At 66.3% G+C, this 57,671-nt stretch carries 48 protein-coding genes (1 of these 48 running past the window's edge); 20 read left to right on the top strand and 28 right to left on the bottom strand.

Annotated elements, in window-relative coordinates:
* The 9 genes from mdoH to A9975_RS13560 form a co-directional block, all read right to left on the bottom strand.
* Window positions 1–762 carry the 5' end (the start) of a glucans biosynthesis glucosyltransferase MdoH gene (gene mdoH / locus A9975_RS13600; RefSeq protein ID WP_183033235.1) on the bottom strand. It extends 1,791 nt beyond the left edge of the window, so 762 of the gene's 2,553 nt are visible here — the first part of the coding sequence; the start codon lies at window positions 760–762; its stop codon lies off the left edge, out of view.
* On the bottom strand, window positions 735–2,318 hold the full coding sequence (locus A9975_RS13595) for a glucan biosynthesis protein G (protein WP_304523875.1): 1,584 nt from the start codon (window positions 2,316–2,318) through the stop codon (window positions 735–737). The genes mdoH and A9975_RS13595 overlap by 28 nt, the downstream gene beginning before the upstream one ends.
* A gap of 853 nt (window positions 2,319–3,171) precedes the next feature.
* A complete protein-coding gene (locus tag A9975_RS13590; protein ID WP_150985486.1) occupies window positions 3,172–3,369 on the bottom strand; it encodes a hypothetical protein in 198 nt (65 codons plus the stop codon).
* 172 nt (window positions 3,370–3,541) lie between these two features.
* Window positions 3,542–4,093: a surface-adhesin E family protein gene (locus A9975_RS13585; RefSeq protein WP_183033234.1), complete on the bottom strand. Its 552-nt coding sequence runs from the start codon at window positions 4,091–4,093 to the stop codon at window positions 3,542–3,544.
* Window positions 4,094–4,296: 203 nt separating this feature from the next.
* The gene (locus A9975_RS13580; protein WP_183033233.1) at window positions 4,297–5,151 is read right to left on the bottom strand and encodes a helix-turn-helix domain-containing protein; all 855 of its coding nucleotides are present in this window, start codon (window positions 5,149–5,151) and stop codon (window positions 4,297–4,299) included.
* 128 nt (window positions 5,152–5,279) lie between these two features.
* The gene (locus tag A9975_RS13575) at window positions 5,280–7,301 is read right to left on the bottom strand and encodes a sigma-54-dependent Fis family transcriptional regulator (RefSeq protein ID WP_255503201.1); all 2,022 of its coding nucleotides are present in this window, start codon (window positions 7,299–7,301) and stop codon (window positions 5,280–5,282) included.
* Between the two features lie 353 nt (window positions 7,302–7,654).
* Window positions 7,655–8,161: an acetone carboxylase subunit gamma gene (locus tag A9975_RS13570; protein ID WP_174427127.1), complete on the bottom strand. Its 507-nt coding sequence runs from the start codon at window positions 8,159–8,161 to the stop codon at window positions 7,655–7,657.
* Window positions 8,162–8,218: 57 nt separating this feature from the next.
* Window positions 8,219–10,543, bottom strand: a complete 2,325-nt coding sequence (locus A9975_RS13565; RefSeq protein WP_183033232.1) for a hydantoinase B/oxoprolinase family protein — start codon at window positions 10,541–10,543, stop codon at window positions 8,219–8,221.
* 11 nt (window positions 10,544–10,554) lie between these two features.
* The gene (locus A9975_RS13560; protein WP_183033231.1) at window positions 10,555–12,699 is read right to left on the bottom strand and encodes a hydantoinase/oxoprolinase family protein; all 2,145 of its coding nucleotides are present in this window, start codon (window positions 12,697–12,699) and stop codon (window positions 10,555–10,557) included.
* Between the two features lie 389 nt (window positions 12,700–13,088).
* On the opposite strand from A9975_RS13560, the gene A9975_RS13555 reads away from it, so the two are divergent.
* The 3 genes from A9975_RS13555 to A9975_RS37790 all read left to right on the top strand — a co-directional run bounded on the left by A9975_RS13555 (window position 13,089) and on the right by A9975_RS37790 (window position 16,260).
* A complete protein-coding gene (locus A9975_RS13555) occupies window positions 13,089–14,402 on the top strand; it encodes a hemolysin family protein (protein WP_174427124.1) in 1,314 nt (437 codons plus the stop codon).
* Window positions 14,403–14,659: 257 nt separating this feature from the next.
* The gene (locus A9975_RS13550; RefSeq protein ID WP_183033230.1) at window positions 14,660–15,997 is read left to right on the top strand and encodes a GGDEF domain-containing protein; all 1,338 of its coding nucleotides are present in this window, start codon (window positions 14,660–14,662) and stop codon (window positions 15,995–15,997) included.
* A 131-nt stretch (window positions 15,998–16,128) separates the two neighbouring features.
* Window positions 16,129–16,260: an entericidin A/B family lipoprotein gene (locus A9975_RS37790; protein ID WP_006163387.1), complete on the top strand. Its 132-nt coding sequence runs from the start codon at window positions 16,129–16,131 to the stop codon at window positions 16,258–16,260.
* 45 nt (window positions 16,261–16,305) lie between these two features.
* On the opposite strand, the gene A9975_RS13540 is transcribed toward A9975_RS37790, so the two are convergent.
* From A9975_RS13540 to A9975_RS13525, 4 genes are all read right to left on the bottom strand, one after another.
* Complete coding sequence (locus A9975_RS13540) at window positions 16,306–17,970, bottom strand: phospholipase D family protein (RefSeq protein ID WP_255503200.1); 1,665 nt, start codon at window positions 17,968–17,970, stop codon at window positions 16,306–16,308.
* Window positions 17,971–18,054: 84 nt separating this feature from the next.
* Window positions 18,055–18,699, bottom strand: a complete 645-nt coding sequence (gene eda, locus A9975_RS13535) for a bifunctional 4-hydroxy-2-oxoglutarate aldolase/2-dehydro-3-deoxy-phosphogluconate aldolase (RefSeq protein ID WP_183033229.1) — start codon at window positions 18,697–18,699, stop codon at window positions 18,055–18,057.
* Between the two features lie 80 nt (window positions 18,700–18,779).
* Window positions 18,780–19,715 carry a sugar kinase gene (locus tag A9975_RS13530; protein WP_183033228.1) on the bottom strand — a complete coding sequence of 312 codons (936 nt, stop codon included), beginning with the start codon at window positions 19,713–19,715 and terminating at the stop codon, window positions 18,780–18,782.
* 103 nt (window positions 19,716–19,818) lie between these two features.
* Complete coding sequence (locus tag A9975_RS13525; protein ID WP_183033227.1) at window positions 19,819–21,087, bottom strand: amino acid deaminase; 1,269 nt, start codon at window positions 21,085–21,087, stop codon at window positions 19,819–19,821.
* A gap of 149 nt (window positions 21,088–21,236) precedes the next feature.
* Here A9975_RS13525 and A9975_RS13520 point away from each other — a divergent pair, with 149 nt between their 5' ends.
* The 5 genes from A9975_RS13520 to A9975_RS13500 all read left to right on the top strand — a co-directional run bounded on the left by A9975_RS13520 (window position 21,237) and on the right by A9975_RS13500 (window position 26,139).
* Window positions 21,237–22,130, top strand: coding sequence for a MurR/RpiR family transcriptional regulator (locus A9975_RS13520; RefSeq protein ID WP_150985497.1), 894 nt, complete (start codon window positions 21,237–21,239; stop codon window positions 22,128–22,130).
* Window positions 22,131–22,132: 2 nt separating this feature from the next.
* Entirely contained in the window at window positions 22,133–23,626 is a 1,494-nt protein-coding gene (locus tag A9975_RS13515) for an amidohydrolase family protein (protein WP_183033226.1), read from the top strand.
* 40 nt (window positions 23,627–23,666) lie between these two features.
* Window positions 23,667–24,059 carry a RidA family protein gene (locus tag A9975_RS13510; RefSeq protein ID WP_006163400.1) on the top strand — a complete coding sequence of 131 codons (393 nt, stop codon included), beginning with the start codon at window positions 23,667–23,669 and terminating at the stop codon, window positions 24,057–24,059.
* A gap of 116 nt (window positions 24,060–24,175) precedes the next feature.
* Complete coding sequence (locus tag A9975_RS13505; RefSeq protein ID WP_150985500.1) at window positions 24,176–25,537, top strand: GntP family permease; 1,362 nt, start codon at window positions 24,176–24,178, stop codon at window positions 25,535–25,537.
* A 269-nt stretch (window positions 25,538–25,806) separates the two neighbouring features.
* Window positions 25,807–26,139 (top strand): hypothetical protein, encoded by a 333-nt coding sequence (locus tag A9975_RS13500; protein ID WP_183033225.1) that lies wholly within the window; start codon window positions 25,807–25,809, stop codon window positions 26,137–26,139.
* Between the two features lie 7 nt (window positions 26,140–26,146).
* Here the strand turns inward: A9975_RS13500 and A9975_RS13495 are convergent, their stop codons facing one another.
* The 4 genes from A9975_RS13495 to A9975_RS13480 all read right to left on the bottom strand — a co-directional run bounded on the left by A9975_RS13495 (window position 26,147) and on the right by A9975_RS13480 (window position 32,469).
* A complete protein-coding gene (locus A9975_RS13495) occupies window positions 26,147–28,573 on the bottom strand; it encodes a TonB-dependent receptor (protein ID WP_255503199.1) in 2,427 nt (808 codons plus the stop codon).
* A 3-nt stretch (window positions 28,574–28,576) separates the two neighbouring features.
* Window positions 28,577–30,793, bottom strand: a complete 2,217-nt coding sequence (locus A9975_RS13490) for a TonB-dependent receptor (RefSeq protein WP_370564558.1) — start codon at window positions 30,791–30,793, stop codon at window positions 28,577–28,579.
* Between the two features lie 111 nt (window positions 30,794–30,904).
* Window positions 30,905–31,951 carry a FecR domain-containing protein gene (locus tag A9975_RS13485; protein ID WP_183033224.1) on the bottom strand — a complete coding sequence of 349 codons (1,047 nt, stop codon included), beginning with the start codon at window positions 31,949–31,951 and terminating at the stop codon, window positions 30,905–30,907.
* Window positions 31,951–32,469 (bottom strand): sigma-70 family RNA polymerase sigma factor, encoded by a 519-nt coding sequence (locus A9975_RS13480; protein ID WP_183033223.1) that lies wholly within the window; start codon window positions 32,467–32,469, stop codon window positions 31,951–31,953. The genes A9975_RS13485 and A9975_RS13480 overlap by 1 nt, the downstream gene beginning before the upstream one ends.
* Before the next feature lie 262 nt (window positions 32,470–32,731).
* On the opposite strand from A9975_RS13480, the gene A9975_RS13475 reads away from it, so the two are divergent.
* On the top strand, window positions 32,732–33,733 hold the full coding sequence (locus A9975_RS13475) for a tripartite tricarboxylate transporter substrate binding protein (RefSeq protein ID WP_183033222.1): 1,002 nt from the start codon (window positions 32,732–32,734) through the stop codon (window positions 33,731–33,733).
* Window positions 33,734–33,851: 118 nt separating this feature from the next.
* On the opposite strand, the gene A9975_RS13470 is transcribed toward A9975_RS13475, so the two are convergent.
* The gene (locus A9975_RS13470; RefSeq protein WP_183033221.1) at window positions 33,852–36,089 is read right to left on the bottom strand and encodes an NADP-dependent isocitrate dehydrogenase; all 2,238 of its coding nucleotides are present in this window, start codon (window positions 36,087–36,089) and stop codon (window positions 33,852–33,854) included.
* Window positions 36,090–36,376: 287 nt separating this feature from the next.
* Window positions 36,377–36,595, bottom strand: coding sequence for a hypothetical protein (locus A9975_RS13465; RefSeq protein ID WP_043355000.1), 219 nt, complete (start codon window positions 36,593–36,595; stop codon window positions 36,377–36,379).
* 343 nt (window positions 36,596–36,938) lie between these two features.
* Between A9975_RS13465 and A9975_RS13460 the strand changes: the two genes are divergently transcribed.
* The 3 genes from A9975_RS13460 to A9975_RS13450 are packed head-to-tail and all read left to right on the top strand — an operon-like array spanning window position 36,939 to window position 42,187.
* Entirely contained in the window at window positions 36,939–37,532 is a 594-nt protein-coding gene (locus tag A9975_RS13460; protein ID WP_183033220.1) for a DUF2760 domain-containing protein, read from the top strand.
* Window positions 37,529–39,376, top strand: a complete 1,848-nt coding sequence (locus A9975_RS13455; protein WP_183033219.1) for an Hsp70 family protein — start codon at window positions 37,529–37,531, stop codon at window positions 39,374–39,376. Before A9975_RS13460 ends, A9975_RS13455 begins: the two co-directional genes overlap by 4 nt.
* A 9-nt stretch (window positions 39,377–39,385) precedes the next feature.
* Window positions 39,386–42,187, top strand: coding sequence for an Hsp70 family protein (locus A9975_RS13450; protein ID WP_183033218.1), 2,802 nt, complete (start codon window positions 39,386–39,388; stop codon window positions 42,185–42,187).
* A 26-nt stretch (window positions 42,188–42,213) separates the two neighbouring features.
* Here A9975_RS13450 and A9975_RS13445 read toward each other — a convergent pair whose 3' ends face one another.
* Entirely contained in the window at window positions 42,214–42,918 is a 705-nt protein-coding gene (locus tag A9975_RS13445; RefSeq protein ID WP_183033217.1) for a Crp/Fnr family transcriptional regulator, read from the bottom strand.
* Window positions 42,919–43,099: 181 nt separating this feature from the next.
* On the opposite strand from A9975_RS13445, the gene A9975_RS13440 reads away from it, so the two are divergent.
* The 4 genes from A9975_RS13440 (at window position 43,100) to A9975_RS13425 (ending at window position 46,888) form a co-directional block, all read left to right on the top strand.
* Complete coding sequence (locus tag A9975_RS13440; RefSeq protein WP_183033216.1) at window positions 43,100–43,858, top strand: Coq4 family protein; 759 nt, start codon at window positions 43,100–43,102, stop codon at window positions 43,856–43,858.
* Between the two features lie 277 nt (window positions 43,859–44,135).
* Entirely contained in the window at window positions 44,136–44,567 is a 432-nt protein-coding gene (locus A9975_RS13435; protein ID WP_183033215.1) for an HU family DNA-binding protein, read from the top strand.
* Between the two features lie 167 nt (window positions 44,568–44,734).
* Entirely contained in the window at window positions 44,735–45,142 is a 408-nt protein-coding gene (locus tag A9975_RS13430) for an SRPBCC family protein (protein WP_370564576.1), read from the top strand.
* Window positions 45,143–45,343: 201 nt separating this feature from the next.
* A complete protein-coding gene (locus tag A9975_RS13425) occupies window positions 45,344–46,888 on the top strand; it encodes a methyl-accepting chemotaxis protein (protein ID WP_183033213.1) in 1,545 nt (514 codons plus the stop codon).
* A gap of 69 nt (window positions 46,889–46,957) precedes the next feature.
* Here the strand turns inward: A9975_RS13425 and A9975_RS13420 are convergent, their stop codons facing one another.
* Complete coding sequence (locus A9975_RS13420) at window positions 46,958–47,518, bottom strand: NADPH-dependent FMN reductase (protein ID WP_220810736.1); 561 nt, start codon at window positions 47,516–47,518, stop codon at window positions 46,958–46,960.
* 197 nt (window positions 47,519–47,715) lie between these two features.
* On the opposite strand from A9975_RS13420, the gene A9975_RS13415 reads away from it, so the two are divergent.
* Window positions 47,716–48,891, top strand: a complete 1,176-nt coding sequence (locus tag A9975_RS13415; RefSeq protein WP_183033212.1) for an ABC transporter substrate-binding protein — start codon at window positions 47,716–47,718, stop codon at window positions 48,889–48,891.
* Here the strand turns inward: A9975_RS13415 and A9975_RS13410 are convergent.
* The 7 genes from A9975_RS13410 to A9975_RS13380 form a co-directional block, all read right to left on the bottom strand.
* Window positions 48,872–49,477 carry a DUF6869 domain-containing protein gene (locus A9975_RS13410; protein ID WP_183033211.1) on the bottom strand — a complete coding sequence of 202 codons (606 nt, stop codon included), beginning with the start codon at window positions 49,475–49,477 and terminating at the stop codon, window positions 48,872–48,874. The genes A9975_RS13415 and A9975_RS13410 overlap by 20 nt on opposite strands.
* A gap of 134 nt (window positions 49,478–49,611) precedes the next feature.
* The gene (locus tag A9975_RS13405) at window positions 49,612–50,313 is read right to left on the bottom strand and encodes an ABC transporter ATP-binding protein (protein WP_183033210.1); all 702 of its coding nucleotides are present in this window, start codon (window positions 50,311–50,313) and stop codon (window positions 49,612–49,614) included.
* Window positions 50,306–51,058 carry an ABC transporter ATP-binding protein gene (locus tag A9975_RS13400; protein ID WP_183033209.1) on the bottom strand — a complete coding sequence of 251 codons (753 nt, stop codon included), beginning with the start codon at window positions 51,056–51,058 and terminating at the stop codon, window positions 50,306–50,308. The genes A9975_RS13405 and A9975_RS13400 overlap by 8 nt, the downstream gene beginning before the upstream one ends.
* Entirely contained in the window at window positions 51,055–52,080 is a 1,026-nt protein-coding gene (locus tag A9975_RS13395) for a branched-chain amino acid ABC transporter permease (RefSeq protein ID WP_183033208.1), read from the bottom strand. The genes A9975_RS13400 and A9975_RS13395 overlap by 4 nt, the downstream gene beginning before the upstream one ends.
* The gene (locus tag A9975_RS13390) at window positions 52,077–52,943 is read right to left on the bottom strand and encodes a branched-chain amino acid ABC transporter permease (RefSeq protein WP_183033207.1); all 867 of its coding nucleotides are present in this window, start codon (window positions 52,941–52,943) and stop codon (window positions 52,077–52,079) included. Before A9975_RS13390 ends, A9975_RS13395 begins: the two co-directional genes overlap by 4 nt.
* Before the next feature lie 79 nt (window positions 52,944–53,022).
* A complete protein-coding gene (pobA, locus tag A9975_RS13385; protein WP_183033206.1) occupies window positions 53,023–54,213 on the bottom strand; it encodes a 4-hydroxybenzoate 3-monooxygenase in 1,191 nt (396 codons plus the stop codon).
* A gap of 165 nt (window positions 54,214–54,378) precedes the next feature.
* Window positions 54,379–54,843, bottom strand: a complete 465-nt coding sequence (locus A9975_RS13380) for a DUF3995 domain-containing protein (RefSeq protein WP_183033205.1) — start codon at window positions 54,841–54,843, stop codon at window positions 54,379–54,381.
* A gap of 140 nt (window positions 54,844–54,983) precedes the next feature.
* On the opposite strand from A9975_RS13380, the gene A9975_RS13375 reads away from it, so the two are divergent.
* From A9975_RS13375 to A9975_RS13365, 3 genes are all read left to right on the top strand, one after another.
* The gene (locus A9975_RS13375; RefSeq protein ID WP_183033204.1) at window positions 54,984–55,919 is read left to right on the top strand and encodes an aldo/keto reductase; all 936 of its coding nucleotides are present in this window, start codon (window positions 54,984–54,986) and stop codon (window positions 55,917–55,919) included.
* A 7-nt stretch (window positions 55,920–55,926) separates the two neighbouring features.
* A complete protein-coding gene (locus tag A9975_RS13370) occupies window positions 55,927–57,294 on the top strand; it encodes an NTP/NDP exchange transporter (RefSeq protein WP_183033203.1) in 1,368 nt (455 codons plus the stop codon).
* A 126-nt stretch (window positions 57,295–57,420) separates the two neighbouring features.
* Window positions 57,421–57,671 (top strand): hypothetical protein (locus A9975_RS13365; protein WP_183033202.1); only part of this gene is annotated, 251 nt, incomplete at its 3' end.

Below are 57,671 nucleotides of genomic sequence, written 5' to 3'. Positions count from 1 at the left end.
GACCGCCGTGCGCGCCTCCTCGGCAATGGGCCCATCCACCGCGGCCGAACGCGAGATCAGATGGCGGTCGCCGCCCTTGGCCAGCACCAGGAAACCCATCATGGCGGTCCAGAACCCAGCCGACACCCACGAGAACAGGATGGCGAAGAGCGCCAGCACGGCGATCTCGAGCGGATCGGTGCCGTGATAAGGCAGCACCTTGGTCATGAAGTAAGTAGCCAGCGCGGTCTGCCCGGCTACCAGGCCAAGCAGTACCCATCGACGGTGCTTGCCCGCCGGGTGCCATTTGCCCTCGGCATCGGGACCGTCATGCAGCGTGTCCCAGGTTTCCGGCACTGGCGGGCGGCCCAGCATGCGCCTGCCGAGGTTGCGCAGGAAGCCGGTGACGATGTGCGGCGGCCACGCCCGCGGCACCATGGATGCGCGTTTGGGTGCGGGGCCGGTGTCGATATGCACGGTGCCGTCCGCACGACGCTGCACCAGCGGTTCGCCCGACACCTGCGGCGCGCCATAGGCAAGATTGAGGCGGCGCCCGACCGAGCCGTAGGACGGCCCCGCCGGGGATGGCTCGCCGTCCTTGGCCGCGAGTGTGCGCTGCAGCAGATGGATGGCCGACTCTGTGTCGGCGGCGTCGCTGCCAGCGACGTTGTCAAGCAGCTCGCGACGCTGGTCGGGCGAGACAGGAACGCGATCGAGATAGCGCTCGCATGCCGCCGCCGGAGCGGCGCGCCGCTTCAGCCTGGGGGTAAGATGTAGCTCCACGTCTCGGATAGGGTTGTATTGCCGTTGCGAAGATAGCCGCGCAATTCGACCGGTTTGTTCTCGTCCTTGCGGCGCACGACCATGGTCATGCGCCAGCCGCCGGTGGCCGCATTGCGTTGCGTCGAAGTGTTCAGCAGCTCCCCGTTGCTGTCGGCCGAGATCACCGGATCGATCCGGGTATCGGCGGCCAGTTTCTTGAAGGCCGGGCCTTCAAAGTCCACCACCAGCGAAAAACTGCTGTCGTCCTGCTTGCGGCTCAGGCCCTGGCCACGCCGCGTTTGTGTCACCCACGACAGCGGCGGCTGTTTCTCGCCGTCCTTCTGCCACAGCAGGCGATATTCGAAATCAAAAGGTTGCTTGGGCTTGGGCGGGGTGTCAGGCACCCAGTACGCCACGATGTTGTCGTTGGTCTCGTCCGGGGTCGGGATCTGCACCAGCTCGACCCGGCCCGAGCCCCAGTTTCCTTTGGGCTCCACCCAGGCGCTCGGCCGACGCTCGTACCACGCGCCAATCTCCTGGTAACTGCTGAAATTACGATCCCGCTGCATCAGGCCAAATCCTTGCGGATTGGTCGCGGCGAACGAGGTCACCAGCAGGCGCTTGGGATTGCTCAGCGGGCGCCACAGCCACTCGCCCGTGCCGAGTTGCACCGAGAGGCCATCGGAGTCATGCACCTCGGGCCGATAGTCCGGCACCGACGAGGGCTGGTTCTCGCCAAAGAGGTACATGCTGGTCAGCGGTGCCAGGCCAAGCTTGGTGACATTTTCCCGCATGAACAAGCGCGATTTCACCTCCATGACCGTCTCCGTGCCTGGCCGGATCACGATCCGGTACGCCCCGCTCACGCGGCGCGAGTCCATCAGCGCATAGATGGTCAGTTGCTTGTCCGCCGGCGATGGCCGCTCGATCCAGTACTCCACGAAGCGCGGGAACTCTTCGCCGGAATTGAGCCCGGTATCCACGGCCAGGCCCCGCGCCGACAAGCCATACCACTGGTCCTTGCCCAACGCGCGGAAATAGCTGGCGCCCAGGAAGGAAACGACTTCGTCCTTGCCCTTGGTGCTGTTAAGCGGATAGAGCACGCGGAAGCCGGCGAAGCCAAGCGTCTTGAGCTTGCTGGCATCGACCTTGTGCGGCCCGTAGTTGAACGCGGACGGATCGAAGCGGATCTCGCGGGCGTTCCCGCTCACCACCTCATTGATGCGCACCGGCTGGTCGAACACCATGCCTTCATGAAAGAAAGAGAGCTCGAACGGCAGCTTGGCATTGCGCCACTGATAACGCTCAGGCTTGTATTCGATCTCACGGTAGCGCTCGTACGGCAGCTCACGCAGTTCGCGCGGCAGATTCTGCGCGGGTGCTTTGTAAGGGCTTGCGGCCAGCTGGCGCGCGCGCGCCGCCACGGTGTCGAAGTCGAACGCGTGCGCCGCCACGGCACACAGCGCCAGCATGCCGCCGCACAACCACCTGCCCAGGCGAAGTGCGCCTGTGTTCGCAGGCGCCAATGCACGGCGCTGGATAAATTCGACGGTCGGCAAGGTAACGTTTTCGGACATGAATGCCAGTGACGGGCGTAGTTGGACGGTTGGGATCGATCAAGCACCGCAGCAAGAGGCGGGCCACCGTGCGAGCGGGATGACTGAAGCAACGGCGGGATGCCGGCCAGCGCGAATCCGGGGGACACTGTAGGGGATCTCGCTGCGCATCGTTTTTGACTGGGTGCTGGCTTTGTGTCTGGATGTATCGGGGCGTATCCGACTTGCTGCAATGCGCAATAAGACCTTAACAATTCGAGACTAGGAAGTCACGTTTCGATCACGCAACGTTTGCAACAATTTGAAACCCCAGCCATGCGGACGCCGCTTTGCGCGCGCCGCTCAAGCCCAGGCATCACATTGGGCATGCCGTCGAATCATCGCCTGGTGCCTGGCAGGGCACGTTCGGGGCACAGCCGCTTCTACAGCGATTTCCCCTGCGGCGCCACCACGCATGAAGGCGGAACGCGAACATCGGCCCCCTGCCCTCAGACCGCTGCGCCATGTTTCCTACATAGGGGCAGCCCCCGAATCTGCAACGCTAGGATACGGAGCGCATGCCGTCAACGTGCGTGGCGAGCACGTGCGCAGCACTGGAACGGCGCATAGCGCACCTGCAAAATCGTGCACTGCACTGGAAACATGCGGCTGGGGTCCGCCGCGCCAAAAAAAAGAGAGGCCGTAGCCTCTCGATCGGATTCCGCCTCGATGCCAGTCCCCCCGGATGGCGCATGGCGCCGCTGGACATCGGTACCTGGGAGCGCGTCACCGCGCGCTTCACGCGCAACGCGGCGCTCACAGGCGGCGTGGCGAACTAGCTCGGCAGCGTGCGCACCGGCAGCGCTCGCTGCCCGTCGCCTTTCACTAGCGGCGCTCAGGCGCCTTTATTCATCATCTTGTCGGCATCAGGAGGTGCGTGGTTCTTCTTTTTCTTTGCCGGCTTCTTCGTCGTCTTGCCGGAGCTTGACGCCGCTGGCTTGTCGCCGGCCGCGGGCGCGGCAGGCGCCGACGCCTGGGCATAAGCACCCGCACCAAACATGGCCAGCGTCAACATCACGATCCACTTCTTCATTTCAGCCTCCTGGTCAGCCGTAGAGAGAAGCCTGCCTGCGGCCCTTGGTGGCGCTAGGCACCTGCGCTTCGTGACTACCAAAACGAAGCAGGGAACGAATGGGTTGACGTGTCAGTTCGCCTATCGACACTGCAACGCAGCATCCAGCGTGGCCGCGCGGCCGGCACAGGCATCAAGGACACAAACGGCTGAGCAGTTCGCCGGGAACCGTGCCTGCACTGGCAGGCTGCGGCATTCCGGTGTGAGGGGCGCTGATGGTGTAAAGCGACTCGCCGCGCGCATAACGCTTGGCGTAGAGCGTCTGCTCCACCACCACATACATGGACGTGGCGCAATTGAACACCATGCGCTTGAGCGAGGAGCGGATCGGCTCGCCGCTGGTGGTGCGGATCACCCCGGCCGGTGCGTTGCGCATGACGGCGACACCCACCTCGGGACCACGGCGGCGCACCGAAGTCTTGTCGAAGTAAGAGATCACCCCGTTGGCCCCCGCCAGGGGCTGCCAGCGCTGCGGGTCTGGCGCCGAAGAATCGGGCGCGGCCAGCACGGCGCAACCTTCGCGCGGCGTGGAACGGAAGACAGCCCCCCCGCTGGGAGCCTGGCATTCAATCAAACCCGCCGTGGCGGCGGGGCGAACCGTGGCAGCAGGCTCGGCATACGCGGCAAGACAGACACTGCTGCCAACCAGCACGGCGGCAGCGTGGAAAAAGGCGCGCAAGGACATGGACGGACCCTCGTGTAGACCAAAAGACAACGTGCATTGTCGCACACCATGCTGCGCGATCTGCTCAGCGCGTACGCTGGCGCTCCGCCTGCCGCGCGTGCCGGGCTGCCAGTTGATGATGAAAAGTGGAAGGCGGATCGCGGTGTTCGGACAAGATGAATCCGGGCCCGCGAACGATTCCGCCTCCCGGTCAAGGCCGGCGGCTACCGGGACAGTGCCTCGAGCGCATGGCGTGAAGCCTCATCGGCCGGGAAAAAACACTCGATGCGCATCTCCTGTAGCGTGACGTCCTGCGGAATGCCCAGCGTGGTCAGCGTCGAGAACAGCGAGGCGCGAAAACCATCGGCGGCCAGCGCCACAGGCAGCATTGGAGGGGGCGTGCGCTCGGCAGCGTCGTCGTCGAACAGCGGAACGCCGGCCGGCCCGACCATATCGGGATGCCAGTCCGCGATGCGGTTGAAGATCTCCCGCGCGGTCTGGTCCTGCGCCTGCGTCTGCAACTCCTGCCACACGCGCCGCAGCAGGTAGCGCCCGACCTGGCGCGCGTTGTCGATGACCGGCCACAATCCGTCCGGATCGAACACGGTCAGCATCAGGTTGATGCGCCCACCGCCCTCCTCCAGCCTGGACGGTGCGCGCCCACCCAGCAGCACGCCAATCATGTTGCGGTATGCCTGGTTGGCATCGAGCATGTTCCAGAATCGGTCCAGCACCACAGCGGGATAAGGCTCTTGCTTGGACAGGATCAGCGCCACGGCCTGCTGCACCATCTGCAGCGCGGGTGCGGCCAGGCCGTGCTCGGTGTAGGCCGGCGCAAAGCCACCAGCAAGGAGCAGGCGGTTGCGCTGGCGCAGCGGCACGCCAAGGCGGTCCGCCAGCGACAGCACCATCTCGCGGCTGGGCCGGGCGCGGCCGGATTCAAGGAAACTGATATGCCGTTGCGATACCCCGGCGGCCAGCGATAGCGCAAGCTGGCTATAGCCGCGCTTGCCGCGCCAGTAACGCAGCAGTCCGGGGAAATCGAGAGCGGTTTCGGAGCTGGGGGTCAGGGTATCCATGGCGGCATTACAGCATGGCGACGGCCGACTGGCGATTACCTCCGGGGTAATCGCCCGGCCCGCACCCATGCTGCGATGCGACACCAGCCTTGGCTGAAGTGCGGCCGTGGACGCCGGGCACGCTGCCCCTATGCCACCCGCCCGCGTGTTTCGCTCAACGCAGCACCCAACCCGTATTTCCGGATCTTCTGGTACAGGGTGCTCTTCGCGATGCCGAGCCGTGAAGCGGTCCTGGTCAGGTTGCCACCGCTGTACGCCAGGGCCTTGCGGATGGATTCCGATTCGGCCATCTCCAGTGAGCAAACCGTCTCGGGGACATTGCCGGCAATGTCCTTTGGCCGGCTAGCGCCGCCCGGGGTCCCCACCGAGCTGATCTCGAGCGGCAGCTTGTCCATGGTGATCACGCCGCCCTCGGCCATCAGCAAGGCGCCTTCGAGCGCGTTGCGCAGCTCGCGGACATTGCCCGGCCACTCGTAGGCAAGCAGGCATCGGTAAGCATCGTCGTCGAACGAGGCCACCGGCAGCCCATAGCGCTCGCATAGCCGGCCCAGCCAGTGCGTGACCAGGGCCGGAATATCGTCCTTGCGCTCGCGCAAGGCGGGTATCGCGATATTGGTCACGGCGATGCGGTAGAACAGGTCCATGCGGAATTTCCCCGCGGCCACGTCGTCACGCAGGTTCCGGTGGGTGGCGGCGACCAGGCGAAAGCTGACCTTGCGCGGCGTGTTCTCGCCCAGCCGGTAGATCTCTCCCTCTTCCAGCACACGCAGCAGGTGCGGCTGTATGTCGAGCGGCATTTCGCCAATCTCGTCGAGAAACAGCGTCCCTCGGTTGGCGGCCTCGATCTTGCCTGCCGCGCCCGATCGGCGCGCGCCGGTGAACGCCCCCTCGGCATAGCCAAAGAGCTCGCTCGCAAGCAGGTCCCGTGACAGCCCCCCGCAGTTGAGCGCCACGAACGGGCCGTCTGCGCAGGCGCTGGCCTGGTGAATCCCCTGCGCGAACAATTCCTTGCCAACGCCAGTTTCGCCCAGCAGCAGCACCGGCACCCTGGACGGCGCCAGGTGCTGCGCCTTCTCCACCGCCGAGCGCAAGGCGGTGCCGTTGCCTACGATGCTGGAAAACGCCGGCGCCGCGCCCGGCCGCGCGGCAGGCGCGCCGGCAGGACCCGATGCAGGGTGATGCGGCGCGGCAGGGATCACCACCACGAAACCCAGCATGTCGCCGCGATCGCGGATCGCTTCGAAGCGGGTCAGGCGAAGCCATTCGGGGAGCGGCCCGGATCCGGCACGCGCCACGCGGGCGTCCAGGCCGGGAATGGAAAACGCGCTATTCAAAATGGTGCTCACGCCTAGCCGCGCCAGCGCTGAAGGCGCCTGCGGATTGGCCTTGACCAGCCGCCCGCCTTCGTCAAGGACGAGCACCCCGTCGCTGCCCACCGACGCAAGATGGCTCATGCAGCGGTCCAGCAGCCGCAGGCGGCGCTCCATCGCCAGCTTGGCCAGCCGGCTCTCGATCCGGCCCGCCAGCGACACGGTCAACGCCAGGCTATGCCTGCTATAGGTCTGCGCCAGGCCTGACACGTCGATCACGCCGAGCACGCCGCCGTCCAGCGGATCACGGATGACGGTGGCCGAGCAGGTCCAGCGTTTGATGCCGGCACAAAAATGCTCGGCACCATGGATTTGCACAGGTTGCCGCAAGGCCAGCGCGGTACCGATGGCATTGGTACCGCAGTTGAGCTCCGTCCAGTCGCAGCCCGGAATCAGGCCGACTTCCCCGGCAGGCTCGACGATATGCATATCGCCCTCTTGCTGGAGGATCATCCCGTCAGGATCGGCCAGCAGCATGATGGTGCCCGTCTGCGAGAGAAACTCGCGGGTCTGCTGCATCAGTGGCAGGCTGGCGCTGACCAGGCGATCATTCTTCTCCCGCCGGACTTTCAGGCCGGGTTCGTCCAGCGGCGGCGGCGCGGCCCCGGCGCCAGGATCAACCTGGCCCACCAGGCACCGGCGCCAGGAATCGTCGACCACGCAGCGCAGTTCGCCAGCGCTCGCCTCACCGCCATCAATCAGGTGCTCCCAGGCGGACATGATGCTGGCGTCATGGTCGGGATGGGAAAACCAGTCCATCGGTGTACCGGCTTCTTGCATTCCGTGTCTCCTTGCGGGGGCCCGCCCGATGCGGGCTCGGATGGCCGGTTATCCGGCTCGATCTCTTGTCTTGCGTGCTTCGCGGGACTGGCGCCCGCTCTTTGCATCCTACTCCCGACGGTACCGCCAAAGCCAGCCGGGGCTTGCCTACCCGCAAGTTCCAGGCCACGCGCCATGCGCCCGCCGCACGGCCCGCCCGGGCGCACGGGCGCCTGAGCGGCCGTCACCGACCGGCCGGAAACGAAACGGCCGTCCGAAAATCGAACGGCCGAAAGGCCACCGCCAGGAGGGATGCACGATCCATCCCTTGGCCCGGAAGTGCAGAAGCGATTACCTCGATGTCGAGATCGACATCAGTCCGCGCGCTCCGGCAGGGGCAGCTTCACCCAGTCCGTATAGAACGCTTCGATATCCGGCTCGAAGTCGTGGATCACCGGATACCACGGCGTGGGGGCTTCCACGTCGTGCATGGTTCCGCACTTGGGGCAGTAGTATTCGCGGTACACCTGCCATTGCGTGTCCGGCGCCATCAGGTGCGGATAGACCTCGGCCATAGCTTCATCCGTGTCGCGCACGTAGACGTTGGCATGGAGCTTCCAGTTCTCCCGGTAGTCGCAGAAGACATGGCCGCAATCGCATTGGGTGACCCACTTTTTGGTCTTGGCCTGCTGCACGATAAACATGTGCGGGCTTAGCGGCAGCACGATGCGATCATCCCAATCGAGCTTTTTCTGCAGCGCTTGCACGTATAGCTGAAAGCGCGCGGCATCCTTGGGCATCGACAGCATGCGCAGGGTGGTGTCCCAGTCGAGCTTGCCGTCGACCAGGTTCTTGACCTGTTCACTGGTGTAAGTGGACATATTGAATCCTCTCTGGCGTATTGACTAATGTGTGCGTTCGTCGGTACCGGCCGGGCCTCATTCTTCGACCAGCACCACCGTGTTGACGTCGGGCATCTTGGACAGGTCCATGCGGTATTTCGAGCCATAGGTCGGCACGTCCAGCTCGTCCTCGGTCAAGGTCCACGATTCCGGCAGCCCCCAGAACGTGCGAAACTGCTGCTCGAACTTGTTCGACAGGCCAAAGCTGGTGGCAAACATGTGCCGCACCTGGATCGAGGCATGCTTGACCAGAATCCGCTCGCGCTCGCCCTTCATCCATTCCTGGACAGGCTGCGAGCGCGCCAGGCGCTGGTTGCGGATCTCGATGCGCAGCAATGCGGTCGCCTTGGCATCCACCGTCCATATCCCATTTCCGTCCTTGGTCGCGACCGCGCCATATACCTTCTGCGCATATTCCGGAAGCAGCAAGGCGTTGTTCAGATCCCGCTCGATGGCCTCGACCTCGCGGTCGAGCGGGTCGCCAAAGCCCGGGCCGCCACGCAGGTAGTTCAGGTACAGATCGTAGTTGTCGTAGCAGTCCTCGGTCGTCATGCACTGCTGGTCGCGCTTGACGACCGCGCCGGCGTTGAGGTGGTTCTCGTAGTCCGGCAGGTCCGGATTGGCATCGCCACCCAGCGGCAGGCTATCGCCGCCGGCGATGCGCTCCTTCAGGCCGGTCTTGTGGGCTTCGAAGCGGTAGCCGGTGGCGGCGGGATAGCCGCCCATCAGCCCCCAGTCGCTGTTCATATAGCCGTTGCCCATGAAAAACATGGTCCAGTCCTGCGCTTTCCACACCATGCGCAGCGTCTCGAAGCCGCAGCCGCCCCGGTATTTTCCATAGCCGCCGGAATTGGCCTTGGCGTTGCGCCCCAGGTAAAGCAGGGGCTCGGCCATTTCCCATATCTCGATATCGCCCATATCGCCTTCCGGGTTCCAGATCGCCGCGGCATGGTTGAGACCGTCCTTGATGGCGCTGGCGCCGGTGCCGCACGACGAAGCCTCGAAGCTGTTGACCGCGTGGATCTCGCCGTCCTGGTTGATGCCGCCGCCCTGCAGCCAGTTGGAGGTGTTGGCGTTGCCGGCATTGACCTCTTCCAGGTAGCCGCGGCTGAAGTAGGCCTGCGACAGGCCGCGCCACATCGCGCTCCAGCCCGAGACCAGGAAGTGCCAGGCGTAGGCATGGCCGGTGCGGCGATCGTCCGGATTCATCCAGGTGCCCTTGGGCAGATGGAATTCCGTGCCGAAGTAGGCACCATCGTTGATGCGCTGCGTGGGCACCAGCGTTTGCGTCATCATCACCCAGATGCCGCTGGTAAAGGCCACGTGGTGCGCATTGTAGGAATGCCAGCCCCAGCGGCTCGCACCCTCGAAATCCAGGCGCCACGAACCATCCTTGCGGATTTCCATTTCCACCGGCGAATGCATGATCGAATCGAGCTTGGCGAAGGCCGACGAGGTCTGCACATCCGGGTGGTTGTACGGCACGTCGACAAACGCCACCTTGCGGTACTTGCCCGGCAGCGTCATCGCCTTGATGCGCGTCTGCAGGCCGCGGCGCCCTTCCTCGATCACCTCGTAGGAGAACTCTTCGTAGGCTTCCAGCCCTTCGTCCTCGATCACTTCCTCGATCAGGTCGCGGATCATGTGGCAGCCGGCGATGCGGGTTCGCTCGTCGAGAATCCAGTACTTCGGCGTGCGTACCGAACGCTGGCTTTCATGCAGCCAGTCGCGCAGCGGGGTGTCGTTCACCCCGGTCTTGCGGCAGGTGATCATGTAGCCGTCGCCGAAGCGCTGCACCTGCCCGGTGGACATCGATCCGGGCGTCACCGCGCCGGTGTCGATCACGTGGGTCACGCCGCCCACCCAGCCCACCAGCTTGCCATGCGCGAAAATCGGCACGATGGTGGCGATATCGCAGGGATGGACATTGCCGATCGCGCAATCGTTGTTGGTGAACATGTCCCCGGGATGGATGCCTGGATTGGTCTCCCAGTCGTTCTCGATCATGTACTTGATCGCGGCCCCCATCGTGCCGACGTGGATGATGATCCCGGTCGAGGTCAGCACGCAATCGCCTGCGGCGTTGTAGAGCGTGAAGCACAGTTCGCCCTCCTGCTCGACGATCGGGCTGGCGGCGATCTTCTTGGCGGTTTCGCGCGCATGCACCAGGCCGCCGCGCAGCTTGGAGAAGAGCTTTTCGTAGCGGATCGGGTCCCGCTCGCGAAATGCTAGGCGCGTGAGCCCGTTGTAATGGCCGGTCTCGGCGGTGCGTTCGAGGATGGCGTCGCGAAACTGCTTGAGCGTCTCGCCGGTCTTGAGCAGGTCGGCGAGCCCGACTTCCTTGCTGGACATCATGTTCATGGCGTGTCTCCTTACTTCACTTCTTTAAGGTGGAAGAGGTGATGCTTGTCGAGCGTGGTGGCAAAGCCCGCGGGCACGACGAAGGTGGTGGCGTCCGACTCGATGATGGCCGGCCCGGTGATGATGTTGCCGGGCAGCAGCGCTTCCATCTTCCACAGCACCGCGTCGTGCCACTGCTTCTGGCGATACAGCGCACGCGTTCCCAGCCGTGCTTGCGCGGGGGGCTTCGGCCCGCCTTCCGGGTCCTCCGGCAGCACTGGCTTCTGGGTGATCACCATGCCGCGCATGATGGCGCCAGTCACGGAGAAACCCAGCTCGGGCGAGCGCGCCGAACTGGCGTACACGCGGCCGTAGGTTTCCTCGAAGGCATCGACGATCTGGTCCCAATCGCCCGCCGTGGCGGCATTGACGATCGGGGAGCTGATTTCCAGGTCGTTAAGCTGGCCCATGTATTGCATGCGGTAGCCGGGCCGCAGGATCACGTCTTCAGCCTTGAAGCCGTTGATCTTGAACTCCTCGATCACCTTGGCAGCCAGGTCCGACCATGCCTTCTGGATGGTCTGGGCCGCCCGGGCCTTGTCCTCCTGCGCAGCATCCTGTGGCAGCGCCAGGTCGACGCTCTTGTCATAGCGGTACTCGAAGTCCGCGCAAGCACAGCCAAACGCCGAGAAGCCCGCCGCCCACGCCGGCACGATCACATCCTTGAAGCCCAGCCCTTCGGTGTAGCCATAGGTATGGACGGGCCCGGCACCGCCGTAGGAGAAGCAGACGAACTCGGTTGGGTTATAGCCCTTGGCGCTCACGTTGGAACGCAGGTACTCGCGCAATTGCAGGTCGAGCAGTTCGATCACGCCGGCCGCGGCGTCCTCTACCGACAAACCCAGCGGATCGGCGATCTGCGCCTTGATATGCTGGCGCGCCCGCTCCACATCCAGCTGGATCGCGCCGCCAAGGAAGTTGTCAGGATTGAGGTAGCCCAGCACCACGTGGCAATCCGAGACCGACACCGTGTCCAGCCCGCTTTCCGGCCAGCACGTACCGACCCGATAGCCCGCGCTGTCCGGGCCGAGCTTGATGGCGCCGCTATAGGGATCAAGCCGCACAAAGCTGCCGGCGCCGGCGCCCACCGAGTCCATCGTCACCAGCGGCAGGGACAGCACCAGCCGCGCCATGTCGGGATCGGCGGCGATGGCGAAGTTGCCCTTGGTGATGAGCGCCATGTCAAACGAGGTGCCGCCGATGTCGGAGCAGGCGATATTGTCGTAGCCCAGGGTCTCGCCCAGCAGCTTGGAGCCGATCACACCGCCGATCGGCCCGGAGACGATGGTGCGCGCCAGTTCCTTGGCCTTCCAACTGATGGTGCCGCCGTGGGTGGCCATCACCCGCAGGTCGAACTTGGCGCCGTGCTTCCTGAAACGGTCGCTGACCTTTTTCAGCGTCTGCCGCGAGGGCTCGGCCGCGTATGCCTCCAGCACCGTGGTGTTCATCCGGTGGCTTTCCTTGCGCTGCGGGTAATAGTCCACCGAGGCGAACACGGGGATATCGGCACCGAGCTTTTTGAGCTCGTCACGCGTGATATCTCGCGCCTGCTGCTCGCTGGTGCCGTTCTTGTGCGATTGCAGGAAGCAGATCACGACGGCCTTGGACCCGGCCGCCACCAATTCGCGTGTCGCCTGGCGCACTTCATTTTCGCGCAGCGGGATCACGATTTCTCCCTGCACGTCGGTGCGTTCGGTCACGCCGCGGGTACGCGACAGGGGCACCAGCGGTTCGTCGTAGCGGTGCGTGTTGAGATGGATGCGCTCCTCCAGCGCGTAGCCCAGGTAGCTCTGGATGGCCCGCCCCATCGAATGGACGTGCTCGAACCCTTTGTTGACCATCAGGCCCACGTCCAGCCCCTTGCGCTGCACGACGCGGTTGAGCATCGCGGTGCCCGAGTACACGCAGGTCAGCAGTTCGGGGTACACGTCGTCGACCCCGCGCTGCCAGTGCGCAAGCGCGTCCTCCGAGGAGTTGAAGATGGCCAGGGATTCGTCTTCCGGGTTGCTTTGCGCCTTGCCGACGACGAACCGCCCGTCGCCGCGCACAAAGAAGGTGTCGGTCATCGTGCCGCCGGCGTCGATGCCCATCACCTGGACTTGTGATTGCACTTCCATACTTGTCTCCTTGCTTTGTCAGCGTTCACGGCCGCTGCCAGGCAGCGCCGTTGCCAAACTCACCGCATGGCACGGTGGTTCGGTGGCAGTAACGCAACGGCTGTGCCAACCGCTGGAGAAAAGTATTTTCTGTTTTATATCAATGAGATAGCGAACAGTTTCGAGCAAAGGCCGGCGCAGGAAGCGACTTGCACCGTCTCGAACGTCGCGTTTTCGAACGGGGGTACCGTTCGGTTTTCACGCTGTCCGCCGGTGACGGCTCGGTCAGCGCAAAGTGCCGCAAGGGGAAATTGGCACGGCAATCCAGGCAAGCCCGCAGCGGCCCTGACACACAGCAATGTTATGCTTTGGGCCTCGATAACTCCTGCGCGCACAGGGCGCGCACCCTGATGGAAATTGCCATATTACTGGCGCTGATCCTGATCAACGGCCTGTTCGCGATGTCCGAAATCGCCTTGATGACAGCCCGCAAGGCCCGCCTGCAGCGGCGCATTGAAGAAGGCGACCGCGGCGCGATCGAAGCGATCAAGCTGGGCGAGGATCCCACCCGATTTCTGTCTACCGTCCAGATCGGCATCACTTCCATTGGCGTGCTGAACGGCGTCGTTGGCGAATCCACCCTGGCGCAGCCGCTCGGCGTCTGGCTGCAGGGCTTTGGCATGCAGGCCTCGACCGCCGGCTGGGTGGCGACCACCATTGTGGTGGCCGGCCTGACCTATTTCTCCATTGTGCTGGGTGAGCTGGTACCCAAGCGCCTCGGCCAGATGGCCCCCGAAACCATCGCGCGCCTGGTCTCGCGCCCGATTTCCTTCCTGGCGCTGGCCTCCACCCCGTTCGTCAAGCTGCTATCCAGCTCGACCCGGCTGGTGCTGCGCATGCTTGGCGTGAAAAGCGGCCGCGGCCCGGCGGTGACCGAAGAAGAGATCCATGCCCTCCTGGTGGAAGGCTCGGAAGCCGGCGTCATCGAACAGCACGAGCACACCATGGTGCGTAATGTGTTCCGCCTGGATGACCGACAGCTCACCTCGCTGATGGTGCCGCGCGGCGATGTGGTCTGCCTGGACGTGGAAGTCCCGCTGGAAGAAAACCTGCGCCGCATCGAGGAGTCCGATCACTCGCGCTTCCCGGTGGTGCGCGGCGGCATGCACGACATGCTGGGCGTGGTGAGCGCCCGCCAGTTGCTGGCGCGCCGCCTGCGCGGCGAGCCGACCGACCTCGCCACCGTGGCGCAGCCTCCGGTGTTCGTGCCGGAGAGCGTGACCGGCATGGAACTGCTGGAGAACTTCCGCATTTCCGGCGGCCAGATCGCCTTTGTCATCGACGAATACGGCGAGGTGCTAGGCCTGGTGACACTGCAGGACCTGATCGAGGCCATCACCGGCGAATTCAAGCAGGATGGCGTGGGCGAGGAATGGGCCGTGCAGCGCGAGGACGGTTCCTGGCTGCTCGATGGCCTCATTCCCATCCCCGAACTGAAAGACCGCATTGGCCTGCGCCAGGTGCCGGAAGAGGACAAGGAGCGTTACCACACGCTGTCCGGCATGTTGCTGCTTTTGTTGGGCCGCCTTCCGCAGACCACCGACACCGTGCGCTGGGGCGACTGGAAGTTCGAGATCGTGGACATGGACGGCAAGCGCATCGACAAGGTACTGGCGTCGCGCGTGCTGCCCGACGACGGCGCCGACGCCGAGACCACCGGCTGACCCCAGACCCGCCCGCCGCCGAAACTTGACCTCCGTCAAGCCCCGGCGAATCCGCACTATCCCTGTGTCCGCCACGCTTCGGGCCGCGCTCGCTCTGCCGTATGATCGTCACTGTGCCATGCCATCCCTGACGCCGGCTTGAGGGCCAGGTCCCCGAGCCGGCGCGCCGATGGCGCGGCGGTTGCGGCGGCCAGCGCCCAGGCGGGCCGCGCTCATGCCACCGTGCGGCGAAATCATGCTGCCCACAGGGACCCCCAATGCATCCAGACGCAGACGATGCCGTCCGCTCGCCGGAGGTGGACCCTCATGAAAAATCCGGCTTCGTGGCTGCCTTGATGGCGCGGCGCCAGGCGCCGCTGGCCACCCAGCGGCGCTTCGCGGTGCTGGTGATCCACCTCGATCGCTTTACCTACGCTAGCGAAACACTTGGTGCAGCGCTATCGACGCGGCTACGCGCGCAGGCGGCGGCGCGCGTAGCCGCGCTGGCCCAGACGGCCGAAGTGAACTGGCTAGGCCAGGCTGATATCGGCGCGGTTGTGTCGCTGCCCCCGCAGCCACTGCCGGCGGCCGATCCCATGGAAGCGGCGATGCGCCTGGCGCGCGCCGTGGCCGCTGGCCTGGCGCGGCCGTTCGTGCAGAACGGGTTCGAGTTGTTCCTGTCCAGCAGCATTGGCGTGGCGCTGGACGAACCCGACAAGCCGGCGGAGCGAAGCCTCCATGAGGCCTATGACGCGATGCTGCGCGTACGCAAACGCGGCGGCGACGGCGTTGCCGGTAGCGCCGTTGCCACCCCTGAATCACTCTCCACACCGCTCCTGGCCGCCCTGCCCTCTGCCTTGGCGCGCGGGCAGATCGCGCTGAACCTGCAGGCAAGGGCATCGCTGGCCACCGGTTGCGTGACTGGCTACACGGCCCGTCTGCGCTGGCAGAGCCCCGAGCTGGGGCGTGTCGCGCCGCAAGACTTCCTGCCCGCGCTGGAATCTCTTGGCATGATGGGCGAGGTGGCACGCTGGCTGATGGAAAACGCCTTGCCCTTGCTGGAATGCCCGGGTGTCGCCGATCCGGTGGAGCTGTCGTTGCTGGTTTCCAGCGCCCAGTTGCACGGCACCCCGCTGATTGACACCCTGCTGCGCACCCTGGCGGCACGCAAGCTCGACCCGGCAAGGATCTGCCTCGAGATTCCCGGCGAGGCATTGCTGGCCGGCGACCTCGTTGCCGCGGCCAAGCTCGCCACGTTGCGCGGCGCGGGCCTGCGGTTTGCCCTGAGCGACTTTGCCGACGCGCCCGGCGGCGTGTCGACGCTGGAGCGCCTGCAACCCGATTTACTGACGTTCAACGCGCGCTGCATCGGCAGCAGCGAGCAGCCAGGGCAGGCCGGCGCCGCCGCCCGGCTGCAAGCCGCCTGCGAGCAGGCGCTGCGCCTTGGCCTGCCAGTCTGTGCCAAGGGCATCGAAACACGGCACCAACTGGCCGAAGTGCGACGTTGGGGCTGCTGCGCCATACAGGGATACTTGCTGGCACAACCCTTCCCCGCGCACTGGCTGGCGCAGACACATGCTGCGATCTGCGCACGCGCGCGAGAATTGCTGACCTAGGGCGCAGCGCGTGCCCGCGCCGCGTCACAGTCTTGGCACGATCGGTTACAAAATGGCACGCATCGTGCTTCAATAGAGCGCCGCGACAACGGTAAAATTGCGGCGAATTCAATGACCGAAAGGAGTCTGGCGTGAAAAAAGGATGGATCTTCTGCGTTCTGTTTGCCACCCTGCTGGCTGGCTGCAACACCATGGCCGGCCTGGGCCAGGATATACAAAAGGGTGGCCAAAAGCTTGAAGGCGCAGCCGATCGCAGCAAGTAAGATGCGCTGACGGCACCGGAGCGCCAGGCATGGCGCTCCGCTGCATCACAACAACTGCTCAGGCGTGAACGGCGCGAGTACGTCTATCCACAAGCGCTTCTCCCAGCTTGTATCCGGCTCGGTATCGAACACCACCGCCTTATCCCCCTTGCCATCCACCCACTGCACCGCGCCCTGATCGGACAAGCGCAGCAGGTAGCTGTTGTCGTCAATCGCCCCGGCGAACAACTGCGCGACTTGCTGCGCGAGCTTGGCGCTATGGATGATCAGACCCGTCTCCGTGTTCTGGCTGGCCGAGCGTGGATCGAAGTTCATCGATCCCACGAACAGGTTGGTCCTGTCGGCGACGGCTGCCTTCACATGCAGGCTAGCCTGCGAAGAGGTGTAATCCCCGATGATCCGCTGCGGCCGGCCGGGGCGCGACTTGAGCTCATGCAGCTCCACCCCCGCGCGCAGCAGGTCGGGACGATAGCGCCGGTAGCCCACATGGACGATGGGCGCATCGGTGGCAGCCAGTGAGTTGGTCAAGACCCGCACCTTGACGCCCCGCTTGACCAGAGCCGCCATCCACGCGACGCCGCGGTCGCCCGGGATGAAATAGGGCGAGATCAGGATGACCTCCTGGCTCGCCCCGCTCAGCATGTGCCCTAGCTCCTCGCTCATGGTCTCGCCGGCGGCCGGCGCCTGGTCCGGCGCGGCTTTGCTTGGCGCGTCGACCATCACGCTTGCCGAAGCCCATTCGAGAGCCAGCTTGCCGCCGGCGGTGAACTGGCGGCCCAGGAAGCTCTCCCGTGCATCGATCTTGCCGGGAGGCGTCATGCCCAGTGCTTCGATGCGCTTGCTATCCGTCTGCGTGTCGACGAGGGCCTGCTCGGGCCGCGCCGCGCTAGCGCCGGAGGCGGAGGCCGCATCCGCAGCCTCCGCCGGGGTTGCCAGGACTTCCACCGGCACGGCCAGCGGGTTGTTCCAGTATTGGTCGAATGCGGCGGAAAGCCGCCGTACCGCAGGGCCGGCAGCGATCACGTCAAGGTCGACGAAATTGGTATCGGGAGCGCGCAGGAAATAGGCGTTGCCGATATTGCGCCCCCCCGTCATGGCCAGCGCGTTGTCGGCGATAAAGGCCTTGTTGTGCATGCGGCGGTTGAGCCGGCGGACATCGGTGGCAGACGAGAGCATGCGCGTCAGCTTGGAGAATCGCCCCGCAGGAAACGGGTTGAACATGCGTACTTCGATATTGCGATGGCCCGCGAAGCGCAGGAAGGCGCGATCCTTGCCGTCGCTATGCAGGTCGTCCACCAGCACGCGCACGCGCACGCCCCGCTCGGCCGCCGCCCGCACGTGCCGCAGGATCTCGCGGGATGATTCGTCGGCCTCGATGATGTAATACTGGAGATCCAGGGTGCGCGTGGCATGGTCGGCCAGCGAAATCAGCGTGCCGTAGGCTTCTTCGCCAGAGGCGATCACATGAAAGCCGGACAGCGCCTGATCGGGCGCGCTCTGCGCAACCAGCCGCCCGAGGGCGGTGGTCGCCGGATCTGCCAAGGCTGCACTCTGCTCACGCGGCGCTTCCTTGGGCAGGCTGGCGCAACCCTCGGCAAACAGGACGCATGCGCAAATCAACACGCGGCCAAGCCGCTGGGCCAGTATCGCGCCGCGGCGGCGGGAAGCTGCCATGCCACGCGGGGCCGGACCCGCAAGTTGCACAGCCATGCTGCCTCCAGCAGTCGGGATATGCCAAGCTTATAACCTGGCGCGGCGGCCCGCTATCCGCCTTTGTCCGACGCCTTGGGCGCTTCAGGCGGGCTTGCGCAGCGCAGCAGCCTCCTGCGCCAGTGTGCGCACCCGCGCCCAGTCACCCTTGGCCACCGCATCCTTGGGCACCACCCAGGATCCGCCAACGCAGACCACATTGGGCAGCGCGAGATAGGTCGGCGCGCGGGCAAGGTCAATGCCACCCGTCGGGCAGAAGCGCAGTTGCGCGAACGGCCCGTAAAGCGACTTGAGCATCGGCACGCCGCCCGACGCTTCCGCCGGAAAGAACTTCAGGAACTTGAAACCGGCTTCCATCGCGGCCATCGCCTCGCTGGCGGTGGCTACGCCAGGCAACAGCGCCACGCCCGCACCCTGCGCGGCCACGGCCAGCGCCGGCGTGAGCCCGGGTGAAACCGCGAACTGCGCGCCGGCCTCGCTCACGGCCTTCAGGTCGGCCGCCGTCAACACCGTGCCCGCGCCTACGCAGGCTTGCGGGAAAGCTGCCGCCACCGCCTTGATGGCGTCGAGCGCCACCGGCGTGCGCAGCGTGATCTCCAGCACGGGCAGGCCGCCGCCGATCAAGGCGTCGGACACATGCAGGGCTTCGTCCACGGAGGAGAACTCGAGCACCGGGATCACCGGCACGTTAACGAGGCGTTCGATCAGCGAGGGAGATTGGGTTTGCATGGGAGTGGATCTTCGGTCAGGTCGGACGATTGAGCTTAGGGCTTAGGGCTTGATGGCTTGATGGCTTGATGGCTTGAGAATCAGGCGATCACGGAAACAGACTGCGCCATTCGCGCCAGCACGGTTTCGGTGGATGGGATAGGCGCTACGGCGCCATAGCCCGTGGTGGACAGCGCGGCCGCCACATTGGCGTAGCGCGCGGCGTCGAACGGGTCGTCGCCGGCGGCAAGGCGCGCGACAAAGCTGCCGCCGAAGCAATCGCCGGCCCCGGTAGCATCCACCGGGCGCACCGCGTACGGCGGCACCAGCGTGCGCGCCTCGGGCGTGGCCACGTACGCGCCCTCCTCGCCCAGCTTCAGCGCGACCAGCCCGATGCCGCAGCCCAGCAGGTAGTCGACGATGGCGTCGCGGTCATCAAGGCCCGTCAGCACGGTGATGTCGTCCCAGCTCGGCAGGCACACATCGGTCAGCGCGAAGGCCTCGCGCATGATGCCGCGCGCGCGCGCCAGGGTCCACAGCCGCAGGCGCAGGTTGGTGTCGAGCGTGACCTGGCAACCAGCCTTGCGCGCATGCTCCATTGCTGCTAGTCCGGCATCGCAGGCATTGGTGCTGATGGCCAGGCTGATGCCTGACACATGCAGATAGCGCGCTTCGGCAATGGCGTGATGCGGCAGGTTCTCGTGGCTGTAGTGGCTGGCCGCCGAGCCGCTGCGCAGGTAGTCGAAACGGTGCCCGTGCGCGTCGTGGGTGACGAAGTACACGCCGGTAGGCGCGCCCGCGTCGATGCGCACGTGGCGGGTATCCACCCGCTCCTGCGTCCACAGCGCCAGCAGCCGCTCGCCGAAGGTGTCCTCGCCCACCGCGCTGATATAGCCGGCGCGGGCGCCCTGGCGCGCCGCGGCGATGCAGAAATTGGAAGTGTCGCCGCCAAAGCCCTGCAGGTAGCGGGCGGGATCGTCGGGCTGCTGGTTGAACTCAACCAGCGCTTCGCCGAAGGCGAGAATGTCGATGCTCATGATGCAAGCGTCCCCTGTTGTCGCTGTCGTTGCTGTCGTTGCTGTCGTTGCTGTCGTTGCTGTCGTTGCCGTTATCGCTGTCTTTGCTGCTGCGTGCCGCCGTTCAGAAGAACGTCTGCACGAGATCGATCACGCGCAGGTCGCCGTCGAGCACCGGAATGTGGCGCCACTTGTCGAAGGTGAGGCAGGGATGGGAAATATCAAAAGCCACCATGTCTCCGACCTGGACATCGTCGCCCGGGCGGATCGCCAGGTAAGCGTGCTGGTCCATCATGCCCGTCACCTCCCAATGCGCGGGCACCGCCACCGGCGCGCTTGCACCGGGCCGGTAGACCTGCGCCGGGATCGGCATGCCCGCATCGAAGGCGGCGTCGCGCTTGCCCATGCCGATGATGGCGCGTTCCGGCTCGGGAATCGACTGCACATAGGCCCACAACTGCAAGGCCGGCAACAGGCCCTCACGCATCTTCTGCGCGACCGGGTTGCTGGCCAGAATCCGTTTTTGCGCGGCGCGGTAGACGCCCACGTCGTGCGTGAGGTAGCAGCCCGGGCGCAGCACGATGTCGATCGGCGCGCCGATATCGGTGCGGGCGAACTCCTCCGCCACCACGTCGTACCAGGCTGAGCCCGCACCGGACATCACCACCGGGCTGCGGCCGAAGCGGCCGGCCGCGAACAGCTCGCGCGTCACCGCCACGGTGCGCCGCAGGAAGTCGCGGATATCGGCCTCTTCCTGGAGCACACCCTCGTAGATTTCCACGCCGGCCAGCGACAGCACGCCGGGCCAGCGCGCCAGCGCCGCCAGCACCGCTTCTTGCTGCTGCGCACCGCGCACGCCGGTGCGTCCGCCCGTCACACCCAGTTCCAGCAGCACCTGCAGCTTTTGGCCGCGCGCGCTGAAGTACTTGCCCAGCTGGTCCACCAGCGCCGCCGAATCCACCAGCGTAAAGAACTCGAAATCCGGATCGCGCAGCAGGTCGGCCACGATTTCCATATTGCGCCGGCCCACCAGTTGGTTAGCCATCAAGACACGCCGCACGCCGTGCGCGTACGCGGCGGCAGTCTGGTGCGCGGTGGCCAGCGTGATGCCCCAGGCACCGGCGGCCAGCTGGCGCGCGAACAGTTTGGGCGCCATGGTGGTTTTGCCATGCGGCGCCAACTGCACACCGTACTCACCCATGAAGCGGCGCATCCATTCCAGGTTATGCGCCAGCCGTTCTTCATACAGCACAGCGGCTGGCAGGCTGAGGTCTTCCGCCAGCAATTGCCAGCCCACCTGGCCGGCCGCATCGGGCGCCAGCGGGGCGTCGAGCTTGCCCAGCGCCTTGTTGAGCGGATCAATCGTGCCGGCTTGGTACTTTATTTCACGCATGCTGTCATCATCCTGCAAAATTCCGATTGACGTAATCATAGCCTTGAAATTACGATATTTCACCCTTGTTATAAAGTAACATTCAAAGCTGGCTCCGAGGCGACATTGCGTACCCGGGACGGCTCGCCCCCACCATTGACCCGCCAACCATGTCCGCGCCCTTCGACATCCTGACCCGCATCGCCGAGCGTGGCCCCACGCTGCGCCTGGCCGAGCAGAAGGTCGCCCAGGTGATCCTGCAGGACCTGGCGGGCGCCGCCGCCACCAGCATCAACGAGCTGGCGCGGCAGGCCGGGGTGAGCGAAGCCAGCGTGACCCGTTTTGCCAAGGCCATCGGCTGCCGCGACGTGCGCGACCTCAAGCTGCGACTGGCGCAAGCCACGGCCGTGGGCCAGCGCTTCCTGCAGGCGGAAGTCGCCCGCGCGGCGGAGCCGTCCCCCGCTACGCTGGCCGACAGCATTCATGCGGATATCCTGGACTCTCTTGAGGTCAATCGCAAGCTGATCGATCCCGACCATATGGAGCGTGCGGCGCGCCTGTTGCTGGAGGCGCGCATGGTCTACGCTTTTGGCATGGGTGGCGGCTCGTCCTTCATGGCCGACGAAGCGCGTTACCGGCTGGCCCGGCTGGGCCGTCCCGTGGCCAGCTACCAGGACGCGCTGCTGCAGAAGATGGTGGCGGCCACATTGCACAAGGACGATGTCGTGCTTGCGTTCTCCGCCACGGGCAACGTGCCCGAGATGCTGGCCAGTTGCGATATCGCCCGCGAATACGGCGCGAAACTGGTGGCCGTGACCGCGCTGGGCTCGCCGCTGGCGGCGCGCGCGGACGTGCTGCTGCCGGTGCGCACGCTGGAAACGGATTTTATTTTCAAGCCCTCGGCCTCGCGCTACGCGATGCTGCTGGTCATGGACGTGCTGGCCACCCAGCTTGCCCTGCTGCAGCAAGACCAGAGCCAGGACAACCTGCGCCGGCTCAAGTACGTGCTCGACGCGCACCGCGGCACTGGCGCCACCGATAGCCGCCAGCCGCTCGGAGACTGACCATGCCTGAACTGTTCGATACCCTCATCCGCGGCGTCACCCTGCTCGACGGCTCCGGCGCCGAGGCGCGCGCAGCCGACGTGGCGCTGCGCGCCGGGCGCATCGCGCGCATCGCCATGCTGGAGGATGGCGCCGATGCCATCGACCCCGGCAGCGCCGCGCATGTGGTGCAAGGCGCGGGCCTGGTGCTGGCGCCGGGCTTTATCGACGTGCACACGCACGACGACACCAACGTGGTTCGCCAGCCCGAGATGACTCCCAAGCTATCGCAAGGCGTCACCACGGTGATCGTCGGCAACTGCGGCATCAGCGCGGCGCCCGTCACACTGCGCGGCGAACCGCCCGACCCGATGAACCTGCTGGGCGCCGCCGATGCCTTTTGCTACCCTGACTTCGCCGCCTACGCCGCGGCCGTGCAGGCAGCTCGGCCCGCCGTGAACGTGGCCGCGCTGGTCGGCCATACGGCGCTGCGCAGCAACCACATGGACCGGCTGGACCGCACCGCCACCCCGGCCGAGATCGCGGCGATGCGCGCCCAGCTGCAAGAAGCGCTCGACCATGGCGCCATTGGCCTGTCCACCGGCCTGGCATATGCCAACGCCTTTGCCGCCACCACGGACGAAGTGCTGGCGCTGGCCGAGCCGCTGGCGCACGCGGGCGCGCTCTACGCCACCCACCTGCGCAGCGAGTTTGCCGACATCCTGGAGGCGATGGATGAAGCTTTCCGCATCGGGCGCCATGCGCGCGTGCCGGTGGTGATCTCGCATATGAAGTGCGCTGGCCTGGACAACTGGGGTCGCAGTGCAGAAGTGCTGGATGCGCTGGAGCGCGCGCAACGCTGGCAGCCGGTGGGCTGCGATTGCTATCCCTACACCGCCAGCTCCTCCACGCTCGACCTGAAGCAGGTCACCAGCGATTTCGACATCATGGTGACCTGGTCCGAACCGCACCCCGAGATGGGCGGGCGCCTGCTGGCTGATATCGCGGCCGAGTGGGAGCTAGGGCTCGAAGACGCCGCGCGCCGCCTGCAACCCGCCGGCGCGGTCTATCACTGCATGGAAGACGCGGACGTGGACCGCATCCTGAGCCATCCCGCCACGGTGGTGGGCTCCGATGGCCTGCCCAACGATCCGCTGCCGCACCCGCGCCTGTGGGGCGCTTTTCCGCGCGTGCTGGGCCACTACGCCCGTGACCGCGAACTGTTCCCGCTGACGGTAGCGATCAACAAGATGACGGGCCTGTCGGCCGAGCGCTTCGGCCTGGCCGGGCGCGGCCTGGTGCGCGAAGGCTACTGGGCCGACCTGGTCCTGTTCGACGCCGCCACCATCCGCGACGCGGCCAGCTTCACCGATCCCATGCAGCCCGCCGAGGGCATCGCTTGCGTGTGGGTCAACGGCGAGCTGTCGTGGCAGCAGCGCAAGCCCACCGGCGCGCGGGCCGGCCGCTTCCTCGCGCGCGCAAAGCCTGCCGGGGCCAGTGCGGCGCCGGCACAGTAACCACCCATTTCCCAATTTGCAATCTGCTTCAGGAGTCCCCATGGATATCAAACGATTTGGCGTCGAGGGCGGCGCCGGCACCGGCGGCCAGCACATGCCGTTTTCCCGTGCCGTGCAAGCCGACGGCTGGCTCTACGTGTCCGGCCAGGTGCCGATGGTGGCCGGCGAGGTGATCGACGGCGGCATCGTTGCGCAGACCCACCAGGCCATCAAGAACGTGCTGGCCATCCTGGCCGAAGCCGGCTACGGCACCGAGCACATCGTGCGCTGCGGCGTGTGGCTGGACGATGCGCGCGACTTCGCGTCGTTCAACAAGATCTTCAAGGAATACTTCGGCGCCAACCCACCCGCGCGCGCCTGCGTGCAATCGAGCATGGTGGTGGACTGCAAGGTCGAAGTGGATTGCATCGCCTACAAGAAGCCGGCTGCCTGATCCCGGGCCAGCCCGCCACGAAAACCTGAACCGGCCGCCGCCAGCGCGGCCCTTTTCATAGCGGACGCGAGGGAGCCCCGCCGGAGTCCCGGCGGACCTCGCACAAAGGAGACAACATGGGCGCCGTAACCGGAACCACCCTTTTGCTTTACGCGTTGATCGCGGTGATCGCACTGGTCGTGCTGATCGCGAAATTCAAGCTCAATCCCTTTATCACCCTGGTAGTCGTCTCGGTACTGCTCGGCTTTGCCGTGGGCATGCCGATGGGCGACATCGTCAAATCGTTCGAGGCCGGCGTAGGCGGCACGCTCGGCCACATCGCGCTGGTGGTGGGCCTGGGCACCATGCTCGGCAAGATGATGGCGGAGTCCGGCGGCGCCGAGCGCATCGCGCGCACGCTGATCGACGCCTTCGGCGAGAAGAACGTGCACTGGGCCATGGTGACCATCGCCTTTATCGTCGGCTTGCCCGTGTTCTTCGAAGTGGGCTTCGTGCTGCTGGTGCCGATCGCCTTCAACGTGGCCAAGCGTACCGGCACTTCCATGGTGCTGGTGGGCATCCCGATGGTGGCCGGCCTTTCGGTGGTGCACGGCCTGATTCCCCCGCACCCCGCCGCGCTGCTGGCGGTGACCGCCTACAAGGCGGATATCGGCAAGACCATCCTGTACGCGCTGATCGTGGGCATTCCCACGGCGGCGATCGCTGGCCCGCTGTTCGCCAAGCTGATGACGCGCTACGTGACGCTGCCGGATGTGAATCCGCTCGCCGCGCAGTTCACCGAGGAGGACGAAGGCGTCAAGGCCTCGCACGAGCTGCCGGGTTTCGGCATCACGCTGTTTACCATCCTGCTGCCCGTGATCCTGATGCTGATCGGCAGCTGGGCTGACCTCATCACCACGCCCAAGAGCTTTGCCAACGACTTCCTCAAGCTGATCGGCAACTCGGTGATCGCACTGCTGATCGCCGCGCTGGTGAGCTTCTACACCTTCGGCAAGCGCCGCGGCTTCACCCGGGAGAACATCCTCAAGTTCACCAACGAGTGCGTGGCGCCCACCGCCATCATCACGCTGGTGGTTGGCGCGGGCGGCGGCTTTGGCCGCGTGCTGCGCGATTCGGGCATCTCCAACGCCATCGTCGACGTGGCCACCGGCGCGCATGTGTCGGTGCTGCTGCTGGGCTGGCTGGTCGCCGTGCTGATCCGGATCGCCACCGGCTCCGCCACCGTGGCCATGACCACGGCTGCCGGCATCGTCGCGCCGATCGCCGCCAGCGTGCCCGGCACCCGGCCCGAGCTGCTGGTGCTGACCACCGGCGCCGGCTCGCTGATCCTGTCGCACGTGAACGACGGCGGCTTCTGGCTGGTCAAGGAGTACTTCAACATGACCGTGGCCCAGACCTTCAAGACCTGGTCGGTGTGCGAAACGCTCATCTCGGTGATCGCGCTGCTTCTGACCCTGGCGCTTGCCACGGTAGTCTGAGCGTCCGAACAGGATCAGGCCGGGTGCCCGCAAGGCGCCCGCCGAAAGGGAGGAGACACATGCGGTGTCCCTCCTTTTTTTATGCCGCCCGCAATGTGATATTGTGTGCACCGCAGCAAATCATCGGCACCCCACGTTTTTTCCTGCCGCTGCCAGATACCGGGCATCACCCGTCGCGCCGACAAGGTGTCACAAATCTTTCATGCGGGGAAGCAGGTCCGGGTTTCCCCCTAGCGCTAGAATCGAGCCCCAACCGGAGGAAAAGAACCATGCCCAAAAAACTCAGGAAAACCGAGGACGCTGTCCCGGCCACCACGACCGCGCCGGGCCTGATCGCCCTGCTTGACCACATCGCCAATGCCACGGCGCAAGGCCAGCTCGATCCCGAGTTCGCCCGCAAGCTGGGTAAGCGCGTGCGCAAGGAAGCCGACGCGTTGATCGAAGACCAGGCGTACTCGAACGCGCACGGCACGCAGATCAGGGCCGCTCTTGCCACGCTGGAAGAAGCGGTGTCGGATAGCGAAGGCGGGCTGCTGGGCAAAGCCGTCAAGCGCCTGCGCGATGCCGACAAGCGCGCCGCGGAATCCACCGCCACCAAGTAGAACTGCCTCAGAAGCGCATCGTCGCCGAAAGCAGCAGCGTGCGTGGCTCGGCTTGCGCCAGCCCGCCGTAGGCATCAACCGCCGCCCAGTCATGCTTGTCAAAGACATTGCGGACATTGAGGCGGAAGGTGGTCTGCCTGCGCGCCACGGTAGTCTGGTAGCGCGCACCGATGTCGACGCGGGTCCAGTGCGGGATACTTTGCGTATTGGCCTGGTCGACATGTTGCCGTCCCGTGTAGGCCAGCCCACCGGCCAGCGTCAGGCCCGGCGCGAAGCCGGCATCCCATTCGGCGCCCAGGTTGGCTTGCAGCGTCGGCGCGCCGACAGCGGCCTTGCCGGCCAACTCGGGGCTACTGCTGCGGACAATCCTGGCATCGAGCACGGTGGCGCTGGCCAGCAGCCGCACGCCTGCCACCACTTCCCCAAGCAGCCCGAACTCCAACCCGCGATTGCGCTGCTCGCCGTCCGCCGCGAACAGCGTCCCGGACATCTGGCCGCTTGCCTTGGATATCTGGAATGCGCTGACGGTCGCCATCATCCCGCCCTGCTCGACCTTCACGCCGAACTCAAGCTGCCTTGACTTGTAAGGCGCGAATACCTCGCCGGCATTGCTGGCACTGCCGGGGGCCGTGTCGCCCTTGCTCAACCCTTCGGCGCGGTTGGCATACAGCGTGACGTGTTGCCAGGGCTTCACCACCAGGCCAAGCATTGGCGTCCAGGCGCCCTGGTCGTAGTGCGAAGCGATGGCGCCGCCGGCGCTGAAATTGTCTGACGTGACCTGCTGATGGCGCAGCCCCAGCGTCAGCTGCACGCGCTTGTCCAGCATCGACAGCGTATCGGCCAGGGCCGCGCCGGACAGCCGCGTCTGGGAGACCTTCGGCACGCCGGCCGGCGCCGCGATGTACTGCACCGGCAACGACACGGGCTGGTAGAGGTTGGTCAGCGAGGTGGTCGTGGCGTTGTTGAAGCTGCGCTCCAGCTGGTCCCGATAGTCGCTCACGAGCAAGCTCAGTTGATGGCCCACCGCCCCGGTGTCGAAGCGGGCCCGCAGGCCCGTGTCCATGGTAGTGCGGGCTACATTGAACCTGTAGTTCGAGTCCAGCACTGCAATATCGCCGGCCTCGTTGATGAGGGTGGGCGTGATGGCAAAGAGCCGGGCCACCCGCGTACGGCCGCCACCGCCGGCGATGAACCAGGTGAGCTTGTCGCCGATGTCGTATTCCGCACGCACCAGCAGGGACTGGTCGCGGATACTGGAGTGTTCCCAGGATTGCGAGACATTGCGCCGCCCGTTGGGCGCATTGGGTACATTGATGCCGGAAACGATATGCAAGAGGCGCGATGGCGCGGCGATCTTCTCCTGCTGGCCGATGAAATCCAGCGTCGCGCGCAGGCGCTCGCCCTGGTAGTCCAGTGCCAGCGCGCCAGCACCAGCGCGGCGCGACTGGTTGTCCAGATTGGTGTCGCCCGCCCGATAGTTGCCATTGAAGCGAATGCCGAACTGCCGCTGCGCGCCGAACCGCCGGCTTGCGTCCAGGTTGCCGCCCAGTTGCGATGACGCGGCATAGTCGGCCGTGACCTGGGTCAGGTCGGGACCGGTCGCCCGCTTGGGCACGATATTGATGCCACCGCCGACGCTGCCGCTGGGCGCCATGCCGATCAGCATGGCCGTCGGGCCCTTGATCAGCTCGACGCGCTCGATGTAGCCGGTCGACACCCGGTAGTTGGAGGCCACGCCGTACATGCCGTCGAAGGCAATCTCGCCGAAGTTGCCATTGCCAACGGGAAAGCCGCGGATCGTGAAAGCGTCCAGGATGCCGCCAGGCTGGCTGACATAGCGCACGGACGAGTCAACGGCCACCATATCGCCCACCGTGCGCGCCTGCTGGTCCTCGATCGCCTTGGCGGTGTAGCTGGTGATACTGAACGGCGCGTCCATGATGTCGATGTTGCCCAGCAGCCCAAGCCTGGCACCGCGCGCGACCTGCTCGCCGGCAAGCGCCGGGGGTAACTCGCTCGCAGCCGCGCCGACGATCGTGACCGTGGGCAGCAATGGCGCGGCCTGGGTGCCGGAGACAGCCTGCGCCAGACGCAATGAGAACCCGCCTCCCGGCACTTCCAGCGCTTCCAGCCCACTACCCGCCAACAGCGCCCTCAGCCCGTCCGGCACGGTATAGATGCCATTCAGTCCCGGGCTTTGGGCGCTGCCGAGCAGTGCGGCATCATAGGAAAGATCGATGCCGCCGACGCTGGCAAAACGATTGAGGACCACGTAAAGCGGGCCAGGCGCGATGGCGAACATCCGCGCCTGGCCCGTGCTCGCCACCGGGCTTGCTACAGGACGCGCCTGCGCGAGCACCGCATCCGGCGCCACGCCCAAACCGAGGGCGAGACAAGCGAAGGCGCTGCAAAGCGCGAGGCGTCGTGCGGCCAACGCTTAGAAATCCACGCTCATGGAAGCCATGAAGGTCCGTGGCGCGCCGAGCGAGATCGTGCCGTAGGATGCCACCCCGGACCAGTACTTCCGGTTGAACGCATTGAACACCCCCGCCCGGAACGTCGTGGACTTGCCGTACATCGACGTCTTGTAGCGCGCGCCGAGATCGACGGTTGTCCACGACGGCACCTGCTGCGTGTTCGCCTGGTTGACGTACTCGCTGCCCGTGTAGTTGACCGCGCCGGTCAGCGTCAGGCCCGGAACCCACGGCAGGTCCCACTCGCTGCCGAGGTTGGCCATGACGGTAGGCACGCCCACGGGGCGGTTGCCAAGGGTGGCTGCGCTGTTGGTCTTGGTCAGTTCGCCATCAAGCAGGGTCAGCCCGCCGAGCAGGCGCACGCCCTTGTAGGCCTGCCCCGATACAGTCAGCTCCAGCCCCTGGTTGCGTTGCTCGCTGTCGATGGCATAGACCGTCCCGTACAGCTGGCCGCTGGGCTTGGTCATGCGGAACGCGGCCAGGGTCGCCATCACCTTGCCCGAATCGAGCTTGATGCCCACCTCCTGCTGCTTGGTCTTGTACGGTGCAAAGACCTGCCCCGCATTCGACGCGGTCGCCGGCGCGATGTCTCCCTTGCTCAGCCCCTCCACATAGTTGGCATAGAGCGAGACGTTGTGCCAGGGCTTGAAGACGATGCCGGCCAGCGGCGTGACGGCGCTTTCGTCGTAGGAAGCGGTCTTCGCCCCGGTGGCAGCATAGTTGCTCGACTTGACCTGCTGGTAGCGCAGGCCAAGGGTGAACTGCAGGCGGTCGTCCAGCACGCTCAAGGTATCGGCCAGCGACAGGCCCGACAGCGTGGAGTCGGACACCTTCGGCACGCTTTGCGGCGCGGCAATGTTCTGCGCCGGGCGGGCGGTCGGGGCGTAAATATTGGATGTGACCGGCGTGCCGGCCACGTTGGCGCTGGCGAAACGGTCCATATACAGGTTGGCCTGCAGCGCCAGCGCGTGCTTGACCGGCCCGGTCTCGAACTTGCTCCTGACGCCGGTATCGAAGCTCGAGCGGTTGACCTGGAACTTCCAGTTCTGGACGGCCGACGAAGTTACGCCGGCCGAATTCAGGATGGTTGGCGTCTGGTCGGACAAGCGCGCCACGTCGGAGCGGGTACCGCCGGCATCGGCAAACACCGTCACGTTGTCGGTGAGGTCGTATTCCGCGTGCAGCAGCGTCGACACATCGTTGGACTTCCACCAGCCCCAGGGCTGGCTGACATTGCGCCTGCCGTCCGGCGCCGACGGTACCTGCACGCCGGCAGTGATCAGGAAGGGACGCGTGGGAGCATCGACCCATTGGTACTGCTCGATCAGGTCGAGCGAGGCCCGCAGGCGCTCGCCGCGGTAGTCGAGCGATAGTGCGGCCACCTCGGCCCGCGACTTCTGGCTGTCGAGCGCCGTCGGCCCCTGCCGGTGCAGGCCGTTGAAGCGAATGCCCCACTCGCGGTCCTCGCCGAAACGGCGGCTCAGGTCCACCGCGCCGCCCACCTGCGCGTCGGACGCATAGTCGAGCGTGAAACGCGTCAGGTCCGTCGCCAGTGCGCGCTTGGGCACGACATTGACCACGCCGCCGACACCGCTGTTCGGCGACATGCCGTACAGCAAGGCGGCCGGCCCCTTCAGCACTTCGACCCGCTCCAGGTACTCGGTAAACAGATGGTAATTCGGCGACACGCCGTACACGCCGTCGAACGCGATCTCGGACAGGTTGCCCTCATTGATCGGGAAGCCGCGGATATAGAAAGAGTCGGTCACGCCGCCAACCTGGCCCGTGAAGCGCGTGGACGGATCGCTGTTCAGTAATTCGGCCAGCGTGGTGGCCTGTTGGTCCTCCAGGCGCTGCGCGGTGTAGTTGGTGACGGCGAACGGCGTGTCCATGACGCTCTTGTTGCCCAGCAGCCCCAGGCGGCCACCGCGCGCCACCTGGCCGCCCGCGTACGACTGTGGCAGTTCTCCCGGCGTTTCGGCGCCGGCGGTGACAGTTACCGCCGGCAGGGTCGGCGCGGCGTCCGCGGGGGCCGCCTGCGATTGTGCGCTCACGGCAAGCGGCGCCACGGTTGCGCCCATGGCAAGGCAGACCATAGCGTGGTGCACGGCGAGCGCAAACGGCTTGGGTCGGGGTGGGCGCGCAGCGGCGATGACAGTGGCATAACGGGTTGCAGACATGATTCCTTTCTCCGGCAGCGTTTAATTTGAGTTCCTACGCTGTAGGCCGGTCGAGAATCGAAATCCCCTCAATCTTCCTGACATATTTTTTCGGATAAGCCCGGCATGGGATCAACGCCCTCCCGCCGGGCCAACCGAAACCCAGAAGCGCGTGCGATAGACCACGGTAATCGGCTGCGCCTGCATCAGGAAGCGCAGCACCCGATCGGTGTCGCGCACGTGATAGGCGCCGGAGATGCGCAGATCCGCCACGCTCGGATCGCAGGCGATGTGGCCGGTGCGGTAGCGCGACAGTTCGGCCAGCACGTCCGCCAGCCGCATGTCCTTGCCAGCGATGACGCCATCGGCCCAGCCGTCCGCCTCGAACGGCTGCGGCGGCGCCGGCATGCTGCCGGCCTTGGCGAGCCACCAGGTCGTCCCTGCACGTGCTACGCCGGTCGCCCCACCCGCAGCCGGGTGCAGTTCCACGGCGCCCTCCTGCACGGTAACGCGGGCGCGTTCGTCCTCGATCCGCACCACAAAGCGCGTGCCCAACGCACGCAGGCTGCCGAACGGCGTCTGCACCCAGAACGGCCGCACCGCTGCGCCGCCGGCCGCGAAGCCATCGTCATGTCCCGTGGTCACCAGGATCTCCCCGCGCCGCAGCGTGACCAGACGGCGCTCAGTGCCCAGCGCGATACCGATGGCGGTATCGGTGTTGAGCACGATGGTGCTGCCATCGGCCAGGCGCATGGTGCGCTGCTCGCCGGTGGCCGTGCTGGCGTCGGCGACCAAGCGCTGCCATGGCGCCAGTTCGCGCACGCTTGCCGCCGTGACCACCGAGATGCCGGCCAATGCCAGCACCTTGAGCACCTGCCTGCGCTTTAGCCCGCCCACGCCACGCCGAGCGTCGGCAGCCTGCAGGGTACGCAGCGCCAGTGCCGGCGGCATGCCGGAGAAATCGCCGCGCAGTGCCTGCACGCGTTGCCAGGCAACCGCGTGCAGCGGGTTGGCGTCGCGCCACTGGGCGAATGCCTTGCGCGTGCCGGCGCTGGCCTCGCTAAAGTCGAGCTTGACCATCCAGTGGATGGCCTGGTCGACGATGCGCGTGGGAATCGGGGTTTCCGGCCCGGGCGAAGCCGTTTGGTCGCCTGGCCTTGCGGAATCACTCACGAGCATCAACCACCGAAACGCAAGCTGTAGCAATGGCGCAGCGCCGCCGCGACATAGCGCTCGGCGGTAGCCAGCGACACGCCGAGGCGCTCCGCGATCTGCCGGCAGGTCAGCCCCTCGAGCTGGGCCCACAGGAATGCCTTGCGCACCTGCGGCTTCAGCGCATCCAGGATGCGGTCGATGGCGATCAGGGTTTCCAGGAAAAGCAGCCGGCTTTCGGGCGACGGCGCCTGCGGCGCGGGCAGTTGCGCCAGCGTCTCCAGCCAGGCCAGCTCCAGCTCCCGGCGGCGCCAGTGCTCGATGACAAGGCCGCGCGCGATCGTGCTCAGGTAGGTGCGCGGTTCCCTGATATCGCACGGCTCGCGGTGGAGCAAGCGGAGAAACACATCCTGCGCCAGGTCGGCGGCGTCAAACGCGTTGCCAAGCTGACGCCGCAGCCATCCCTGCAGCCAGCGATGATGGTCGCTGTAGAGGGCATGGACATGCTGCTGTGACTGCTGTAATGCGGATTCGGCGGTGGCCATCGCTTCCCTTGCGTAGTGAAGTGTCTGGCACGGCCAAACTTAAATGAGAATGGTTCGCATTATATGGCAATGGAAATAATTAGTGCAACCAACAGCACAGCCAGGCGCACATATTGCAACGCAGCATCTGACGTAAAATCGACCCGATAGCCCGGCAAAGCCATCTAGTCCAGACATACCCGCCATTTTTTGATGCTTAACGTATTTTTATCTGCGCACGCCAGCCTGCAGGTGCTGCTACCCGACGCCAGTTGACCTGCCCATGGACCTGCTTTTTTCCTTAGACCCGTTGCGCCGGCTGGTCACCACTTCGCTGCTGGTGGCCGCCTCGGTGCCCGGCCCGCAGACACCGACCGGCCCGGAAGCATTCCCACAGCGCACTGTGCACCTGGTGGTCCCTTTCACGGCGGGCGGCACCACCGACATCATTGCCCGTGTCATTGCCGATAAGCTGCGCAGCCGACTGGGCCAGCCCGTGGTAGTCGACAACCGGCCGGGTGCCTCCACGATGATCGCGGCGGAGCAGGTCGCCAAGGCGCCCGCCGACGGCTACACGCTACTGCTCGCCAGTTCCACCACGTTCAGCATGCTCCCCGCGCTGCGCACCAGCCTGCCCATCCCGGTGGAGGGCGCCTGGGCGCCGATCGGCATCATCGCGCAGGCGCCGGTAATGCTCACCACCCGTGCGGACTCCGGCATCAAGTCGTTCGCGGACATGCTGGCGCGCGCAAGCGCCCAACCGGGCACCGTCACCTACGGCACCACCGGCCCGGGCACCGCGCAATACATTGTGGGCGCCATGATCGAGGCCGACCTGCATGCGGACATCACCCCCGTGTCATATCGCGGCAGCACGCAGATCCTTGCCGACGTCATTGGCGGGCAGATCGACCTGAGCCTCGACCCCATCGCCGTTGCCCAGCCTTACCTCGAGTCTGGCAAGTTGCGCCCGCTGGCGATCAGTGCCGGGACGCGCTCCCCGCAGTATCCGGGCGTGCCAACCTTTGCCGAACTCGGCATCGCCATGCCCGCCAATGCATTCTGGTTCGGCATTGCCGCGCCGCGCGCCACGCCGCAAGCGGTGGTGGAACGGCTGGAAAGGGAATTGCAGGGGGTGCTTCTGGACCCTTCCGTGGAGGCGGTCTTCCAGCGGCAGTCGATCTGGGTCATGCGCGGCAACGCGGAGGATTTCCGCCGGCGCGTGCAGGGCGAGATAACGCAATATCGTCGGCTCGCAAAGGACGGCAAGGTGAAGCTCGAATAGCACAAGCCCCGGGCACCTGTTACCAGGTACCCGGGGCTTGCATGGCGGCTCGCCTTTCCCAAGGCGTGGCTGCCGCCGACGGCCGCCCTGCGTGACAGGGCGGCCAGGCTTGTATCGATTAAGCCTTGACGGCTGCCAGCGCGGCGTTCAGCGTCTTGCTGGGGCGCATCACGATGTCCAGCTTGGCAAAGTCGGGCTTGTAGTAGCCGCCGATATCCGCTTCCTTGCCTTGCACGGCCGACAGCTCGCCAACGATGACCTGCTCGTTGTCGGTCAGTTGCTTGGCCAGCGGCGCGAACTGCGCTGCCAGGGCGGCATCGTCGGTCTGTGCCGCCAGTTCCTGGGCCCAGTACATGGCCAGGTAGAACTGGCTGCCGCGGTTGTCCAGCTGGCCGGTCTTGGGCGACGGGTTCTTGTTGTTGTCCAGCAGCTTGCCAGTGGCGGCGTCCAGCGTCTTGGCCAGGATCTTGGCCTTTTCGTTGCCGGTCTTGATCCCGAGTTCTTCCAGCGACACCGCCAGCGCCAGGAATTCACCCAGCGAATCCCAGCGCAGGTGGTTTTCTTCCACCAGTTGCTTGACGTGCTTCGGCGCCGAGCCGCCCGCGCCGGTTTCATACATGCCGCCGCCGGCCATCAGCGGGACGATGGAGAGCATCTTGGCGCTGGTGCCCAGTTCCATGATCGGGAACAGGTCGGTCAGGTAGTCGCGCAGGATGTTGCCGGTCACCGAGATGGTGTCCAGGCCGCGGATGACGCGTTCCAGCGTGTAACGCATGGCGCGCACTTGCGACATGATCTGGATGTCCAGGCCAGTGGTGTCGTGATCCTTCAGGTAGGTCTCGACCTTCTTGATCATCTCGGCTTCGTGCGGGCGGTACGGGTCCAGCCAGAAAATGGCGGGCATGCCGGAGTTGCGCGCGCGCGTGACGGCCAGCTTGACCCAGTCGCGGATCGGGGCGTCTTTGACCTGGCACATGCGCCAGATATCGCCCTCTTCCACGTTCTGCACCAGCAGCACTTCGCCGGTGGCGATGTCAACGATGCGCGCTTCGCCGGCCTCGGGTACTTCAAAGGTCTTGTCGTGCGAGCCGTATTCCTCGGCTTGCTGCGCCATCAGGCCGACATTGGGCACGGTGCCCATGGTGACCGGGTCGAAGTTGCCGTTGGTCTTGCAGAAGTTGATGATTTCCTGGTAGATGCGGGCAAAGGTGCTCTCCGGGATCACGGCCTTGGTGTCCTTCGGACGGCCGTCGGCGCCCCACATCTTGCCGCCGATGCGGATCATGGCCGGCATCGAGGCGTCCACGATCACGTCGTTGGGCGCGTGCAGGTTGGAGATGCCCTTGGCCGAATCCACCATCGCCAGCTCGGGACGGTGTTCGTGGCAAGCGTGCATGTCGCGGATGATTTCTTCGCGCTTCGAGCTCGGCAGGCTTTCCAGCTTGTCGTACAGGTTGACCAGGCCGTTGTTGACGTTCACGCCCAGTTCGTCGAACAGCTTGCTGTGCTTCTCGAAGGCTTCCTTGTAGAAGATCTTCACGGCGTGGCCGAACACGATGGGGTGCGAGACCTTCATCATGGTGGCCTTCACGTGCAGCGACAGCATCACGCCGGTCTTGCGCGCGTCTTCCATCTGCTCTTCGTAGAAGTCGCACAGCGCCTTCTTGCTCATGAACATGCTGTCGATGATCTCGCCGTCCAGCAGCGACACCTTCGGCTTGAGCACGATGGTCTTGCCGCTCTTGGTGACCAGCTCCATCTTGACGTCGCGGGCGCGGTCCAGGGTCATGGACTTTTCGCCATGATAGAAGTCGCCGTGCTTCATGTGCGCCACGTGGGTGCGCGAAGCCATGCTCCACTCACCCATGCTGTGCGGGTTCTTGCGTGCGTAGTTCTTGACGGCTGCCGGCGCGCGGCGGTCCGAGTTGCCTTCGCGCAGGACCGGGTTCACGGCGCTGCCCAGGCACTTCGAATAGCGTTGGCGGATGGCCTTCTCGGCATCGGTCTTCGGGTCTTCCGGGAAATCCGGGACCTTGTAGCCCTTGGCCTGCAGTTCCTTGATCGCGCTGACCAGCTGGTGCACGGAGGCGCTGATGTTGGGCAGCTTGATGATGTTGGTGTCCGGCTGCAGGGTCAGCCGGCCCAGCTCGGCCAGGTTGTCGGGCACGCGTTGTGCCTCGGTCAGGAATTCGGGGAATTCGCCCAGGATACGGCCCGCCACCGAGATGTCGCTGGTCGTCACGTTGATGCCGGCCGGGGCGGTGAAGGTGCGGATGATGGGCAAAAAGGCACTGGTCGCCAGCAGCGGAGCTTCGTCGGTCAGCGTGTAGATGATGGTGGGTTGCTGGGTACTCATTGCTTATCTCAGGATCAAGAAATAGGTTGGAGAACGCCACCGGCTGGGTCACAGCCCGGCAGGAATGCCCGAATTTTGCCTGAATTTTCTCCAGGGGGGTCTGAACCACACGGGGTTTTTGCTTCGCAATCGCAAAATGCAAGTCTTGCGCGGGGGGCAAGGCTCGCGGCGCGTGGCGCATGCAGGGGCGGACGGCGCGCCGGCATTTGCCCCCTCGCTGCGCCCATCTTGCGGGCCAACGGGCCTATCTACGCCCAAAGCCGGCTAACAAGCACAAAACCGCAGCACTAGTCCCAAAAGCTGCGGAACGCGGCGGCAGCGATCACGGGAACCGTCAGCACCAGAGGAATGGCAAAGTAAGGAACTTCGAGATCTACGCGCCACTTGTAGATGAGCCAGGCGATGCCGGCCGCAAGCGTCACCAGGCCTACGAGTGCCGCGAGAACGTTCAGTACCTTGTCGGACGGGCGCCTGCGCGTCCGTTCTTTGGTGGAAAGCGCTTTCATCCCAGCTCCAATGCAGATTGTGACGGGCATTTGCTCTATTTTGCTCTATTAAAGGCTACTCCAGCGCCCTGCGTAAGGGCGAGTCATGGCGGGCATCATGGGAGGTATTGGTGAGAGTCCTGCCGCTTTGTGGGCCGCATTGGCCGGATCATGGGCGCCTTAGGGCAAAATACCGCCTTGAGCGGCCCGGCCGGGCCCGAAGAACAAGATGCTGACGGGCGAGCCCGCACCTGCGCGCTCCACGCCGTTGCCAGCCGGCAGGCGCCTGCGCCGCGCCAAGGGGCCCAGTACAGCATCGCCAGGGGACAGCTCGTCCTTCAACAGAGCACATCTGGAGCCATTGATGACCGACTCGAACATGTCTTTCCTAGGCAGGATTTCCCTTGCCGTGGGCACGTTTTTCAACATCCTGGGCGACCGCGAGCTTGCCGCGGGCGTGCGGCGCCTGCGTGACGGCAAGGGGCCCGGCGCAGGTCCAGCGCCCGCTGCACCGGTCCCTGCCCCCGTGGCCGCACCAGCGCCACAGGCAGCACCGGCCCCGAGCGCGCTGAAGGAAGCGAGCCCGGAGGCCGCGCTCCAGTTGCTGGGCCTGCTCCAGCGCGACGCGCGCTTCATCGACTTTGTCGAGGAAGACATCGCCGGCTATTCCGACACGGAAATCGGTGCCGCCGCCCGGCTGGTGCATGACGGCTGCCGCGCCGTGCTGCGCGAGCATTTCACCATCCGGCCGGTGCGCGAGGAAGCCGAGGGCAGCCGCGTGACGGTGCCCGACGGCTTCGATGCCACCGCCATCCGGCTGACCGGCAACGTGGTCGGCAGCGCACCGTTCAACGGCAACATCAGCCACCGTGGCTGGCGCGTGGCGGAAGTCCGCCTGCCCCGCCTGGCCGAGCGCCATGACGCCACCGTGATCGCCCCGGCCGAGGTCGAGCTATGAGCGACCCGCGCTACTCGATCGGCATCGACCTGGGCACGACGCATTGCGCCCTCTCCTACGTCGACCTCACCGCCAGTGACGGCGAGAAGACCACCCAGGGCGTCCTGCCCATCACGCAGCTCACCGCACCAGGCGCTATCGAAGATTGCGACCTGCTGCCGTCGTTTATGTACCTGCCGCATCCGAGCGAGCTGGCTCCAGGCGACCTGGCCTTGCCGTGGAACGCCGCGCGGGACTTCGCCGTGGGCGAGCTGGCGCGCAGCCGTGGCGCGGCCACGCCGATCCGGCTGGTATCGAGCGCGAAGAGCTGGCTGTGCCACCCCGGCGTAGACCGCCGCGCGGCGATCCTGCCGAACGACGCGCCGGCGGAAGTGCCGCGCGTGTCGCCGCTAGAGACCTCCGTGCGCTATCTCTCGCACCTGCGCGAAGCGTGGGACCACGCGCATCCCGACGCCCCGTTCGGTGAGCAGGACATCACCGTCACCATTCCCGCGTCGTTCGATCCGGCCGCGCGGGAACTGACGGCAGAAGCCGCCGAAGCCGCGGGCTATGCCCGCATGACCCTACTGGAGGAGCCTCAGGCGGCGCTCTACAGCTGGATTCAGAAGAGCGGTGGGCAGTGGCGCAAAGAGGTCAAGGTGGGCGACATCATCCTGGTCGTCGACGTGGGTGGCGGCACCACCGATCTCTCGCTGATCGCGGTGATCGAGCGCGAGGGCAACCTGGAGTTGCACCGCGTCGCCGTCGGCGAGCACATCCTGCTGGGCGGCGACAACATGGACCTGGCGCTGGCCCACGTGGTGGCGCGCAAGCTCGCGGCCCAAGGCACGCAGGCCGACCCGTGGCAACTGCGCGCGCTCACCTATGCCTGCCGCGGCGCCAAGGAAACCCTGCTCACCGACCCGGCCACGGACGCGGTGCCGCTGGTCGTGCCGAGCCGCGGCTCCAAGCTTATCGGCGGCTCGATCCGCACCGAGCTGACCCGCGCCGAGCTCACCCAGATCATCCTGGAAGGCTTTTTCCCGCAGGTGGATGGCTCCGCCCGCCCGGTCAGCCGGGCCCGCGCCGGGCTGACGCAACTGGGCCTGCCATACGCGCAGGATCCGGCCATCACGCGACATCTGGCGGCATTCCTGGGCCGCCAGGTGGCAGCGTTGGCCGAGATGGAAGGCCTGGCAGGCACGCCGGCGCAGGGCGCGACCTTCCTGCATCCCACGGCAGTGCTGTTCAATGGCGGCGTGTTCAAGTCCGCCCTGCTGGTCGAGCGCATCCTGCAGACGCTCAACGGCTGGCTCGCTGCGGAAGGCGCGGCCCCCGCCCGCCTGCTGGGTGGCGCCGACCTGGACCTGGCCGTCGCGCGTGGCGCCGCCTACTACGGCTACGTGCGCCGCGGCAAGGGCGTGCGCATTCGCGGCGGCACCGCGCGGGCCTACTACATTGCGGTGGAGTCGGCGATGCCCGCCATCCCGGGCTTCGAGCCGCCCATCCAGGCGCTGTGCGTGGCGCCCTTCGGCATGGAAGAAGGCACCGAGGCACCGTTGCCGGAGCAGGAATTCGGGCTCGTGGTCGGCGAACCCGTACATTTCCGCTTCTTTGGGTCGTCGGTGCGCCGCCAGGACCAGGTGGGCACCCTGCTCGACTTCTGGGGGCCCGAAGACCTGCAAGAACTCGATGAAATCCAGGCCACGCTGCCGCCCGAGGGCCGTACGCCTGGCGAAGTCGTGCCGGTGAAGCTGCATGCCCGCATCACGGAGGCCGGCACGCTGGAGCTGGAAGCCGTGCCCCGTGGCACCGGCGAGCGCTGGAAGGTCGAGTTCGACGTGCGCGGCAGCGCGAATGCCTGAGTGCCCTGCATGAAGCGGTATAGCGTCGGCATTGACCTGGGCACGAGCAACACGGTCGTCGCCTATGGCGAGGCAGGGTCGGAGGACATCCGCGTCTTCGACATCGATCAACTGGTGAGCCTGGGCGAGGTGGCCACGCGGCCGCTCCTGCCGTCCGTGCGGTACCACGCGGCGCCAGGGGAGCTGAACGCCAGCGACCTGCAGTTGCCGTGGCATGTTACGGATGGGGCCGATGGGGCAGACGGGGCCGCATTGGGCCAAGTCGTGGTGGGCCGCCTTGCGCGCACGCTGGGCGCGCAAGTGCCGGGCAGGCTGGTCGCCAGCGCCAAAAGCTGGCTGTCGCATGCGTCGGTCGACCGCGTGGCGCCAATCCTGCCGTGGGGCGCCGCCGACGAAGTCGGCAAGGTGTCGCCGGTGGCGGCCAGCGCCAGCTACCTGGCGCATGTGCGCGCGGCATGGAACCACCGTTTTCCCGATGCCCGGCTCGAGGACCAGGACGTGGTACTCACCGTGCCCGCCTCGTTCGATGAAGGCGCGCGCGCCCTCACGCTGGAAGCCGCGCGCATGGCCGGTCTGCCCGCGCTGCGCATGCTGGAGGAGCCCCAGGCGGCGTTCTATGACTGGGTGTTCCATCATCGCGAAACGCTAGCGGCCGACCTGGCGCAAACGCGGCTGGTGCTGATCTGCGATGTGGGCGGCGGTACCACCGACCTGACCCTGATCAAGGTGGAGGTCCAGGACGGCCAGCCGCAACTGACCCGGATCGGGGTTGGCAACCACCTGATGCTCGGCGGCGACAACATGGACCTCGCCCTCGCGCATCTGGTCGAGTCGCGCATCGCCACGGCGCACTCGCGCTTGTCGGCGGGCAGCCTGTCCCAGTTGGTCGAGCGGTGCCGTGCCGCCAAAGAGCAACTGCTCAGCGCGCAGGCGCCCGACGCGGTCACGATCACGCTGCTCGGTTCGGGCTCCCGGCTGATCGGCGGCGCGCGCTCCGTCGAAGTCACCCGACAGGAGATCGAGCAAATCATTGTCGAGGGGTTTTTCCCAGCCGTTCCGGCCGGCGAGAGACCGGGGCGTTCACGGGGCGGCATCGTCGAATTTGGCCTGCCCTATGCGGCCGACCCGGCAATCACCCGGCACGTTGCGGCCTTCCTGGGCCAGCACGCAGCCCAGTCGCGCATCGCGAACGCACAGGATGCAACGCAAGCGCCAGACGACGCGCCACCGATGCCCGACACCTTGCTGCTCAACGGCGGCGTGTTCCGCGCCGAGGCGCTGACGGGGCGTTTGTCGAGCACGCTTGGCGCCTGGCGCCGAGCGCCCTTGCATGTGCTGCACAACGACAACCCCGACGTAGCGGTCGCCCGTGGCGCGGTGGCGTTCGCGCTGGCCCGCGCCGGGCATGCGCCGCGCATCGGCGGGGGCTCGCCGCGCAGCTATTTCCTCGTGCTGGACAACGGTGACGCCGCGCAGGCACAGCGCGGCATTTGCCTGTTGCCGCGCGGCACCGAAGACGGCAAGGAGATCCATCTCAAGGACCGCACCTTCTCCCTGCGCCTCGGGCATCCGGTGCGCTTCCACCTGGTCTCCTCCGTCGCCGACACGCCCTATCAGCCGGGCGAACTGGCCGACCTCGCCAGCGGCGATTTCGTCCGCCTGCCGCCGCTCGCCACCGTGGTGCAACCGCGCGGCGCCAGCGACGCACGCGAGACGCTGGTGCAGCTCACCACATCGCTCACCGAAGTCGGCACGCTGGAAGTGCACTGCAGCGAGATCGCCGATCCTGCGCAGCGCTGGCTGCTCGAGTTCCAGCTGCGCGGCGATGCCCCAGCGGCGGACACGGCGACCCAGGCCCCGCATCCCTCCCTGGCCCAGGCCATCGAATGCATCGACCGCACCTTTGGCGCCCGCTCGCAAGACGTTGGCCCCAAGGAAGTCAAGCGCCTGCGCGCGCAACTGGAGCAACTGCTGGGCGCGCGCGACCAATGGGACAGCGCGCTGCTGCGCGCCCTGTTCGGCACGTTGTGGGAACGCGCGCGCCGCCGCCGCCGCACGGCAGACCATGAACGCCTCTGGCTCAACCTCGCCGGCTATTGCATGCGGCCTGGGTTCGGCTACCCGCTGGACGAGTGGCGCGCCGGGCAGCTCTGGTCGTTGTTCGAGCAAGGCATCCAGTACGTCAACGAGAGCCAGATCTGGTCGGAATGGTGGACGCTGTGGCGCCGCACCGCCGGCGGCCTGGACGAAAGCGCGCAGCTGCGCTTGCTGGACGACATCGCCTTCTACCTGCAACCCCCTGGCACGGCGCGCTACAAGCGCCCCGCCGGCGCCGCCAAGTCAGGCTACGCCGACATGGTGCGGCTCGCGGGATCGCTGGAACGCGTGCCCGTCGAGCGCAAGATCGAAGTTGCCGAGTGGCTGCTCACGCGGCTCAAGAAGCCGTCGGAGAACCCTCAAAGCTGGTGGGCCGTGGGCCGTATCGGCGCGCGCCGGCCGTTCTACGGCAGCGCGCACAGCGTCGTGCCGCCAGAGGTTGGCTCGCAATGGCTGGAGCAGATTCTTGCGCTCGACTGGAAGAAGGTCGAGCCGGGCGCGTTCGCCGCCGTGCAGATCGCCCGCATGACGGGGGACCGGTCACGGGACCTGCCGCTGGAGATCCGCATGCGCGTGGTCAGCCGGCTCGAGGCCGCCAACGCGCCACGCAGCTGGATCGACATGGTGCGCGCAACGGTGGAACTCGATGAGGCCGATGAAGGACGGGTCTTTGGCGAGTCGCTGCCAGCGGGGTTGACGCTGATCGTGACCTGAGTGCAATCCCGGCGGGCCGGCTTGGCCTAGCCGACCTCCGCGAATCTTCGCAGCGACGCGAGATCCAGGATCTCGATGGACCCGCGCGTGCGCTGCACCAGCCCCTGCGCCTCGAAATCCCTGAGGATCTGGTTCACTGTTTGCCGGGAAACCGACAGCATCAAGCCGAGTTGCTCTTGCTGCACGTTGATCACCCGCTTGCTCAAGCCATGGCGCTCGCCATAGCCCCCGGCGATGGCCAGCAAGCGGCGCGCCAGCCTGACCGGCACGGGCATGAGCACTGACGACTCAATCGCTTCAAACGCCAGCCTGAGCTTTGGAGCCATCAGCAGGCCCACCGCTTTCCAGTGCACTGGATTTTCGTCGAGAAACCGCACCGCATCCTGCTGGCCGATATGCAGCAGCACCACGTCGGTCTCGATCCAGGCATCGTGGGCTCGCGGCAAGGCGTCAAACAAGGCAACCTCGCCGAACCATTGCGGCGTTTCCGCGAAAGCCAGCAGTGCCTCCTTGCCATCGGCTGAGGAACTGGTCATGCGGATGGCGCCAGCGACCACAAAGTACAGGCCATCCGCCGGGTCCCCGTGCGCGAACAGGCGCTGGCCCGCAGCCAGCGACCTGACCTTGGCGTGCGCCACGATCCACCGTTGAAAATCGGCGGCAAGACCGGCGAACCATACGCTGGATCGCAGGGCGGCGAGGTGGTCTTCGGGGGTGGATGACTTTGACACAGCGCCAATCTTAGTCTTATGTCAGGAAGGCGACATTGTAGTCGGCCGTTCCCTGCAAAGATCGCTCATTGCAATCGAGGACCGGGATGAAAACCCCGGAAACCCGGAAGACCCGAAGCACCGGCGACTTCGCCATCCCGGCAACGACCGCAGCAACAAACCCGATAAGAGGAACGAGGCAATGGACATAGCGACCTCCCCCGCTCTCTACAAGCGTGACCTTCCAGCCGCATTCCGTGCGATCCGCAAGCTGCTGGCAAACGGAGACGACACCACGCAAGTATTTCTCATCATGCGCGCCCTCAACGGGCCGTCCGCGCCGAAGAACTACGCGCGGCTCCTGAGGACCACGAGCGGGCGGCGGCTGGCTTATCTTCGCGTTGAACTGACGGAGCGCTTCTCCGACCCGGCGTTCATCGCCAGCTTCGCGCCCGGCACGCTCGGCGCCGCCTACCGCGCGTTCCTGGAGCAAACGGGCTACAGCGCCGCCGGACTTGCCGCGATTTCAAACCTCAACAGCGAGCCGCTGGTCGAGGATCCCTACGCCTGGTTCGGCAGGCGAACCCGCGACATCCACGATATCTGGCATGTGCTGACCGGCTACAAGGCCAACGAGAACATGGGCGAAGCGGCGCTGGTGGCGTTCAGCTACGCGCAGACCGGCGCCCTCGGCTGGGCATTCATCGCCGTTGCTACCGCCTTGCAGAGCCTGCGCAAGACCGGCAACACCGCGTACTTGCGCGCCGTCGTCGAGGGGTATCGGCATGGACGCAAGGCGAAGTGGCTGATGGCCGAGGACTACGAGACGCTGCTGCATGAGCCGCTCGAGGCGGCGCGCGCGCGGCTGGGCATTCTCGAACCCGTGGTGTACCAGGCGGCCAGCAAGGCCGCGCAATGCCAGCCCCAGGGCGCGGCTTCGCAATCGCTGTCTTCCGACTAAGCTCCGGGCGCTGCCTTTGGGCCTTTGGGGCTATGCGCGTATGGGCGCTCCTGCTGCGATTCTGGCGAATTTCGCTTTTTATCAATCACATCCGGCGCATCGATAAAAATTGCATCTCGCATCCATCAATAACTTCCGCAGCCGGGATCGAGAGCATTGTCCATTCTCTAATGTGATTGCAGGCGTTTGGCAGGCGCCACCGGGAATGCTATGCTCCCCATGCGCTTGCTGCCGTCGGCAGCAAGCGTCATTCAACGAACACAAGACTCCATAATCCATGGCTACCAAAGCAAATGCTGTCGTAAAGACCACCGCCAAGCCTGCCGCCAAGAAGGCGGCGCCGGCAAAGAAGGCGGCTCCGGCAAAGAAGGTCGCAGCGGCCGCGCCGGCGGTGAAACCCCTGAAGGACACGTTCAACAAGTCCAGCCTGGTGGCCCACCTGGTGGCCCAGACTGAACTGGATGCCAAGACGGTCAAGACCGTGCTGCTCCATCTGGAAAACACCATCCTGAGCGCGGTGCACAAGAAGGGCGCCGGCGAATTCACCCTGCCGGGCCTGTTCAAGGTCGTGGCAACCCAGGTTGCCGCCACCAAGAAGCGCTTCGGCAAGAACCCGTTCACCGGCGAAGACCAATGGTTCGCTGCCAAGCCGGCGACCGTCAAGGTCAAGGTTCGCCCGATGAAGAAGCTGAAGGACGCCGCGCTGTAAGCCGAACAGGCAAGCAGAACGCAGCTGGAACAAAAGGGAGCCCGCGTGGCTCCCTTTTTGCATTGCAGGTCAATACCCGATATCGAGCACACGCGATGAAGATCAGGTCCGAGTGGATTTTTGAGTGCGAGCCACGGCATGTCTGGCCGCACTTCCTTCATGCCCGCATGGATGCGTCGCGCCCGCTGCTGTTCTGGCTGGGAATTCCAAAGCCAATGAGCTGCCGCGTCCTGGAGGGCGTCGCCGCGGTCGGTAATACGCGGCAATGCACCACGGACCGGGGCACCATCAACCAGCGCATCCTGCAACTGGAGCCGGACCGGCTGCTGCAGTACCAGATGCAGGAAAGCACAGTCTGGTGCCGGGCCTGGGTCGGCAAGCTGATCGACACCTTCAGCCTGGAGCCGCTGGGCGATGGCAGGACACGGGTGCGGCGCACGACCGAGTTCGAAGCCACGGGATTGCTCAAGGACATCAGGCTCGTCGGTCTCTGGGCGGCGCTGCGCCAGGCGCATGCCTATGCCGCGCGAAACTGGAAGCGGCTGGCACTGCAGAGCCAGCGCGAATCCGCCTGAGCACACCATCCTCGCCAGGCCGCTCTCGCGGCCTGCCGGCCGGGCGACAAGCCCCGCCACTCAAGTTCCCACCTCAACAGCCGATATTCACCATAGTCCGCAGATGCGTTCGCGACAAACGGCGCGGCTGACAACAGAGCGAATCCGGGTCCTATGGGCCAGCATTTCGCCGCCTTATTATTTCCATTCAGGTAGAAGAAAATGAAGAATCTTGGAATTGGGGTACGCCTTGGCATTGGCTTTGGCGTGGTGCTGCTGCTGTCAACGCTCATGACCGTGTTCAGCATCCTGGGGCTGCAGGACGTGGCCAGCCACACGCACGACATGATGCAGCAGCCGCTGGCCAAGGAACGCGTCGTCAGCGACTGGTATCGCCTGATGCATACGAGCGTGCGCCGCACCACCGCGGTGGCGCGCAGTGCCGATCCGAGCCTGGGCGCGTTCTTCGCCGCCGAGACGAAGGGATCGGTCGACGCCATCGCGGCGTTGCGCGACAAGATCGAGCCGATGCTGTCCTCCGACGCGGAAAAGGCGGCATTCAAGACGATCCAGATCGTGCGCAAGCCGTACAACGACTCGCGTGACAAGATCACCAAGCTCAAGGAAGCCGGCCAGACCGAGGAAGCCAACCAGGTGCTCGAGAGCGAGTTCGTGCCCGCCGGCAACGCCTATCTTGCCGAGATCCAGAAGCTGCTGGATATCCAGCGCGCCAGCATTGACCAGACCGCACTGGAGATCAACGACATCTACCTCTCCGCGCGCAATCGCCTGATCGCGCTTGGCGTGCTGGTGCTGGCCATTGGCGTGGCGTTCTCGGTATGGCTGACCGCCGGCATCACCGCGCCGCTGCATCGCGCCGTGGGCTTCGCACGCAAGGTGGCGTCTGGCGACCTGACCAGCCACATCCGCTCGGATAGCAAGGACGAGACTGGCCAGCTGCTGCGCGCCCTGGGCGACATGAATGGCAACATCCTGCGCATCGTGACCCAGGTGCGCACCGGCACCGAATCCATTGCGTCCGGCACGAGCCAGATCGCCGCAGGCAACACGGACCTGTCCCAGCGCACGGAAGAACAAGCGTCGTCACTGCAGGAAACGGCCTCCAGCATGGAGGAACTGACCAGCATCGTCCGCCAGAACGCGGACAACGCCAAGCAGGCCAGCTCGCTCGCCGTCAACGCCTCCGAGATCGCGATCAAGGGCGGCGCGGTGGTTGGCCAGGTGGTCGACACCATGCAGGAGATCAACGGCGCCTCGCGCAAGGTGGTCGACATCATCGCCGTGATCGAGGGCATCGCCTTCCAGACCAACATCCTCGCCCTCAACGCCGCGGTGGAAGCCGCCCGCGCGGGCGAACAAGGCCGGGGCTTTGCGGTGGTGGCCGGCGAGGTGCGCAGCCTGGCGCAGCGCAGCGCGACCGCCGCCAAGGAGATCAAGTCGCTGATCGGTGACTCGGTCGAGCGCGTGGAAAAGGGCTCGCAGCTGGTCACCAAGGCCGGCCAGACCATGGATGAGATCGTGGGCGCGGTAAAGCGTGTGACCGACATCATGGGCGAGATCAGCGCCGCCTCGGCCGAGCAGAGCGCCGGCATCGAGCAGGTCAACCAGGCCGTCACGCAGATGGACACGGTGACGCAGCAGAACGCCGCACTGGTGGAGCAAGCCGCGGCAGCCGCGGGATCGCTGGAAGAGCAGGCCCAGCGCCTGAAGGAAGCGGTATCCACGTTCCGCCTCGTGGCTGCCTGAACCGCCCGCCCCTCCTGATCCCCCTGATCCCCCTGATCCGCCTATGGCGCGCCGCCAGCCGCTTGCCCGTCACGCAAGCGGAAATGTGGCAACTGCCGTCGTCTTGTGAAGGACGACGGCATCGTACAGTGCCACCAGCGCTTCTTGAATGGCAGCGGCAATGCCCGGCGTCGATACCATGCCATCCTCATCGAGCCTGGCGCCCAGCAATGGCACGGTGATCGACGCCGGCTCGATGATGACGGCGGCCATCGTCTTCAGGGTCTCGCGCAGTGCCGCATCGGCATGGTGCGCGCGCGGCGATGCATTGAGCACGGCGACCGGCTTGTAGGCGAACGGCTCGTAACCCACCAGCCAGTCCAGTGCATTCTTGATCGTGCCGGTCACGCCGTGCGCGTACTCGGGGCTTGCGATCAGCAGCGCGTCCGCTTGCGCCACCTCGGCAAACAAGCGTGTGACGCTGGCATGCGGACAAGCCTCGTCGTCCGGGTTGAACAGCGGCAACGCCCCAAGGCCGCTGAACACGGCCACCGACACATTCGCTGGCGCCAGCCGCGCGGCCGCGCGCAGCAGCGCGGAATTGATGGACACAGCCCGCAGGCTGCCGGATAGCGCAAGTACTTTCATCATTGCCGATTTGCACCGCATGGGTGGTGTCTGAGCCAGCGCGCATTCTATGCCGAATGCGCGTGGCTGCCCGCAGCCCTTTGCGCAAGCCCCGATTGCACCAAACCGCCCCGCCCCCTAAACTCCTCTGCCAGTGCCCCGCGCCGGCACCCGCCCAGCCCCTTTCCGGGACCAGAGCGCACTCGACCAGGAGACCATCGATGATCTTTGCCCCCTTGCTGCGTGCCCTCGCGGCTTGCAGCGTGCTTGCCGTGGCGCCTTCGCTCGCCCACGCCGCCGATCCCGTCAGGATCGGCCTGATCGCGCCCTTCTCGGGCAGCTTTGCCGACTATGGCAAGCAGATGGAAGGCGGCATCAAGGCGTTCCAGAAGCTCAATGGCGATACCGTGGCGGGACGCAAGGTGCAGATCATCAGCAAGGACACCACGGGCCCGGCCCCGGATGTGGCCAAGCGGCTGGCGCAAGAGCTGGTGGTGCGCGACAAGGTCGACGTGCTGGCCGGCTTCGGCCTCACGCCCGAGGCCCTGGCGGTGGCGCCGATTGCCGAGCAGGCCAGGAAGCCGATGGTGATATTCAACGCGGCCTCGTCCTCGATCACCACCAAATCGGCGTATATCGCGCGGGTGTCGATGACCTTGCCGCAGATCTCGGCGCCGATGGCCACCTGGGCCATCAAGAACAAGGTGCGCAAGGTAGTGACGCTGGTGGCGGACTACGCGCCTGGGATCGACGCGGAGACCGCGTTCAAGACCAACTTCATCGGCGGCGGCGGACAGGTGGTCGAATCGATCCGGGTGCCGCTGCGCAACCCGGAGTTCGCGCCGTTCATCCAGCGCATCAAGGACGCCAGGCCGGAGGCGGTGTTCCTGTTCCTGCCCGCCGGCGAGCAAGGCGTGGCGTTCATGAAGGGCTTTCGCGAGCGCGGCCTGGCCGAGGCGGGCATCCGTGTGATCGCCACCGGTGACCTGACCGACGACCACGTGCTGCCGGCCATGGGCGACGCCACGCTGGGCGTGATCACGTCGTTCCATTACTCGATGGCGCACGATTCGCCCGAGAACAAGGCCTTCCTGAAAGCCTTTGCCGAAGCCAACCCTGGCGCCGGCCGGCCTAACTTCATGGCCGTGGCCGCCTACGACGGCATGCGCGCGATCTACGATGCGCTGAAGAAGACCGGCGGCGCCACCGACGGCGACAAGTTCGTCGCGGCGCTCAAGGGCATGAAGATCGCCAGCCCGCGCGGCCCGATCATGATCGACCCGGACACCCGCGACGTGGTCCAGACCGTCTATATCCGGCGTGTGGAAAAGGTTGGCGGCGAGCTCTACAACGTGGAGTTCGACAAATTCGACAACGTCAAGGATCCGGGGAAGTAGGCCAGGCGGCGTGATGCGGCGAGTCTGCATGCATCGCGCCTTCACGCTGCCGGAACTGCGTCGGCGACGGCGATGGCACGACACGGGCGGGCTGCCTGTGGGCCTCGCGAGACAGGCCAGCCTCGCCATCGGGCTGCGCCGGCGCGCCCTGCGCATCCCAGCCACGATGCTCGTAGCATATCCACATCGCGCGCTGCGGCACATCGTTGAAATTGCTGTCGCTGGCGGCCAGCACCCGCGCCCAGACCTCGGGCGTGGAACTGCGCCAGACGCCGCACAGCAGGCGGCGAAAGCGTGGAGCGCGCGCGGCCTCCTGCTCGATGCGGCCGATGAAGGCCGGGCCGTGGTATTCGATCAGGTCTTCCAGTTCGCCGGCAGCGAGCGCGCCAAGGACGCGGGGACTATCGGTGCGGGCCAGGACTTCCAGCACCAGCCGCCATAACCCTTCGGGGTCGTTGACGCCGAGCCAGTCGCAAGCCTGCCAGACCCAGAACGAGCGCACCTCGTGCCGGCCAATGGCCGGGTCGTAGCGGCTGTAACGCTGGATATAGGCGTTGACGAGCCGATTCTGCTCATGGGTTTCCATAGTTCCCCGTAACTACCCGCCTGCGAAAAATGGGCACTGCCGAGGGCCGAAGGCGGTGTGGCCGCCGACGGCCGCCAATGTTCGCCAACGTTCGCCGCCAATCGCCTGCCGCCGGTTGACCATACCGGGGTTGCTCAGGCAACCGTCAGCAACCTGTCCAGACTGCCCTTGTCCGCCAGCAGCTCCGTGCTGGTCGACTCAAACACTACCTTGCCGCGATCGAGCACCATCGCGCGCCGCGTCATGCCAAGCGCCAGGCGAGCGTGCTGCTCCACCACGATCACAGCCATGCCGCCTTCCTCGATCAAGCGGCGGATCACATGCTGCAATTCCTGAACAATAATAGGCGCCAATCCCTCCATCGGCTCGTCGAGTAATAGCAGGGCCGGGTTTACCATGAGCGCCCTGCCAATGGCCAGCATCTGCTGCTCGCCCCCTGACAACTGGTTGCCCAGGTTTGTGCGCCGTTCGTGCAGCCGGGGAAAGACTTCATAGACCCGAGCGACATTCCAGTGGCCCGGTCGCGCCACCGCCGTCAGGTGTTCCTCCACGGTCAGGGATGGGAACATGCAGCGCTCCTGCGGCACCCATCCCAGGCCGGCGGCGGCGCGCTGGTGCGCCGCCAGCCGCGCCAGGTCGCGCCCGCGCCAGGACAGGCTGCCGCGCCGCTGCCGGGTCAGGCCCATCAACGTCATCAGCAGCGTGCTCTTGCCCACCCCGTTGCGGCCCAGCAAGGCCAGGCTGTCGCCGGCGTCCAGCGCCAGGTCGATGCCGTCGAGCACGACGGCGTCGCCATAGCCCGCGCTCAGCCCCTGCACCCGCAGCAGTTCAGTCATGGGCGGCCTCCCCGAGGTATACCTCCCTGACGCGGGGATCGGCGCCGATCTCGGTGGGCGTGCCCTCGGTCAGCACGCGGCCACCCACCAGCACCGTGATGCGCTCGGCAAAGCGGAATACCAGGTCCATGTCGTGCTCGATAAACAGGATGGTGATGTCGCGCGGCAAGCCGGCGATCACGCCGAACAGCTCGGCGCTCTCCCCGGCCGGGATGCCCGCCGCTGGCTCGTCCAGCAGCAGGATGGCGGGCCGGGTGGCCAGCGCCAGGGCGATTTCCAGCAGACGCTGCTTGCCGTATGGCAGGCTGCGCGTCTCGGTATCGGCCTCGGTATGCAGGCGCAGGCTGGCCAGCACCGCCATGGCCTCGTCGGCCAGTGCCCGCTGAGAAGCCACGGTGCGGTGCCAGATCCGGGTGGCGCCGCTGCGCTCTGCCACCGCCAGCACCACGGATTCGAGCACCGTCAGGCCGGGGAACAAGGTGTTGATCTGGAAGGTCCGGGTCATGCCGCGCCGCACCCGTGCGTGCTGGGGCAATTGCGTGATATCTTCGTCGCCCAGCCAGATGCTGCCGCTGCTGGCCGGCAAGGCGCCGGTGAGCAGGTTGATGAAGGTGGTCTTGCCGGCGCCGTTAGGCCCGATCAGCGCATGGCGGGCGCCCGGCGGAAACTGCAGGGAGATGTCGCTGTTGGCGGCAAACCCGCCCCAGGACCTGGACAATCCCTCGGTACGCAACAACCTCGTCATGGCCGCTCGCCTCCCGGCTTGCGGCGCATGGCGCGGCGCAAGGCATCCAGCGCGCCCATCAGCCCGCCGCGCGCAAACAGCACGATCACCACCAGCAGCAGGCCAATCCAGAACTGCCAGTACACCGGATTGATGCCCGCCAGCACATCCTGCGCGACCATGAACACAGCCGCCCCGAGCAGCGCGCCGTACAAGCGGCCCGCGCCACCCAGCACCAGCATCACCAGCAGTTCCGCCGAGCGCGGGAAGCCCAGCACATCCATGCCGACGAACTGCGTCGTCTGCGCCAGCAGCCCACCGGCCACGCCGGCCAGCGCCGCCGCCACGGCGAACACCGCGCCCAGGCGGCGCGGCACGTCGACACCCAGCGCCGGCATGCGGCGCGCGCCCTCGCGCATGCCGCGCAGCGACAGCCCGAAGGGCGAAGCCACCAGCCTGCGCACCAGCACGAACAACAAGAACGTCACCACCAGGCTGTAAAGGTAGGCGGTCTTGCCAAACAGGTCGAACTCGAACCGCCCGAGCAACGGCGCCATGGTGACGCCCGACAAACCGTCCACGCCGCCGGTCAGGAAGGCCGCCTTGTTGGCCGCTTCGAACAGCATCAGCCCGATGCCCAGCGTGACCATGAGCCGCGTCAGGTCCCCGCCGCGCACCACCAGGAAACTCGCCAGCCACCCCGCCAGGCCGGCCACCGCGCCGGCCGCGAGCAGGCCCGAGACCGGCTCGCCCCAGCCATGCGCGGCCAGCAGCCCGGCGGTGTAGGCGCCCAGGCCGAAGAAGGCCGCATGGCCCAGCGAGACGATCCCAGCGTAGCCCAGCAGCAAATCCAGCGACAGTGCGAAGAGCCCGGTGATCAGCACCTGGCTGCCAAGGATCAGGTAGCCGGGCAACAGGAAGAACACTGCCACCGGCACCAGCCAGAACACGATCTCGCCAACGCGCCAGCGGCCGTCGGGCAGATGGGGCAGATGGGTGCGCCGCTCGCTCGCGCGGCTCGGCATCTCGTCAACAGCGCTCATGCCCGCCTCCCGTAGAGACCAGCCGGAAACAGTACCAGCAGCAGCACCATCAGTGCATAGATGACAAAGGCACCCACCGCCGGCACGTAATACTTGCCAGCCACATCGGCCACGCCCAGCAGCAGCGCCGCCACCAGCGGGCCGCGGATGGTGCCCGCGCCGCCCACCGCCACCACCAGCAGGAAATACACCATGTACTTGAGCGGGAACGACGGATCGAGCCCCAGCACGTCGATGCCCAGCCCGCCACCCAGCCCGGCCAGCCCGGAGCCAAGCGCGAAGGTCAGGCTGAATACCCGTTCCACATTGATGCCCAGGCCGCGCGCCGCTTGCTGGTTGTCCACCGCCGCGCGCACCTGCGCGCCAAAGCGCGTGCGCGCCACCAGCCAGCCCAGCGCCGCGGTAATGACCACCACCACCCCGATCAGGAACAGGCGATAGGCCCCAAGGTCCAGGCCCGCCACGCGCACCTGGCCCAGCAGGAAGGCGGGCAGCGCCACTGGCTGCTGGCCCGGCCCGAACACGTAGGTGGCCCCCGCGATCGCCATGAAGGTCAGCCCGATCGAGAACAGCACCTGGTCAAGATGGCTGGCGCGGTACAGGCGCCGGTACAGGGTGCGCTCCAGCACCCAGCCCGCCGCCGCGGCCCCCGCGAAGGCTAGCGGCAGCGTCGCCAGGAAGGGCACGCCGGCCCGGGTCATCAGCACCACCGCCACGTAGCCGCCGAACATGGCGAACGCGCCGTGGGCCAGGTTGACGAAATTCATCAAGCCCATGGTCACCGACAGCCCTACGCTGATCAGGAACAGCAGGCAGCCATAGGCCAGCCCGTCAAACAGCACGCCGAGGAAACTGGCGATCATCGCCGGCCCTCCCCCGGCCACGGTGGCAGGCAACCAAGCTTTGTCATGACATCTCCTGTATGGCGATCGGGACCGGCACTCAATGGCCCTCGAAGGCGGTGAATGGCAGCCCGACATAGTTTTCCGCGAGAGCCGCGGCGGCCGCGGGCGAAGCGGCAACGTATTCCAGCTCGGCTTGCTGCAGCCGCGCCATGAACGGGGTCTGGTCGGGAAAGCGATGCAGCAACGCGGTCATCCACCAGGAAAAATGCTCAGCGCGCCAGACCCGCCGCAGGCACGTGGCGGAGTATGCCGCCAGCAGGTCGTCGCGGCGCTCGCCATAGTGCGCGGCCAATGCGCGCGCCAGCGTGCGCACGTCGGCCACGGCCAGGTTCATGCCCTTGGCGCCGGTGGGCGGCACGATATGAGCAGCATCGCCGGCCAGGAACAGCCGGCCGTATTGCATGGGCTCCACCACGTGGCTGCGCATGGGCGTTACGCCCTTCTGCAGCACGGGACCCTCGTTGAGCCGCCAGCCGTCGCCGGTCTCCAGGCGGGCGTGCAGTTCCTGCCAGATTCGTGCGTCGGGCCACTGGGCGAGATCCTCGTCGGGGCGGCATTGCAGGTAGAGCCGCGTGATCTGCGGCGAGCGCATCGAAAACAGCGCAAAGCCGCGCGCATGGCTGGCGTAGATCAGTTCCTGCGCGGCGGGCGCGGCCTCGGCCAGGATGCCCAGCCACGCAAACGGATAGCGCCGCTCGAACACCTGCAGCGCAGCCGGCGGAATTGCCTCGCGCGAGACCCCATGAAAACCATCGCAACCGGCGATGAAATCGCAATGCAGCGTGTGGCGCTTGCCGCCGTGGGTGAACGTGACGCTGGGCTTGCTGCTGTCGACGCCATGCAGGGCCACGCCGCTGGCTTCGAACAAGATGGCCGCGCCATCCGCCAGGCGCGCGGCGATCAGGTCCTTGACCACCTCGTGCTGGCCGTACACGGTAATGGCACGGCCGCCGGTTGGCCCGGACAGGTCGATGTGGTGCCGGCCCCCGTTGAACAGCAGGTCGATGCCATGGTGGCGCAGGCCCTGGCGCTGCAGGCGCTCGCCCACGCCGGACGCCACCAGCAGGTCGACCGTCCCCTGCTCCAGCACGCCCGCCCGGATGCGTCCTTCCACATGCTGGCGGCTGCGGTCCTCGATGACCACGGCATCGACACCGGCGCGGTGCAGCAGATGGCCCAGCAGCAGGCCTGCCGGCCCGGCGCCGATGATCGCGACCTGGGTGCGCATCGTGGTCTCCCGCCTCCCGTTTATCGTTGCTGGCCTGGCCCGCCGGATGGGCCGTGGCGGCAGCGCCCGGCCTCTGGTGCAGGGCATTGTCAGACGCGCCACTTCATTTTGCAATCGGGGGTTCTTGCGATACAGCGCATGCGGCTGCCAGGAATGCGGCGCCGCTCAGGGCGGGAGGATTGCCACATACGCCAGGCCGGCGGACAGCGCCAGGCACAGCGGGGAATAGACCCACGTATCCAGCCAGGCGAACGAAGAGCCGGTGATGCGCTTGAAGAAGCCGACCAGCCGGAAATCACCCACCGCCCTGGCCAGCATGGCCAGGGCGACCAGGCCGATGGCCCATTGCAGGACAGGCCCGGTGCAAGGCGCCGTGGCCAACCCGGCGCGCGCCGCCACCATCAAGGCCACCGCCGCCAGGCCAATGCCCACCAGCAGCGTGCCCGTGCGCGAGGGCGTAAAGGCGGGCACCATCGCGCTCGCCGTTGCCGGCGGCGCAATGTCGCCGGCGGCCACCTTGCGGGGCACACGGGGAACGGCGGCATCCTTTACCAGGTGCCCGCCCAGCGCCCAGTAGACATGCACACCGGCAAGCAAGAGGTAGGTGCAGGCGACTAGCAGGGCGATCATGGCGGCAGGTTTCTTATCTGTGAGAATATGATACGGATCGGGGCAACAGCATAAGCTAGCCGGGCCGCTGCGCGGTGCGCAGTGACTAAATGCCGCAGCCCCGGCCGCCAGGTTCCAGGCCCAGCAGCAAGGAGATCGTCATGTCATCCGATAGACGCCGTTTTCTTGGCCACGGCGTGCGCCTTGCCGCCGCACTTAGCCTGCCCTGTGGCACCTGGCCCGGCAGCACGCTCGCGGCGCCGCCCGCTGCCGGGCCATTGCGCCGGGCACTGCCCGGCGGCCACGAAACCCTGCCTGTGATCGGCATGGGCACGGCCGATACCTTCAACGTGGGAACGGAACGCGCCGAACGCGCCCCGCTGGCCGAGGTCCTGGCCCTGCTGCTGCAAACGTCCGGCCCGGTGATAGACACCGCGCCCAGCTATGGCAGCGCGCAAGGCGTCACCGGCGACCTGCTGCGCGACGCCAATGCCCGCGGCAAGGTCTTCCTGGCCACCAAGATATCCAGCCCGGCCGGCGGCCCGGCGCAGGCGCAATGGACACAGTCGCTGCGCGACCTGCATAGCGATACCGTGGATCTGCTACAGGTCCACAACCTGATCGACTGGCGCGACAACCTGCGCTTTGCACGCCAACTGAAGGATCAGGGCAAGACGCGCTATGTCGGCATCACCCACTACCGCGAGGACGCGCATGAGGCGCTGGCGCAGATCGTGCGCAGCGAACGCCTGGATTTTGTGCAGCTGAACTATTCCCTGGCCGAGCGCAATGCCGAGCGCGTGCTGCTGCCGCTGTGCCAGGAGCGCGGCGTAGCCGTGCTGGTCAATCGCCCGTTCCAGGACGGGCACCTGTTCCGCGTCGTCAAGGACCGGCCGCTGCCGCCCTGGGCCGGCGAGATCGACTGCGCATCCTGGGGCCAGATCTTCCTGAAATTCATTGTCAGCCACCCCGCGGTGACGGCGGCGATCCCCGCCACGTCCAAGCCCCGCAACATGCAGGACAACCTTGGCGCGGGCCTTGGCCGCATGCCCGATGCCCGCCAGCGCGAGCGCATTGCCGCGCTGCTGGCCGCCTGAGCCCTTCATGGCAAACCCCACAAACTCCGCTGCGCCCAAGCAGGCTACCCGGCACGGACTCGGCATCCGGCCAGGTGAAGGCAGCGCCGTCGCGGCTGGCTTCCTGTTCTTCTTCTGCCTGTTCGCCAGCTACTTCATGCTGCGCCCGGTGCGAGAGACCATGGGCATCGCCGGCGGCGTGCAAAACCTGCAATGGCTGTTCACCGCCACCTTTGTGGTCATGCTGGTGGCCATCCCGTTCTATGGCTTGTGCAGCGCGCGGCTGCCCCGCCGGCGTTTCGTGCCCTGGGTCTATGCGTTCTTTATCGCCAACCTGCTGGGTTTTGCCGTGGCCACGCGTGGCGCGCCGGACAACATCTGGCTGGCGCGCGTGTTCTACGTCTGGCTATCGGTGTTCAACCTGTTCGTGGTGTCGGTGGCGTGGAGCCTGATGGCGGACGTGTTCCGCCCCGGCCAGGCGCGCCGGCTGTTCGGCCTGCTGGCCGCCGGCGCCAGCGCGGGCGGCCTGGCCGGCCCGCTGCTGGGCGGCTGGCTGGTGACGCGCATCGGCCTGACCGGGCTGATGGTGCTGTCGGCCGCGCTGCTCGCGGCCACGCTGCCCGGCGTGGGTTACCTGTTCGGCTGGCGCAAGCGCTCCGGCGCGGGCGTGCCGGTGGCGGACGATCCGGTGCCGGCGCAAGACCCGGCCCGGCCCATCGGGGGCGGGCTCTGGGCGGGATTGACGTTGGTGGCGCAGTCCCGCTACCTGCTTGGCATCAGCCTGTTCGTGATCCTGCTGGCCACGGCCAGCACGTTCCTCTACTTCGAGCAAGCCAGGCTGATGGCGCAGACCTTTCCTAGCCGCACGCAGCAGACCCAGGTGTTCAGCGCCATCGATGCCATTGTGCAGGCACTGACCATCCTGGTGCAGGTGTTCCTGTCGGGGCGCATCGCCAGGCGCTATGGCGTGACCTCCCTGCTCACGGCGGTGCCGCTGGCGGTGGCGGCTGGCTTCCTGGTGCTGGCGCTGTGGCCCACCTTTGGCGTGCTGGCCGCCGTGATGATCCTGCGCCGCGTGGGGGAATACGCCTTGCTGCGCCCGGGGCGGGAGATGCTGTTTACCGTGGTGGATGCCGAGACCAAATACAAGGCGAAGAACGTGATCGACACCGCCGTCTATCGTGCCGGCGATGCCGTCAGTGCGTGGTTCAAGACTGCCATCGACGGGCTTTCCGGCCACCCGGCCGTGGTGGCGTGCACCGGCGCTGCGCTGGCGCTGGGATGGGCGTGGCTGGGATGGTGGCTTGGCCGGCAACATGAAGGCCACGCCGGGAACGCCCCGGCGGCGGTCCGCGCCGGCATGACGCCCGTGCCGCGTGATGGCAGCGGCGCTTAAGTGGGCTAGCTGATGCGGGGGAGCTACAAACAAGATACGCAAATCAGGCTTTGTCCTACACCGCATCCACCGTCACAGTGCGAATAATTGTGACTGTTGTGACGGATTATTTTTTGAGGAGCACCGATGAAACCCGGAATTCCAAGCCTCAAGGCAGCCGCGCTGGCAGCCGCCCTTGCCCTGGGCGGCATTGCCCACGCCCAGCTGGCACCGCCCGAGCCGCAGCAGCCACAGGGCGAGCGCGCCACGGCAACGCCCATGCCAGCCCAGCCTGCGCGCCACAAGAAGCATAAGCACAAGCACCATCACAAGAAGGCGCCGCCGCAGGCCGCCCCGGGCGCCGACGCTGCGCCACCGCCTCCGGCCCCGCAATCGCC

The sequence above is a fragment of the Cupriavidus sp. UME77 genome (genome assembly GCF_014170355.1).
Taxonomy (GTDB): Bacteria; Pseudomonadota; Gammaproteobacteria; order Burkholderiales; family Burkholderiaceae; genus Cupriavidus; species Cupriavidus basilensis.
The sequence above is the reverse complement of the archived record's forward strand: the minus strand, read 5'-3'. Positions and strand labels throughout refer to the sequence as shown.

Bases quoted from the DNA above. Each gene is read 5' to 3' on its own strand.
- A9975_RS13595 (WP_304523875.1), bottom strand. From the start codon at position 2,318: ATGTCCGAAAACGTTACCTTGCCGACCGTCGAATTTATCCAGCGCCGT.
- A9975_RS13590 (WP_150985486.1), bottom strand. From the start codon at position 3,369: ATGAAGAAGTGGATCGTGATGTTGACGCTGGCCATGTTTGGTGCGGGT.
- A9975_RS13585 (WP_183033234.1), bottom strand. From the start codon at position 4,093: ATGTCCTTGCGCGCCTTTTTCCACGCTGCCGCCGTGCTGGTTGGCAGC.
- A9975_RS13580 (WP_183033233.1), bottom strand. From the start codon at position 5,151: ATGGATACCCTGACCCCCAGCTCCGAAACCGCTCTCGATTTCCCCGGA.
- A9975_RS13575 (WP_255503201.1), bottom strand. From the start codon at position 7,301: ATGCAAGAAGCCGGTACACCGATGGACTGGTTTTCCCATCCCGACCAT.
- A9975_RS13570 (WP_174427127.1), bottom strand. From the start codon at position 8,161: ATGTCCACTTACACCAGTGAACAGGTCAAGAACCTGGTCGACGGCAAG.
- A9975_RS13565 (WP_183033232.1), bottom strand. From the start codon at position 10,543: ATGAACATGATGTCCAGCAAGGAAGTCGGGCTCGCCGACCTGCTCAAG.
- A9975_RS13560 (WP_183033231.1), bottom strand. From the start codon at position 12,699: ATGGAAGTGCAATCACAAGTCCAGGTGATGGGCATCGACGCCGGCGGC.
- A9975_RS13555 (WP_174427124.1), top strand. From the start codon at position 13,089: ATGGAAATTGCCATATTACTGGCGCTGATCCTGATCAACGGCCTGTTC.
- A9975_RS13550 (WP_183033230.1), top strand. From the start codon at position 14,660: ATGCATCCAGACGCAGACGATGCCGTCCGCTCGCCGGAGGTGGACCCT.
- A9975_RS13540 (WP_255503200.1), bottom strand. From the start codon at position 17,970: ATGGCTGTGCAACTTGCGGGTCCGGCCCCGCGTGGCATGGCAGCTTCC.
- eda (WP_183033229.1), bottom strand. From the start codon at position 18,699: ATGCAAACCCAATCTCCCTCGCTGATCGAACGCCTCGTTAACGTGCCG.
- A9975_RS13530 (WP_183033228.1), bottom strand. From the start codon at position 19,715: ATGAGCATCGACATTCTCGCCTTCGGCGAAGCGCTGGTTGAGTTCAAC.
- A9975_RS13525 (WP_183033227.1), bottom strand. From the start codon at position 21,087: ATGCGTGAAATAAAGTACCAAGCCGGCACGATTGATCCGCTCAACAAG.
- A9975_RS13520 (WP_150985497.1), top strand. From the start codon at position 21,237: ATGTCCGCGCCCTTCGACATCCTGACCCGCATCGCCGAGCGTGGCCCC.
- A9975_RS13515 (WP_183033226.1), top strand. From the start codon at position 22,133: ATGCCTGAACTGTTCGATACCCTCATCCGCGGCGTCACCCTGCTCGAC.
- A9975_RS13510 (WP_006163400.1), top strand. From the start codon at position 23,667: ATGGATATCAAACGATTTGGCGTCGAGGGCGGCGCCGGCACCGGCGGC.
- A9975_RS13505 (WP_150985500.1), top strand. From the start codon at position 24,176: ATGGGCGCCGTAACCGGAACCACCCTTTTGCTTTACGCGTTGATCGCG.
- A9975_RS13500 (WP_183033225.1), top strand. From the start codon at position 25,807: ATGCCCAAAAAACTCAGGAAAACCGAGGACGCTGTCCCGGCCACCACG.
- A9975_RS13490 (WP_370564558.1), bottom strand. From the start codon at position 30,793: ATGTCTGCAACCCGTTATGCCACTGTCATCGCCGCTGCGCGCCCACCC.
- A9975_RS13485 (WP_183033224.1), bottom strand. From the start codon at position 31,951: ATGCTCGTGAGTGATTCCGCAAGGCCAGGCGACCAAACGGCTTCGCCC.
- A9975_RS13480 (WP_183033223.1), bottom strand. From the start codon at position 32,469: ATGGCCACCGCCGAATCCGCATTACAGCAGTCACAGCAGCATGTCCAT.
- A9975_RS13475 (WP_183033222.1), top strand. From the start codon at position 32,732: ATGGACCTGCTTTTTTCCTTAGACCCGTTGCGCCGGCTGGTCACCACT.
- A9975_RS13470 (WP_183033221.1), bottom strand. From the start codon at position 36,089: ATGAGTACCCAGCAACCCACCATCATCTACACGCTGACCGACGAAGCT.
- A9975_RS13465 (WP_043355000.1), bottom strand. From the start codon at position 36,595: ATGAAAGCGCTTTCCACCAAAGAACGGACGCGCAGGCGCCCGTCCGAC.
- A9975_RS13460 (WP_183033220.1), top strand. From the start codon at position 36,939: ATGACCGACTCGAACATGTCTTTCCTAGGCAGGATTTCCCTTGCCGTG.
- A9975_RS13455 (WP_183033219.1), top strand. From the start codon at position 37,529: ATGAGCGACCCGCGCTACTCGATCGGCATCGACCTGGGCACGACGCAT.
- A9975_RS13450 (WP_183033218.1), top strand. From the start codon at position 39,386: ATGAAGCGGTATAGCGTCGGCATTGACCTGGGCACGAGCAACACGGTC.
- A9975_RS13440 (WP_183033216.1), top strand. From the start codon at position 43,100: ATGGACATAGCGACCTCCCCCGCTCTCTACAAGCGTGACCTTCCAGCC.
- A9975_RS13435 (WP_183033215.1), top strand. From the start codon at position 44,136: ATGGCTACCAAAGCAAATGCTGTCGTAAAGACCACCGCCAAGCCTGCC.
- A9975_RS13430 (WP_370564576.1), top strand. From the start codon at position 44,735: ATGGATGCGTCGCGCCCGCTGCTGTTCTGGCTGGGAATTCCAAAGCCA.
- A9975_RS13425 (WP_183033213.1), top strand. From the start codon at position 45,344: ATGAAGAATCTTGGAATTGGGGTACGCCTTGGCATTGGCTTTGGCGTG.
- A9975_RS13420 (WP_220810736.1), bottom strand. From the start codon at position 47,518: ATGATGAAAGTACTTGCGCTATCCGGCAGCCTGCGGGCTGTGTCCATC.
- A9975_RS13415 (WP_183033212.1), top strand. From the start codon at position 47,716: ATGATCTTTGCCCCCTTGCTGCGTGCCCTCGCGGCTTGCAGCGTGCTT.
- A9975_RS13410 (WP_183033211.1), bottom strand. From the start codon at position 49,477: ATGGAAACCCATGAGCAGAATCGGCTCGTCAACGCCTATATCCAGCGT.
- A9975_RS13405 (WP_183033210.1), bottom strand. From the start codon at position 50,313: ATGACTGAACTGCTGCGGGTGCAGGGGCTGAGCGCGGGCTATGGCGAC.
- A9975_RS13400 (WP_183033209.1), bottom strand. From the start codon at position 51,058: ATGACGAGGTTGTTGCGTACCGAGGGATTGTCCAGGTCCTGGGGCGGG.
- A9975_RS13395 (WP_183033208.1), bottom strand. From the start codon at position 52,080: ATGAGCGCTGTTGACGAGATGCCGAGCCGCGCGAGCGAGCGGCGCACC.
- A9975_RS13390 (WP_183033207.1), bottom strand. From the start codon at position 52,943: ATGATCGCCAGTTTCCTCGGCGTGCTGTTTGACGGGCTGGCCTATGGC.
- pobA (WP_183033206.1), bottom strand. From the start codon at position 54,213: ATGCGCACCCAGGTCGCGATCATCGGCGCCGGGCCGGCAGGCCTGCTG.
- A9975_RS13380 (WP_183033205.1), bottom strand. From the start codon at position 54,843: ATGATCGCCCTGCTAGTCGCCTGCACCTACCTCTTGCTTGCCGGTGTG.
- A9975_RS13375 (WP_183033204.1), top strand. From the start codon at position 54,984: ATGTCATCCGATAGACGCCGTTTTCTTGGCCACGGCGTGCGCCTTGCC.
- A9975_RS13370 (WP_183033203.1), top strand. From the start codon at position 55,927: ATGGCAAACCCCACAAACTCCGCTGCGCCCAAGCAGGCTACCCGGCAC.